This window comes from Paraburkholderia sp. GAS42, from assembly GCF_050436565.1.
In the GTDB taxonomy this organism is placed as follows: domain Bacteria; phylum Pseudomonadota; class Gammaproteobacteria; order Burkholderiales; family Burkholderiaceae; genus Paraburkholderia.
In genome coordinates, this window is record NZ_JBNDML010000014.1 from 114,256 (window position 1) to 170,614 (window position 56,359).

52 protein-coding genes and 1 tRNA gene (1 of these 53 cut by a window edge) are annotated in these 56,359 nt (G+C 63.4%); 28 read left to right on the forward strand and 25 right to left on the reverse strand.

All coding sequences use genetic code 11. The annotated features are described in order from the left end of the window. Nucleotides 1-159, forward strand: the final stretch of a protein-coding gene (locus P3T16_RS21045) for a class I SAM-dependent methyltransferase (protein WP_429343705.1). Its footprint begins 594 nt before the window's first position; only the last 159 of its 753 coding nucleotides appear in the window; the start codon falls outside the window, past its left edge; the stop codon is at nt 157-159. Between the two features lie 135 nt (nt 160-294). Here P3T16_RS21045 and ppc read toward each other — a convergent pair whose 3' ends face one another. After that, on the reverse strand, nt 295-3,252 hold the full coding sequence (ppc, locus tag P3T16_RS21050) for a phosphoenolpyruvate carboxylase (RefSeq protein WP_429343767.1): 2,958 nt from the start codon (nt 3,250-3,252) through the stop codon (nt 295-297). Between the two features lie 124 nt (nt 3,253-3,376). Between ppc and P3T16_RS21055 the strand changes: the two genes are divergently transcribed. From P3T16_RS21055 to P3T16_RS21070, 4 genes are all read left to right on the forward strand, one after another. Next, entirely contained in the window at nt 3,377-3,520 is a 144-nt protein-coding gene (locus tag P3T16_RS21055; protein ID WP_429343706.1) for a hypothetical protein, read from the forward strand. Nucleotides 3,521-3,877: 357 nt separating this feature from the next. Continuing rightward, nucleotides 3,878-4,858, forward strand: a complete 981-nt coding sequence (gene hemC / locus P3T16_RS21060) for a hydroxymethylbilane synthase (RefSeq protein ID WP_429343707.1) — start codon at nt 3,878-3,880, stop codon at nt 4,856-4,858. After that, nucleotides 4,858-6,885: a fused uroporphyrinogen-III synthase HemD/membrane protein HemX gene (gene hemDX / locus P3T16_RS21065; protein WP_429343708.1), complete on the forward strand. Its 2,028-nt coding sequence runs from the start codon at nt 4,858-4,860 to the stop codon at nt 6,883-6,885. The genes hemC and hemDX overlap by 1 nt, the downstream gene beginning before the upstream one ends. A gap of 2 nt (nt 6,886-6,887) precedes the next feature. Then, nucleotides 6,888-8,078, forward strand: coding sequence for a heme biosynthesis protein HemY (locus P3T16_RS21070; RefSeq protein ID WP_429343709.1), 1,191 nt, complete (start codon nt 6,888-6,890; stop codon nt 8,076-8,078). A gap of 110 nt (nt 8,079-8,188) precedes the next feature. Here P3T16_RS21070 and P3T16_RS21075 read toward each other — a convergent pair whose 3' ends face one another. From P3T16_RS21075 to P3T16_RS21085, 3 genes are all read right to left on the reverse strand, one after another. Then, nucleotides 8,189-9,508 carry an MFS transporter gene (locus tag P3T16_RS21075; RefSeq protein ID WP_429343710.1) on the reverse strand — a complete coding sequence of 440 codons (1,320 nt, stop codon included), beginning with the start codon at nt 9,506-9,508 and terminating at the stop codon, nt 8,189-8,191. A 192-nt stretch (nt 9,509-9,700) separates the two neighbouring features. Further along, on the reverse strand, nt 9,701-10,459 hold the full coding sequence (locus P3T16_RS21080; RefSeq protein ID WP_429343711.1) for an SDR family oxidoreductase: 759 nt from the start codon (nt 10,457-10,459) through the stop codon (nt 9,701-9,703). Between the two features lie 56 nt (nt 10,460-10,515). Further along, a complete protein-coding gene (locus tag P3T16_RS21085; protein WP_429343712.1) occupies nt 10,516-11,955 on the reverse strand; it encodes an aldehyde dehydrogenase family protein in 1,440 nt (479 codons plus the stop codon). Between the two features lie 283 nt (nt 11,956-12,238). On the opposite strand from P3T16_RS21085, the gene ppa reads away from it, so the two are divergent. Both ppa and P3T16_RS21095 read left to right on the forward strand, forming a co-directional pair. Next, entirely contained in the window at nt 12,239-12,766 is a 528-nt protein-coding gene (ppa, locus tag P3T16_RS21090; RefSeq protein ID WP_429257851.1) for an inorganic diphosphatase, read from the forward strand. A gap of 357 nt (nt 12,767-13,123) precedes the next feature. After that, a complete protein-coding gene (locus P3T16_RS21095) occupies nt 13,124-14,227 on the forward strand; it encodes a hypothetical protein (RefSeq protein WP_429343713.1) in 1,104 nt (367 codons plus the stop codon). A gap of 96 nt (nt 14,228-14,323) precedes the next feature. Here P3T16_RS21095 and P3T16_RS21100 read toward each other — a convergent pair whose 3' ends face one another. Both P3T16_RS21100 and P3T16_RS21105 read right to left on the reverse strand, forming a co-directional pair. Beyond that, nucleotides 14,324-14,665, reverse strand: a complete 342-nt coding sequence (locus P3T16_RS21100; RefSeq protein WP_429257853.1) for a GIY-YIG nuclease family protein — start codon at nt 14,663-14,665, stop codon at nt 14,324-14,326. A 101-nt stretch (nt 14,666-14,766) separates the two neighbouring features. Further along, complete coding sequence (locus P3T16_RS21105; protein ID WP_429343714.1) at nt 14,767-15,936, reverse strand: GNAT family N-acetyltransferase; 1,170 nt, start codon at nt 15,934-15,936, stop codon at nt 14,767-14,769. Between the two features lie 162 nt (nt 15,937-16,098). Here P3T16_RS21105 and P3T16_RS21110 point away from each other — a divergent pair, with 162 nt between their 5' ends. Then, a complete protein-coding gene (locus P3T16_RS21110) occupies nt 16,099-17,787 on the forward strand; it encodes an NAD+ synthase (RefSeq protein ID WP_429343715.1) in 1,689 nt (562 codons plus the stop codon). A 111-nt stretch (nt 17,788-17,898) separates the two neighbouring features. Next, the gene (gene glnK, locus P3T16_RS21115) at nt 17,899-18,237 is read left to right on the forward strand and encodes a P-II family nitrogen regulator (RefSeq protein WP_074265470.1); all 339 of its coding nucleotides are present in this window, start codon (nt 17,899-17,901) and stop codon (nt 18,235-18,237) included. Nucleotides 18,238-18,405: 168 nt separating this feature from the next. On the opposite strand, the gene P3T16_RS21120 is transcribed toward glnK, so the two are convergent. From P3T16_RS21120 to P3T16_RS21135, 4 genes are all read right to left on the reverse strand, one after another. After that, nucleotides 18,406-19,557, reverse strand: coding sequence for a porin (locus tag P3T16_RS21120; protein WP_429343716.1), 1,152 nt, complete (start codon nt 19,555-19,557; stop codon nt 18,406-18,408). A gap of 567 nt (nt 19,558-20,124) precedes the next feature. Then, on the reverse strand, nt 20,125-20,907 hold the full coding sequence (locus P3T16_RS21125; protein WP_429343717.1) for an ABC transporter ATP-binding protein: 783 nt from the start codon (nt 20,905-20,907) through the stop codon (nt 20,125-20,127). Between the two features lie 17 nt (nt 20,908-20,924). Then, nucleotides 20,925-21,638, reverse strand: a complete 714-nt coding sequence (locus tag P3T16_RS21130) for an ABC transporter permease (RefSeq protein ID WP_429343718.1) — start codon at nt 21,636-21,638, stop codon at nt 20,925-20,927. Beyond that, complete coding sequence (locus P3T16_RS21135) at nt 21,635-22,324, reverse strand: ABC transporter permease (RefSeq protein ID WP_429257859.1); 690 nt, start codon at nt 22,322-22,324, stop codon at nt 21,635-21,637. The genes P3T16_RS21130 and P3T16_RS21135 overlap by 4 nt, the downstream gene beginning before the upstream one ends. A gap of 668 nt (nt 22,325-22,992) precedes the next feature. Between P3T16_RS21135 and P3T16_RS21140 the strand changes: the two genes are divergently transcribed. Then, complete coding sequence (locus tag P3T16_RS21140) at nt 22,993-23,691, forward strand: pirin family protein (protein ID WP_429343719.1); 699 nt, start codon at nt 22,993-22,995, stop codon at nt 23,689-23,691. A gap of 202 nt (nt 23,692-23,893) precedes the next feature. On the opposite strand, the gene P3T16_RS21145 is transcribed toward P3T16_RS21140, so the two are convergent. Continuing rightward, the gene (locus P3T16_RS21145; RefSeq protein WP_429257862.1) at nt 23,894-24,445 is read right to left on the reverse strand and encodes a periplasmic heavy metal sensor; all 552 of its coding nucleotides are present in this window, start codon (nt 24,443-24,445) and stop codon (nt 23,894-23,896) included. Between the two features lie 232 nt (nt 24,446-24,677). On the opposite strand from P3T16_RS21145, the gene P3T16_RS21150 reads away from it, so the two are divergent. Continuing rightward, a complete protein-coding gene (locus P3T16_RS21150; RefSeq protein WP_429257863.1) occupies nt 24,678-25,403 on the forward strand; it encodes a response regulator in 726 nt (241 codons plus the stop codon). Beyond that, nucleotides 25,387-26,712, forward strand: coding sequence for an ATP-binding protein (locus tag P3T16_RS21155; RefSeq protein WP_429343720.1), 1,326 nt, complete (start codon nt 25,387-25,389; stop codon nt 26,710-26,712). Before P3T16_RS21150 ends, P3T16_RS21155 begins: the two co-directional genes overlap by 17 nt. A gap of 90 nt (nt 26,713-26,802) precedes the next feature. Here P3T16_RS21155 and P3T16_RS21160 read toward each other — a convergent pair whose 3' ends face one another. Together P3T16_RS21160 and P3T16_RS21165 are read right to left on the reverse strand one after the other, a co-directional pair. Further along, nucleotides 26,803-27,069: a hypothetical protein gene (locus tag P3T16_RS21160; RefSeq protein WP_429257865.1), complete on the reverse strand. Its 267-nt coding sequence runs from the start codon at nt 27,067-27,069 to the stop codon at nt 26,803-26,805. 115 nt (nt 27,070-27,184) lie between these two features. Next, nucleotides 27,185-28,864, reverse strand: a complete 1,680-nt coding sequence (locus P3T16_RS21165; protein ID WP_429343768.1) for a sensor domain-containing diguanylate cyclase — start codon at nt 28,862-28,864, stop codon at nt 27,185-27,187. A 701-nt stretch (nt 28,865-29,565) separates the two neighbouring features. Between P3T16_RS21165 and P3T16_RS21170 the strand changes: the two genes are divergently transcribed. Together P3T16_RS21170 and P3T16_RS21175 are read left to right on the forward strand one after the other, a co-directional pair. After that, the gene (locus P3T16_RS21170; RefSeq protein WP_429343721.1) at nt 29,566-31,317 is read left to right on the forward strand and encodes an ABC transporter permease; all 1,752 of its coding nucleotides are present in this window, start codon (nt 29,566-29,568) and stop codon (nt 31,315-31,317) included. 12 nt (nt 31,318-31,329) lie between these two features. Next, nucleotides 31,330-32,673, forward strand: a complete 1,344-nt coding sequence (locus tag P3T16_RS21175) for an AAA-associated domain-containing protein (protein ID WP_429257867.1) — start codon at nt 31,330-31,332, stop codon at nt 32,671-32,673. 114 nt (nt 32,674-32,787) lie between these two features. Here the strand turns inward: P3T16_RS21175 and P3T16_RS21180 are convergent, their stop codons facing one another. The 3 genes from P3T16_RS21180 to P3T16_RS21190 form a co-directional block, all read right to left on the reverse strand. Then, nucleotides 32,788-33,309 carry a hypothetical protein gene (locus tag P3T16_RS21180; protein WP_429343722.1) on the reverse strand — a complete coding sequence of 174 codons (522 nt, stop codon included), beginning with the start codon at nt 33,307-33,309 and terminating at the stop codon, nt 32,788-32,790. Then, nucleotides 33,306-33,836, reverse strand: a complete 531-nt coding sequence (locus P3T16_RS21185; RefSeq protein WP_429343723.1) for a hypothetical protein — start codon at nt 33,834-33,836, stop codon at nt 33,306-33,308. Before P3T16_RS21185 ends, P3T16_RS21180 begins: the two co-directional genes overlap by 4 nt. A 358-nt stretch (nt 33,837-34,194) precedes the next feature. Further along, nucleotides 34,195-35,250 carry a sigma-54 interaction domain-containing protein gene (locus tag P3T16_RS21190; RefSeq protein WP_429343724.1) on the reverse strand — a complete coding sequence of 352 codons (1,056 nt, stop codon included), beginning with the start codon at nt 35,248-35,250 and terminating at the stop codon, nt 34,195-34,197. A gap of 455 nt (nt 35,251-35,705) precedes the next feature. Here P3T16_RS21190 and P3T16_RS21195 point away from each other — a divergent pair, with 455 nt between their 5' ends. The 6 genes from P3T16_RS21195 (at nt 35,706) to otsA (ending at nt 40,514) form a co-directional block, all read left to right on the forward strand. Next, complete coding sequence (locus P3T16_RS21195; RefSeq protein WP_429257871.1) at nt 35,706-36,023, forward strand: DUF883 family protein; 318 nt, start codon at nt 35,706-35,708, stop codon at nt 36,021-36,023. Between the two features lie 66 nt (nt 36,024-36,089). Further along, nucleotides 36,090-36,359: a hypothetical protein gene (locus P3T16_RS21200; RefSeq protein WP_429343725.1), complete on the forward strand. Its 270-nt coding sequence runs from the start codon at nt 36,090-36,092 to the stop codon at nt 36,357-36,359. 270 nt (nt 36,360-36,629) lie between these two features. Beyond that, on the forward strand, nt 36,630-38,036 hold the full coding sequence (locus tag P3T16_RS21205) for a sigma-54-dependent transcriptional regulator (RefSeq protein ID WP_429257873.1): 1,407 nt from the start codon (nt 36,630-36,632) through the stop codon (nt 38,034-38,036). A gap of 261 nt (nt 38,037-38,297) precedes the next feature. Beyond that, nucleotides 38,298-38,498 (forward strand): hypothetical protein, encoded by a 201-nt coding sequence (locus tag P3T16_RS21210; protein WP_429343726.1) that lies wholly within the window; start codon nt 38,298-38,300, stop codon nt 38,496-38,498. A 156-nt stretch (nt 38,499-38,654) separates the two neighbouring features. Next, nucleotides 38,655-38,879 carry a hypothetical protein gene (locus tag P3T16_RS21215; protein ID WP_429257875.1) on the forward strand — a complete coding sequence of 75 codons (225 nt, stop codon included), beginning with the start codon at nt 38,655-38,657 and terminating at the stop codon, nt 38,877-38,879. Nucleotides 38,880-39,089: 210 nt separating this feature from the next. Next, the gene (gene otsA / locus P3T16_RS21220) at nt 39,090-40,514 is read left to right on the forward strand and encodes an alpha,alpha-trehalose-phosphate synthase (UDP-forming) (protein ID WP_429257876.1); all 1,425 of its coding nucleotides are present in this window, start codon (nt 39,090-39,092) and stop codon (nt 40,512-40,514) included. Between the two features lie 186 nt (nt 40,515-40,700). Here otsA and P3T16_RS21225 read toward each other — a convergent pair whose 3' ends face one another. The 5 genes from P3T16_RS21225 to P3T16_RS21245 form a co-directional block, all read right to left on the reverse strand. After that, nucleotides 40,701-42,068: an MFS transporter gene (locus P3T16_RS21225; RefSeq protein WP_429343727.1), complete on the reverse strand. Its 1,368-nt coding sequence runs from the start codon at nt 42,066-42,068 to the stop codon at nt 40,701-40,703. Nucleotides 42,069-42,265: 197 nt separating this feature from the next. Next, nucleotides 42,266-42,769, reverse strand: a complete 504-nt coding sequence (locus tag P3T16_RS21230) for a YbhB/YbcL family Raf kinase inhibitor-like protein (RefSeq protein WP_429257878.1) — start codon at nt 42,767-42,769, stop codon at nt 42,266-42,268. A gap of 157 nt (nt 42,770-42,926) precedes the next feature. Then, nucleotides 42,927-43,409: a very short patch repair endonuclease gene (locus P3T16_RS21235; protein WP_429343728.1), complete on the reverse strand. Its 483-nt coding sequence runs from the start codon at nt 43,407-43,409 to the stop codon at nt 42,927-42,929. Next, nucleotides 43,409-44,701, reverse strand: a complete 1,293-nt coding sequence (dcm, locus tag P3T16_RS21240) for a DNA (cytosine-5-)-methyltransferase (protein ID WP_429343729.1) — start codon at nt 44,699-44,701, stop codon at nt 43,409-43,411. The genes P3T16_RS21235 and dcm overlap by 1 nt, the downstream gene beginning before the upstream one ends. Nucleotides 44,702-44,942: 241 nt before the next feature. Further along, entirely contained in the window at nt 44,943-45,272 is a 330-nt protein-coding gene (locus P3T16_RS21245) for a hypothetical protein (RefSeq protein WP_429343730.1), read from the reverse strand. A 315-nt stretch (nt 45,273-45,587) separates the two neighbouring features. On the opposite strand from P3T16_RS21245, the gene P3T16_RS21250 reads away from it, so the two are divergent. Continuing rightward, nucleotides 45,588-45,779 carry a CsbD family protein gene (locus P3T16_RS21250; protein ID WP_429343731.1) on the forward strand — a complete coding sequence of 64 codons (192 nt, stop codon included), beginning with the start codon at nt 45,588-45,590 and terminating at the stop codon, nt 45,777-45,779. Between the two features lie 213 nt (nt 45,780-45,992). Here the strand turns inward: P3T16_RS21250 and P3T16_RS21255 are convergent, their stop codons facing one another. Together P3T16_RS21255 and P3T16_RS21260 are read right to left on the reverse strand one after the other, a co-directional pair. Next, nucleotides 45,993-46,271 carry a hypothetical protein gene (locus P3T16_RS21255; protein WP_429257883.1) on the reverse strand — a complete coding sequence of 93 codons (279 nt, stop codon included), beginning with the start codon at nt 46,269-46,271 and terminating at the stop codon, nt 45,993-45,995. A gap of 115 nt (nt 46,272-46,386) precedes the next feature. Further along, the gene (locus P3T16_RS21260; protein WP_429343732.1) at nt 46,387-46,692 is read right to left on the reverse strand and encodes a hypothetical protein; all 306 of its coding nucleotides are present in this window, start codon (nt 46,690-46,692) and stop codon (nt 46,387-46,389) included. Between the two features lie 388 nt (nt 46,693-47,080). Between P3T16_RS21260 and P3T16_RS21265 the strand changes: the two genes are divergently transcribed. The 3 genes from P3T16_RS21265 (at nt 47,081) to P3T16_RS21275 (ending at nt 47,737) form a co-directional block, all read left to right on the forward strand. Further along, nucleotides 47,081-47,242 carry a hypothetical protein gene (locus P3T16_RS21265; protein WP_429257885.1) on the forward strand — a complete coding sequence of 54 codons (162 nt, stop codon included), beginning with the start codon at nt 47,081-47,083 and terminating at the stop codon, nt 47,240-47,242. 98 nt (nt 47,243-47,340) lie between these two features. Then, nucleotides 47,341-47,499, forward strand: coding sequence for a hypothetical protein (locus tag P3T16_RS21270; RefSeq protein WP_429343733.1), 159 nt, complete (start codon nt 47,341-47,343; stop codon nt 47,497-47,499). A gap of 91 nt (nt 47,500-47,590) precedes the next feature. Next, on the forward strand, nt 47,591-47,737 hold the full coding sequence (locus P3T16_RS21275) for a hypothetical protein (protein ID WP_429257887.1): 147 nt from the start codon (nt 47,591-47,593) through the stop codon (nt 47,735-47,737). Between the two features lie 188 nt (nt 47,738-47,925). Here P3T16_RS21275 and P3T16_RS21280 read toward each other — a convergent pair. Together P3T16_RS21280 and P3T16_RS21285 are read right to left on the reverse strand one after the other, a co-directional pair. Continuing rightward, nucleotides 47,926-48,000: transfer RNA gene (locus P3T16_RS21280), tRNA-Arg, on the reverse strand. 360 nt (nt 48,001-48,360) lie between these two features. After that, entirely contained in the window at nt 48,361-48,543 is a 183-nt protein-coding gene (locus P3T16_RS21285; protein ID WP_429343769.1) for a rubredoxin, read from the reverse strand. Nucleotides 48,544-48,905: 362 nt separating this feature from the next. Here P3T16_RS21285 and P3T16_RS21290 point away from each other — a divergent pair, with 362 nt between their 5' ends. From P3T16_RS21290 to parC, 4 genes are all read left to right on the forward strand, one after another. Then, nucleotides 48,906-49,307, forward strand: coding sequence for a DUF4399 domain-containing protein (locus P3T16_RS21290; protein WP_429343734.1), 402 nt, complete (start codon nt 48,906-48,908; stop codon nt 49,305-49,307). A 234-nt stretch (nt 49,308-49,541) separates the two neighbouring features. Further along, nucleotides 49,542-51,467, forward strand: coding sequence for an ATP-binding cassette domain-containing protein (locus tag P3T16_RS21295; RefSeq protein WP_429343735.1), 1,926 nt, complete (start codon nt 49,542-49,544; stop codon nt 51,465-51,467). Between the two features lie 415 nt (nt 51,468-51,882). Then, nucleotides 51,883-53,868: a DNA topoisomerase IV subunit B gene (locus P3T16_RS21300; RefSeq protein WP_429257890.1), complete on the forward strand. Its 1,986-nt coding sequence runs from the start codon at nt 51,883-51,885 to the stop codon at nt 53,866-53,868. A gap of 64 nt (nt 53,869-53,932) precedes the next feature. Further along, a complete protein-coding gene (parC, locus tag P3T16_RS21305; protein ID WP_429343736.1) occupies nt 53,933-56,251 on the forward strand; it encodes a DNA topoisomerase IV subunit A in 2,319 nt (772 codons plus the stop codon). The last annotated feature ends 108 nt before the right edge of the window (nt 56,252-56,359 follow it).

Consider the following 56,359-nt stretch of genomic DNA (forward strand, 5'->3'; position numbering starts at 1 on the left):
GAATTCGATGCGTGGGTCAAGCGAATGCGCACGCCGCAGCAGCGCGTCATTGCGATCCAGTCGGTCTGGTCCAGTGCGCCGGACGAGGTGCGTCAGTATTTCAATGTGCAGGACGACGGTTCTTTCGAACTCGATGCGTTGATGATCGAGGCTCGCTAACCGGCGGAGAGAAGGGCGATTCGCAACCCGAAGGCGCCAGAAACAAAAAGGGCACGCGATCCGATAAACCAGATTGCGTGCCCGTCGAACCAAAGCGCATCAAACCAGACCAAGCCACACCAGAAGTCAGGCCGGTCAGCCCGTATTGCGCAGCCCCGCGGCAATACCGTTGATCGTCAGATGAATCCCGCGCCGCAGACGCGCATTCCGGTCACCCGCGCGGTGGCGCTTGAGCAGTTCCACCTGCAGGTGATTCAGCGGATCGAGATACGGGAAGCGGTTCTTGATCGAACGCGCGAGCAGCGGGTTATCGGCGAGCCGCTCGCTCTTGCCGGTGATTTCCGACAGCACCTTCGACGTGCGTTCCCATTCCGCGACGATGCGCTCGAACACGTGCTTGCGCAGCTTCTTGTCGGTCACGAGCTGTGCGTAGCGCGATGCGACCGCGAGGTCGGTCTTCGCCAGCACCATGTCCATGTTCGACAGCAGGTTCGAGAAGAACGGCCACGTCTTGTGCATCTTCTTCAGCAGCGAAAGACGGCGTGCGCGTTCGGCATCGGTCGGCGCGCTGTCCAGATGCGCCGACACCGCGCTGCCGAAGCCATACCAGCCCGTCAGCAGCAGACGGCATTGGCCCCACGAGAAACCCCACGGAATCGCACGCAGATCTTCGATCTTGCGTTGCTTCGGGTCCTGCAGCTTGCGCGATGCCGGACGGCTGCCGATGTTCAGCTCGGCGATTTCCGAAATCGGCGTCGACTCGAAGAAATACTCCTTGAAGCCCGCCGTTTCGTAGACCAGCGCGCGATACGACGCCATCGCCGCATCCGAAAGCTGCTGCATCGTTTCTTCGAAAGCGGGCAACTGGTCGGGCGCGTTGCCGTGCGGCAGCAGCGATGCTTCGAGCGTCGCGGCGACGACCGTTTCCAGATTGCGTCGGCCGATGTCCGGGTTGCCGAATTTGCTCGCGATCACTTCACCCTGTTCGGTGAGACGGATCTGGCCGTCGACCGTGCCCGGAGGTTGCGAGAGGATGGCCTGATACGTCGGGCCACCGCCGCGTCCGACTGTGCCGCCGCGGCCGTGGAAGAGCCGCAGCGTCACGCCGCGTTCGTTGAAGAGCGATACGAGCGCCAGTTCCGCGCGATACAGCTCCCAGTTCGACGTCAGGAAGCCGCCGTCCTTGTTGCTGTCCGAGTAGCCGAGCATGACTTCCTGCTCGCCGCCCTGATGTTCGATCAGCGCGTCGACGCCCGGTAGCGCGATCAGGTCGCGCATGATGTGCGGCGCATTGCGCAGGTCGGGAATCGTCTCGAAGAGCGGAATCACCATCAGGCCCGCTTTCGCCGGATCGTTCGCGTCGCCCAGACGCCCGTGCAGCAGGCCGGTTTCCTTCTGCAGCAACATCACTTCGACGAGATCGCTGACGGTCTCCGTGTGCGAAATGATGTAGTTGCGCACCGCGCGCGCACCGAATTTTTCGCGCGTCACGCGGGCCTCTTCGAGCACGCCGAGCTCGCTCTTCACGAGATCGGAATAGTCGGCGTACGGCAGACGCAATGCGCGCGGCTGCGCGAGTTCGGCGAGCAGCACGGTGAGCTTGTCCGCTTCGGACAGCGCCGCGTAATCCGCTTCGACGCCCGCGCGCTTGAGCAGCTCCGCGATCACCGCTTCGTGCACGTCGGAGCTCTGCCGCAGATCGATGCTCGCCAGATGGAAACCGAACACTTCGGACGCGCGCGCGAGCGGCGACAGGCGCGGCGTTGTCAGCGATGCGCCATGATGCTCGGTGAGCGAATCCATCAGCACATGCAGGTCGCGCGTGAATTCGGCGGCGTCGCCGTACGGTTTCGCACGCACCGGCGCCACGCCGCGGCCCGCGCTGCGCACGGGCACGCTGCCTTCGCCCAGACGCACGCGCGCGCTCGCCGCAAGCCGCGTGTAGATGCCGATCAGCGCGCGGCGATAAGGCTCGTCGGTGCGATGCGGCGACTGGTCGGGCGAGGCGTCGGTCAGTGCTTTCAGCGCGTCGCTCGAACCGGCGAGCAGGTTCGACACGGACAGTTCCGCGCCGAGCTTGTGCACCTGCTCCATGTAGTGCTCGAGGATCACCGCGGCCTGGCGGGTGATCGCGTGCTCGAGCGTTTCTGCCGTCACGTTCGGATTGCCGTCGCGGTCGCCGCCAATCCAGCTGCCCATCTGGAAGAACGGCGGCAGGCGCGCCGGCAGACCGTGTTCGGCGAGCGCGGCTTCGATGTCGGCGTAGAGCGCGGGGATTTCCTCGAGGAAGGTCGCGCGGTAGTACGACAGCGCGTTTTCGATTTCATCGGCGACGGTCAGACGCGAGTCGCGCAGCATCCGCGTCTGCCACAGCGACGTCACACGGGCGCGCAGCATCGTTTCGTTGTGCGCGCGTTCGCGCTCGGTCAACTGCTGGTCGCGCTCGGCGAGCAGATGCGCGATGTCGTGTTCCGCGTCGAGAATGCTCTTGCGCTGCACTTCGGTCGGGTGGGCGGTCAGCACCGGGACGATCAGCGCATCGTTGAAGAACTGCTGCAACACCGGTGTCGGCGCAGCTTCGGCTTCCATCAGGCGTTCGAGCGCGTAGGCCATCGTGCCCGGACGCGGCGCCGCATTGGCCAGCGCGTGGATACGGTGACGGCGATTGCGGTGACGGTCTTCGGCGATGTTCGCGAGGTGCGAGAAGTAGCTGAACGCACGCACGACGCTCACCGTCTGTTCCGGGCTCAGCGTGCGCAGCTTCTTTTCGAGCGTCTGCGCGGCGACGCTGTCGTCTTCGCGACGAAAGCGCACAGCTGTCTGGCGGATCGTTTCGACGACGTCGAATACCGCGTCGCCTTCCTGCTCACGCACGACGTCACCGAGCAGGCGTCCCAGATAGCGGATGTCCTGGAAGAGCGGTTGATCCTTGTCTTCGCGCGTGCGGCCGCCGGATTTCGCGGGCGTCGTTGTTGCAGGCTGTGTAGCGGCTGCAGGCGTGGCGTCTGTCGTGGCGGACCTTGTGGCGGACTTTGCGGCTTTCGCCCGGTCTTTCGCGGAGCCGTTGGCCGACTTTTCAACCGGCTTCGTGATCGCTGTGGCCAGGGCGCCGTCGAGCGCCAGGCGGGCCTTGACTGATTTCAGTGCTTTCGCGGCCTTCTCAGGCGCAACGGATTTGACGGCTTTGCTGGATTTCACGCCTTTAGCGGCTGCCTGGGTGGCTTTGGCTGCTTGGGCAGGTTTCGCATGGGCAGTGGTCACGGCCGAAGAAGCGGTGGGCGATGCAGTGTTGCGGCGGGCAGGGCGCGCCGGTCCGGAAGACGTCACGATGGGTTTCCTCAGGGAAGCCAGGGTCTATTGATGATGAAGAGCGGTTTCAAAACACATGCGCGCGAACTGCGCAGGCGCCACCGCGCGCCGATGAAGAGCGGGCGCGCAACGACACGGAACTGCTGAAACGACAGGCACGCAGGAAGGCACACGAGGAAGGGAAACGCCCATTGCCGCGTGACGCGCCGCAACGCATCATCCCGCATGCCACCGCACGGCGCGCGAACGACCGTACGGGAAGCCTTGGGGCAGATACAGCGGCAGCGCCCGGAACGGGCCTGTCTCCTGCGTCGATGCCACGCCAGTATGGCCATCCGGCCTGTAAAGCGACACTGGCGTGCGTGCTAACATTGATTGTTATTGAACCCCGTCTTCCACTGACCTTGCAATGAATTCCGAGACCCATTCAGCGCTACCCCGCACGCTGGTGATTGCTTCGCGAGAAAGCCGCCTTGCCATGTGGCAGGCCGAACACGTGCGGTGTGCGCTGCACAAATTATATCCATCTTGCGACGTAAAAATCCTCGGAATGACAACACGTGGTGATCAGATTCTCGATCGCACGCTTTCGAAGGTCGGCGGCAAGGGCCTGTTCGTCAAGGAACTGGAGAACGCGCTGGCCGATGGCCGCGCCGATCTGGCCGTCCATTCGCTGAAAGACGTGCCGATGGAACTGCCGGCTGGCTTTGCCCTGTCGACCATCATGGAGCGCGAGGATCCGCGCGACGCGTTTGTCTCGAACATGTATGACTCGCTCGCGGCGTTGCCTGCGGGCAGCGTGGTCGGCACATCCAGTTTGCGGCGCGAAGCGATGTTGCGGGCGCGCTATCCGCAGCTTGTCGTCCAGCCGTTGCGCGGCAATCTGGATACGCGCCTCGCCAAGCTCGATCGCGGCGACTACGCGGCCATCATCCTCGCTGCGGCGGGGTTGAAGCGGCTGGGTCTCGCTGAACGCATCCGCGCGCCGCTCGATCCGGACGACAGCCTGCCCGCAGCCGGGCAGGGCGCGCTCGGCATCGAGATTCGCGAAGATCGCGCCGATCTGGCCGCGTGGCTTGCGCCGCTGCATCACGAACATACGGCGGCGGCGGTTGAGGCCGAGCGCATGGTGTCGCGGATGCTGGGCGGCAGTTGCGAAGTGCCGCTCGCCGCGTATGCGACCTGGCATGACGGCGCGCTGCATCTGCGCGGCATGGTCGCGACGCCTGACGGCCGGCGTGTGCTGAACGCGCATGCGTCCGCACCCGCGCCGACGGTGGGCGCCGCGATCGAACTGGGCCGTGAGGTGGCGGCGTCGCTTGAAAGCCAGGGCGCGCTCGATATTGTCCGGTCGCTGAGTAACGCGAGCGGCAACGTGACCGGCGCGTGATGTCGGCCGGAGCACGCGTCGATCGCCCGGTTGCCAGCGGCGCAGCGGTGGAGGCCGGTTTCACCGTCGTGATCACGCGGCCCGCCGGACAATCGGCGGGGTTGATGGCGGCGCTGTCTGCTGCCGGCGTATCGACGCTTGAATTCCCGTTGATCGACATCGGCGACGTCGAGGATGCGGGCCCGCTGCGCGCGGCGCTGGCCTCGCTCGAAAACTATGCGCTGGCGGTGTTCGTGTCGCCGAACGCGGTCGACCGCGCCTTTGCGCACTACGATGCGATCTGGCCGCATGCGCTGCCGGTTGGCGTCGTCGGGCCGGGAAGTGTGGCGGCGCTGGCGCGGCACGGTGTGGAAGCGCCCGCGTATCGCGTGATCAGCCCGACCGTCGACGCCGACGACGATACCGGCCGTTTCGATTCCGAAGCGCTCTTCACGGCGCTCGAGGCGACGCTCGGCACGGGCGGCTTCGAAGGGCGGCGCGTACTGATCGTGCGCGGCGACGGCGGCCGCGAATGGCTCGCCGACCGTCTGCGTGAAGCGGGCGCACAGGTCGAGACCGTGGCTGCCTACCGGCGGATCGTGCCGGACCCGTCGATCGGTGCGTGGTCGCGGGTGCACGCGTTGCTGTCGGGCGAGCCGCACGCGTGGCTCCTGACGAGTTCGGAAGGCGTGCGCAATCTCGACGAGCTGGCGCGCGAACATCTGACCACCGGCGAGATCGCGCAACTGAAGCGCGTGTCGCTCGTCACGCCACATCCACGCATCGCGCAGACCGCGCGGGGAGTGGGTTTTGATAGGATTACGGTGTCTGGCGCGGGCGATGAGCGTATCGCCCGTGCATTGCTCGCCTCTGCAGCTTCCGTTGCTTCCGTTGTTAAACCGGTACCGTCCAACCCGGCTCACTCACGCATGACAGATTCGAACGATTCCAGAAACGCTTCCATTCCTCCGGCTGCCACGCCTCCGTTGCCGCCGAACCCGCCTTTCACGCCCTATGAAGCGCAGCAGAAACCGCGCAACGTGAGCGGGCCCTTGCTGTGGTTCGTCATCGTCGTGCTGATCTGCGCGGCGGGCGTCGGCGCGTTTGCGCTGAACCGCAAGGTCAACCGGATGGAGCAGCAACTGGCGCAGCGTCAGCAGGCCAACGATGCGCAAACCGCTGCGCTCAATGTGAAGACCGAACAGGCGCTGGCAACGGTGCATCAGTCCGATTCGCAGGTCTCGCAACTCGAAGGCAAACTCGCCGATGCACAGGCGGGACAGCAGGCGCTGCAACAGCAATACGCCGATCTCGCGCGCAACCGCGATGACTGGACGCTTGCTGAAGTCGGGCAGATGCTGTCCGCTGCCAGCCAGCAACTGCAACTCACGGGCAACACGCAACTCGCGCTGTTCGCGCTGCAAAGCGCCGACACGCGTCTCGCCGCATCGGACAGTGCCCAGGTTATCACGGTGCGCAAGGCGATCGCGCAGGACATCGACAAGCTGAAGTCGGCGCCGTCCACCGATCTCACGGGCCTCGCCATCAAGCTCGACAACGCGATCGATATGGTCGATTCGCTGCCGCTTTCCGGCGAAGCGCCGATTGGCCACGCCGCCGCGCATGCCGCTGCCCCGGCTGATTCAACGAAGGTCTCGGCGGCCACGGGCGAGCCACGCTGGAAGGTGTTGTGGCGTCAGTTCACGTCGGGCGTCGGCCAGCAGCTGGCGAGTCTCGTGCAGGTGCGCCGTATCGACAATGCCGACGCGATGCTCGTCTCGCCCGATGAAGGCTACTTCGTGCGCGAAAACCTGAAGCTGCGCCTGCTGTCGGCGCGCCTCGCGCTGCTCGCGCGCAACCAGACCACACTCAAGTCCGACCTTCACGCCGCCGATGCCGCGCTCAGCCGCTACTTCGACAGCTCGTCGAAGCGCGTGCAAACGGTGCGCGGCCTGGTGAAGGACGTCGATACCGGTTCGGCGGCGGTTGAACTGCCGAACCTGAACACGAGCCTGCAGGCTGTCCATCAATACCGGAGCCGGGGTTAATCATGGCTATCCGCGGACTTCTCTGGCTGGCCTTCCTGTTTGCGATCGCGGTTGTGCTGGCGACAGCCGGCCGGTTCGACACCGGTCAGGTGTTGCTCGTCTACCCGCCGTATCGCATCGATATTTCGCTGAACCTGTTTGTCGTCGGTCTGGTTGTCACGTTTATCGTGCTGTACGCACTGATGCGGGCGATCCGCAATATCTGGCGCATGCCGCAGCGTGTCGCCGCCTATCGTGCGCGCTCGCGCGTGGCGAAGGCGCAGGCGGCGTTGCGCGACGCGATCGGCAACCTCTATGCGGGGCGTTTCTCGCGCGCGGAAAAAGCGGCGCGCGATGCGCTGACGAATCCCGACAACAAGGGTGCCGCAGGTCTGATCGCGGCGAATGCGGCGCACCGCATGCACGAATACGCGCGTCGCGACGAATGGCTCGCGCAGATCGACGAGGCGGACTGGCAGGATGCGCGCCTGATGGCCACCGCCGATATGCGCGCCGATGGCCGCGATGCGGACGGCGCACTCGAAGCGTTGAAGCAGATGCAGACGCAGGGTGGCCGGCGTATTCACGCGCAGCAGATCACGTTGCGCGCGCAGCAGCAACTGAAGAACTGGAGCGAAGTGCTGAAGCTCGTCAAGACGCTGGAGAAGCGCGAGGCGATCCATCCGGCCGTGGCGGTGCGCCTGCGTCAGCTGGCGGCGGAGAATCTGTTGCGCGACCGTCGTCATAACGCCGATGCGCTACTCGAACTGTGGCATTCGTTGTCGCCGACCGAGCGGCATTCGCCGCGTCTCGCCGATCTGGCGGCCGAGTTGCTGATCGGCCTGAACCGTCCGAACGACGCGCGCAAGATTGTCGAAGAAGCGCTCGCGCAGAACTGGGACGCGCGTTTGCTGCGTCGCTATCCGGAAACAGCCGGCGGCGATGCATTGCCGCTGATCCAGAAGGCGGAAGCGTGGAAGAACGATCGCCCTGACGATGCCGATCTGCTGTTTGCGCTCGGGCGTCTGTGTCTGCATCAACAACTGTGGGGCAAGGCGCAGTCGTTCCTCGAACAGGCGTTGAAGCTCGCTGATAACGAACCGCTGAAGATCCGCTCGCATCGCGCGCTCGCGAGACTGCACGAGCAGCTTGGCGATGCGGGTAAGGCCAGCGAGCACTATCGGGAAAGTGCGCTGGCGATGAACGTGGTCTAACGGGCTTTAACGCGGTTAGCGGGTGCGTTGACGCTGGATGATCGAAGCCTCCGGGGCGTTGCCTCCGGAGGCTTTTTCTTTATCGGCCGCCAACGGGCCAGAGCGCACTGCTACCGGTTCACCAGCTTTGCCGGCACACTGATCGCGAGCAGGCCGCCGAGAATCATGCATGCGGCCAGCAGGTACATGCCGGAGTCGTTGGCAGCGGTCGCCTGCTTGAGCCAGCCCACCGCATATGGGCTCAGAAAGCCTGCGAGATTACCCAGCGAATTGATCATCGCAATACCGGCCGCGGCGCCGGTCCCGGCGAGAATTGCCGTCGGCAGGCTCCAGAAGAGCGGCAGTGTCGTCAGAATGCCCATCGTCGCCAGGGTGAGGCCGGTCATCGCGAGCAGGGTGTTGTGCGCCCACACCACCGAGAGCACCAACCCCAATGCGCCCGCGAACGCCGGCACGGCGATGTGCCAGCGACGCTCGCGCATGCGGTCGGCGCTTTTCGCGATCAGCACCATCGCGACCACGGCGGCCGCGAACGGAATCGCCGAAAGCAGGCCGATCGAGAACGCGTCGGTGACACCGGTTGCCTTGATGATCGTCGGCAGCCAGAAGCTCACGCCGTACAGGCCCATCACGAACGAGAAATAGATCAGGCTCATCAGCCACACGCGCGGGTTCGACAGCACCCTGGCGACCGGCATGTCGTGCTTGACCGCTTCTTCGGCGGCGACATTGCGTTCGAGCAGTTGCTGCTCTTCCGGCGTCAGCCACGTCGCCTTGCTGATGCGGTCGTCCAGTTTCAGGAACACCCATACGCCGACGAGCACCGACGGAATCCCTTCGAGCAGAAACAGCCACTGCCAGCCGTGCCAGCCGTTCAGGCCGTTGAAGTTCTTCAGGATGTAGCCCGACACGGGGCCGCCGATCACACCGGAGAGCGCGATGGCCGTCATGAACCATGTCGTCATGCGACCGCGCCGGTGCGCCGGATACCAGTACGTGAGATAGAGAATGATGCCGGGGAAGAAACCCGCTTCGGCGAGGCCGAGCAAAAAGCGCATCGCGTAGAACATCGTCGGCGTGGTGACGAACATCGTCAGCATCGAGACGATGCCCCACGTCGCCATGATCCGCGCGATCCACACGCGTGCGCCGACCTTGTGCAGGATGAGGTTGCTGGGAATCTCGAAGATAAAGTAGCCGACGAAGAAGATACCCGCGCCGAAACCGTAGACCGCGTCGCTCAGGTTGAGATCGGCGGTCATCTGCAGCTTTGCAAAGCCGACGTTGACGCGATCGAGATACGCGACGACGTAGCAGAGCATCAGAAGCGGCGTGAGCCGCCAGGCCACCTTGCGGTACGTCGCCTCTTCGAAGGTGGAAGGCGGCGCGCCGGCGCCGGGGGCGTGCAGCGGATTCGCGGGACTGGCCATGGTGTCTCCTCGTTCGTTCTACGTAGATAGAAGTGCCGCGTTTCGCGCATTCTATACGTGGTTCAAACGAAATCCGGACCGCCGAAGTCGGGGAAAACACCGAGGCGCCGCGGCGTGAACCCCGCCGCACTCCGGCGGCCGCTGCTGCAACCCGGCGCAGACCGGTCGCTGCAGCGCGCGCCGCAGTGGACACTAGACGCAGCGCCCGCCGTCGACTTCGAGACACACACCGGTGACGAACTCCGCTTCGTCCGAAGCGAGGTACAGACACGCGTTGGCGACGTCCTGCGGCGTCGAGAAGCGACCGAGCGGGATACCGGCAAGAAAGCGCTTGCGATTCTCCGGCGTGTCTTCGACGCCCATGAATTCGGAGAGCAGGGCGGTTTCGCCCATCACCGGGGCCACGCAGTTCACGCGGATGCGGTCCGGCCCGAGTTCGGCCGCGAGCGACTTGCTCGCGATGATCACCGCGCCCTTGCTGCCGTTGTACCAGACGAGCCCCGGCCGCGGCCGCACGCCCGCCGTCGACGCGATGTTGACGAACACGCCGCCGCCCTGTGCGCGGAAGTACGGCACAAACTGCTGCACGCTCCAGTAGAGGCTTTTGACGTTGACCGCATAGACGCGATCGAACTCGGCCTCGGTCACGTCGAGCACCGGTTTGTTGCGATGGGTCGTGCCAGCATTGTTGACGACGATCTGCACGCTGCCGAAGTCTTCGAGTGCGGCTTCGCGCAGCGTAGTCCAGTCTTCACTGCGTGTGACGTCGCCCGCGACCGCAATCGCCTTGCCGCCCGCGAGCGCAATTTCGCTCGCGACGCGTTCGGCCGCCGGACCGTTCAGATCGTTGACGACGACGTTCGCGCCCTCGCGCGCGTACGTTTTCGCGATGCCTTCACCGAAACCCGAGCCGCCACCTGTGACGATGGCTGTCTTGCCTGTCAACCGCATGATGTCTCCTTTGTGTTTTCGCCGACGCCAGAACGCAATACCTTCGAACGGAACAGCTAGCCGTGCCGGATCGCAACCGTTTTCAGCACGGTGAATCCGTAGAGCGCCTCGAAGCCCTTCTCCCGGCCATGGCCGGAATGGCGAACGCCGCCGAACGGCAGTTCGACGCCACCGCCCGCGCCATAGTTGTTGATGAATACCTGGCCCGAACGCACCCGCCGCGCAAGGCGCAGTTGTCGCCCGCCGTCGCGCGTCCAGATACCGGCGACGAGCCCGTATGGCGTGCCGTTCGCGAGCGCAACCGCTTCGTCTTCGTCGCTGAAGGGCATCGCGGCGAGCACGGGGCCGAACACTTCTTCGCGCGCGAGGCGATGCGTGGGCGGCACATCGCGCAGGAGCGTCGGCGCCTGATAGAAGCCGGTCTCGGGCGCATCGACGATCACCTCGCCATGCGCGGCCATGGCCACGCCATCGTGCTGCGCATCGGAAAGGAAATCCCACACGCGTTGCTGCTGTTTTGCGCTGATCAGTGGGCCGCAATCGAGATCCGCGGTGGACGGCCCGACGCGCAACGCGCGAAACGCCGCGCCAAGCCGCTCGAGCAACGGTTCGTAAATCGTGCGGTCGATGAGCACGCGGCTGCCTGCCGAACACGTCTGCCCGGCGTTCTGGACGATGGCCGACACGAGCACCGGTAACGCGGCTTCGAGGTCAGCGTCGGCAAACACGATCTGCGGCGACTTGCCGCCGAGTTCCAGCGTGACCGGCACGTGGTTTTCGGCCGCCATCTGTGTGACGAGCTTGCCCGTCTCCGGGGAGCCCGTGAACGAGATGTGATCGATGCCGGGATGACGCGCGAGCGCCGCACCCGCTTCGTGCCCATAACCCGTGACGACGTTCAGCGTGCCGGCCGGCAGGCCCGCTTCGGCGGCCAGTTCGGCGACGCGCAATACCGTCAGGCACGCATCCTCGGCTGGCTTCACGACGCACGCGTTGCCTGCGGCAAGCGCCGCGCCGACGCTGCGGCCGAAGATCTGCATGGGGTAGTTCCACGGCACGATATGGCCCGTGACGCCGTGTGGTTCGCGAATCGTGAAGACCGTGTAGCCCGGCTGGTAGGGCAGCGTTTCGCCGTGAAGCTTATCGGCGGCGCCGGCGTAGAACTCGAAGTAGCGCGCCAGTGCCGATGCATCCGCGCGGGCCTGCCTGAGCGGCTTGCCGGTGTCCTGCGCCTCGAGCTTCGCGAGTTCTTCGTGACACGCGGTGACCAGCATCGACAGCCGGTACAGCACGCGGCCGCGCTCGGCCGCGCTCGCCGCGCCCCATGCGCCTTCGTAAGCACGGCGGGCGGCCCGTACCGCGCGTTCGATGTCTGCTGCCGTGCCGCGCGCGAGGCGCGTGAAGGGCTGGCCGTCCGATGGATCGATGACGTCGATCGTCTCGTTGCCCGTGGAACTGCTCCATTCGCTGCCGATGAAGTGTTTCGCTTCTTCCATGCATGCTCCTGGTTGAGAACTGAAGATGCCCACCCGCGCGGGCCCGAACCGGAATCGCGCGTGACGCCGCCCGGGAACGCCGGCGCGGCGGCCCGCGCCGTGCCGCGCGTGATGCCCGATCCACAAGGCGTAGAACGATTATCGCGCCGATCCCGTGCCGGCCGCCATCGGCCGATTGGCTATAATGGCGCATTCCGCACCGTCCGGCCGCGTGGCCGCGTGCGCCTGTCAAGGCGCCGCGCCGCAGCCGTGCTCCGAATTTCATCCTGACCAGAGAACGCTCATGAGCTTTAATCACGTGCCCGCAGGCAAAGATCTCCCGCAAGATTTCAACGTCATCATCGAAATCCCGGCGCAAAGCGATCCGGTGAAGTACGAGGCCGACAAGGATCTGGGCCTGCTCGTCGTCGACCGTTTCATCGGCACGGGCATGCGCTATCCGGCTAACTACGGCTTCATTCCGCAGACGCTCTCCGGCGACGGCGACCCGGTCGACGTGCTCGTGATCACGCCGTTCCCGCTGCTGGCCGGCTCGGTGGTGCGCGCGCGCGCGCTCGGCATGCTGCAGATGACGGACGAATCGGGCGTCGACGCGAAGCTGATCGCCGTGCCGCACGACAAGATCTGCCCGATGACGGCAGACCTGAAGTCGGTCGACGACGTGCCCGCGTATCTGAAAGACCAGATCAAGCACTTCTTCGAGCAGTACAAGGCGCTGGAGAAGGGCAAGTGGGTGAAGGTGGATGGCTGGGCGGGCATCGATGCCGCGCACAAGGAAATCGCCGACGGCATCGCGAACTTCAAGAAGTAATTCGTCGAAGCTGCCGTAGAAGAGAAAACCGCGCGAGCCCTTCGGGGCCGCGCGTTTTTTTTTTTATGCTGCGGCACCCGGATCCGCACAAGTCCAGCCCGTTAAGAATGCCTTAAGTACTGCGCTGTAGCATCCATCGAACGACGCGGCGGGAGAGGGTGACAGGTGATACATCCCGCGAGCGTCATCCGCAAAAATTCAATCCCCCGCATCAGAACCGGATTCGCCTTGAGGTGTCACTCGATTGACATTTGGGCCGGTTAAAGTGAAACCGCCGTCATCTATCATTTTGAAGCGCGATGCCGGAAACCAACTTTTTCTCACCCTAGAGATTGATTCAATCAGGACACCTTTCAAATGAAATTGAACACCGTGGCTCTGGTGATTTCGGCCGTGATTACGCTTTCTGCCTGTGGCGGAAGCGACAACAACAACGCCGCCGCGCCTGCGGCCGCGCCTGTTCCCAACACGGCAACGGCAACGGGCTACACTCTTTCGGTGTTCGCGAAGGCACCGTCTGCAACCAGCAAGCCCGACTCGATCGTGCAGATGGGCTCAACCGTATTCATCGGTTATCAGAATGCCGGCGAGGTTAAAGACGGCTCCGTGCCCGGCATCACCAATCAGATCGTGCAGTACGATCTGAAGGGCAATGCACTCAAGACGTTCACGGCCCCGGGACACGTGGACGGCCTGCTTGCGCGCAGCGACACCAATACTCTGTGGGCCATGGCGAACGAAGACGGCAATCCGGAGCTGACGATCATCGACCTCGCCTCCGGTACGCAAAAGACCTATCAGGCAACCGTCAACCCGACAGCGCATGGCGGCGGTTATGACGACATGCAGTTGCTGAATGGCGTTGTATACGTCAGTGCCTCGGCACCCACCACGCCAGGCACGGGTCCCTCTGTCGTCGCCCTTACGTTGAACCCCAACGGTACGACGTTCGACGTCGCGACGGTGCTGGACGGCAGCGCACAGAAGATAGACATCACGCCGTCGGTAGGGGGTTCGCCAAACCCGACTTTCAATCAGCCGGTGACGTTCGCGCTGGCCGACCCTGATTCGGAGGCCATCGATCCTTCCGGCAATCTCGTGCTGGACAGCCAGTCGGATGGCAAGCTGATATTCATCACCAACCCGGGTCCGAGCCAGACCGTCAGGATGCTCGCGCTGACGTTGTATAACGACAAGGACGGTCCGACCTATCCGGTGGACGATACGCGTTTCGTACCGGCGCCGGGCCCGACTGGCACAACGTTCATGCTCTTCACGGATGCAAACAACACGACCTATCGGGTCGATGCGCCCTTCAAGCAGGGCGATGCCTACAGTGCGGGCCAGGGTCAGGTGATGCAGCTGGACGTCAAGACCGGACATCTGACGCCGGTGGTCGCCGGTATCGGTGTTGCGTCGGCGCTGCAGGACCCGCATGGGATGCTGTTCGTCGCCCAGTGAGACCTCGCGCCTCGCTGTCGGATGAGTCGCTTTAAGGTATCGCTTGACCTGATGCGTCTGACTGCTTTGTCGACGCATCGGGCGGCGCGCGATTTCTTATGCTTTTCCAGACGCCCCGCCGGCTTCCGAAGGCTCGGCCTCTGGCTCGACCACATCGACCGCATCGACCACGGGCAACACCGATTCAAGCGTGCGCGCGCCGGCAGCCAGCGCGCGTTTTTCAACGGCCGTCAGGCGCTTGACCCAGTACTCGGCGCGCGAAGCGCTCGACCGGTCGGCGAGTTCAAACGAAGCGAGCAGCTGTCGCGGTTTGCGCGAGCGTGTATAGCGCGCGCCGGTGCCGCTGACGTGTTTGTCAAAGCGCGCCTGCACATCGACCGCAATGCCGGTGTAGACACTGCCGTCTTCGCATTCAATCAGGTAGAGAAACCACGGCATACGGGGCAGGAAACAACACGTCCTGGGAAAGAGGGATGGCCACGAGTTTCCCATAGAAACCCGTAGCCGTAACCCGACGAAAAGCCGTCAGCGTCAGTGAATCAGCCCTTGAATGGACTGTGTTCGCGCAGTTCGTCGACATACGCGTGGATGTTGCCCGTTTCGCCCGCGAGAAATTGTGCGACGGCATCCGAGAACGCCGGATGCGCGAGCCAGTGCGCTGAACGCGTAACAGTCGGCAGGAAGCCGCGTGCCATCTTGTGCTCACCCTGCGCGCCGCCTTCGAAAGCACCGAGTTTCTCCTCGATGCAGAATTCGAGCGGCTGGTAGTACGCCGTTTCGAAGTGCAGGCACGGCACGTGTTCGAGCGCACCCCAGTAGCGTCCATACAGCGTGCCGCCGGTTTTTTCGTCGCGCTGATAGACCACCAGCGAACTCGCGATCGGCTTGCCTTCGAATTCCGCGATCACGAGCAGCAGATTTTCAGGCATCGTTTCGCCAATCATCCGGAAGAAGTCGAGGTTCAGATACGGCGTCGAAAAGTGCTCCCGGTACGTCTGCCGATAGCATTTGCTGAAGAAACGCCAGTCGGCATCCGTGGCATCCTCACCGCGGATGCGGCGGAACGTGACGCCCGCGTCATGCACCTTGCGTCGCTCGGCGCGGATGTTCTTGCGCTTCTTCTGTTCGAGCGTCGACAGGAAGTCGTCGAAGGTCTGATAGCCGTCGTTGAGCCAGTGAAACTGCACGCCTTCGCGCTGCATCATGCCGAGATCGGTCAGCGCTTCGGCTTCGGTTTCGGTCGGGAAGAGCACGTGCAGCGACGACACGTCCGCCTGTTCGGCAAACGCCATCATCGTCGCGGCGAGGTGGCGCAGCGCGTGTTCGCTGCTGGCGAGCAGCCGGTTGCCCTGCACCGGCGTGAACGGCACCGCGCACAGCAGCTTCGGATAGTAGGGCACGCCGTTGCGCTTGTACGCATCCGCCCAGGCCCAGTCGAACACATACTCGCCGTATGAATGTCCCTTGAGATACACCGGTGCGGCGGCTTCGAGACGACCCGTGCGTTCATCGGTGAGCGTGACGAACTGCGTCGCCCAGCCGGTGTCGGGCACGGCGCAACGCGTCGCGTGCAGCGCGCTCAAGAATTCGTGGCGCAGAAACGGCGTCGGTTGCGACTGCCGTGCGAGGAGCGCGTTCCATTCGACGGCGTCCACCTCGAGCGGCGACGCCAGAATGCCCGTGCGATAATTAAAGCGTTCCTGATTCAATCTGTATGACCGTTCCACTCTGTTCGACGTCTGGCTGCACGATGTGCGCTGCGTCGTCCGTGATTGCACCGGGTTTCGTTTCGTCCGTCGGTTCGTCTGTTGCAACGAACCACTGTTGCTGCCTTCGCCGCCAGGCTGCTGGCCCGCCTCCCACGTTCTGCCATGAAGACCCGAATCGCTCTAGCCCAACTCAATGTCACCGTCGGCGACTTCGCCGGCAACGTCGCGAAGATCGTCAACGCGGCCCGCGCTGCGCACAACGATGGTGCGAAGCTGCTGGTCGCGCCGGAACTTGCGCTCTCCGGCTATCCACCCGAAGACCTGTTGCTGCGTCCCGCGTTCTACACCGCGAGCGCCGCGGCGCTGGCCGATCTCGCCGCGCAACTGAAGCCTTTCAAGGGCCTGCGCGTGATCGTCGGGCATCCGCATCGCGACCCGGCGAACGGCCATGGTAATGCAAACGCGCCGATCGAGCGCGGCGTGCCGCCCGTCGATACGTTCAACGCGGCGTCGCTGATCGTCGATGGCGAGATTGTCGGCACGTATCGCAAGCAGGATCTGCCGAACACCGAAGTGTTCGACGAGAAGCGCTATTTCGCCACGGATCCGCAGCCGTTCGTGTTCGATCTCGATGGCGTGACCTACGGCGTCGTGATCTGCGAGGACGTGTGGCATGCGTCGGCGGCGCAGATCGCGAAAGCGGCGGGCGCGCAGGTGCTGCTGATCCCGAACGGCTCGCCGTATCACCTGAACAAGGAAGCGGTGCGCGTCGATATCCTGCGCTCGCGGATCCGCGAGACGGGTCTGCCGATGGTCTACGTGAACATGGTCGGCGCGCAGGACGAACTCGTGTTCGACGGCGGCTCGTTCGTGCTCGACGCAAAGGGCGAAGTAGTCGCGAAGATGGCGCAGTTCGAGGAAGGGCACGCGATCGTCGAATTCGATGGCGCCACGCCCGTGCCTTCCGCGATCGCGCCCGAGCTGTCGATCGAAGCGCAGGTCTACGCGGCGCTCGTGATGGGCGTGCGCGACTACATCAACAAGAACGGCTTTCCCGGCGCGCTGATTGGCCTGTCAGGCGGCGTGGATTCGGCGCTGGTGCTGGCCGTTGCATGCGATGCGCTCGGCGCCGACCGCGTGCGCGCGGTGATGATGCCGTCGCGCTATACCGCCGATATCTCCACGACCGACGCTGCCGAGATGGCGCGCCGCGTCGGCGTGCGCTACGACGAAATCGCGATTGCGCCGATGTTCGATGCGTTCCGCACCTCGCTCGCGGATGAGTTTGCCGGCCGCGCCGAAGACGCCACCGAGGAAAACATCCAGGCCCGTATTCGCGGCACGCTGCTGATGGCCTTGTCGAACAAGTTCGGCTCGATCGTGCTGACGACCGGCAACAAGAGCGAGATGGCTGTCGGTTATTGCACGTTGTACGGCGATATGGCCGGCGGCTTCGCCGTCATCAAGGACATCGCGAAGACGCTCGTCTATCGTCTGTGCCACTACCGGAATGCGGCGACCACGTTCGCGAAGCAGGACATCATCCCGGAGCGGATTCTCACGCGCGCGCCGTCGGCGGAACTGCGCGAGAACCAGACCGACCAGGACAGCCTGCCTGAATACGACGTGCTCGACGCGATCATGCGCATGTACATGGAAGAGGACCGCTCGCTCGCGGAAATCATCGCCGCCGGGTACGCGGTCGAAGACGTCAAACGTGTCACGCGTCTCATCAAGATCAACGAGTACAAACGGCGTCAGGCGCCGATCGGCATCCGCGTCACGCATCGCGCGTTTGGCCGCGACTGGCGTTATCCGATCACGTCGCGTTACACGGAACCCGTCGAATGAGATCGCATCTGCTGCGACGGACTACTCGCAACGTGTCTGGCGCGGCGTAGAATCAAAAGCATTCGTTCCGTTTTCAATCTGTTCAATCTCTCGACCTGGATGAGGCCCGCCATGAAACGCATCACTGCAGTCATTAAACCGTTCAAGCTCGACGAAGTGCGCGAAGCGCTGGCCGAAGTCGGGCTGACCGGGCTGACCGTCACGGAAGTCAAAGGCTTCGGACGCCAGAAGGGCCACACCGAGCTGTATCGCGGCGCGGAATACGTCGTCGATTTCCTGCCGAAGGTGAAGATCGAAGTGGTGGTGGCGAACGATCAATGCGATCAGGTCATCGACGCGATCATCGGTGCGGCACGCACGGGCAAGATCGGCGACGGCAAGATTTTTGTCGCGGAAGTCGAGCGGGTGATCCGCATCCGCACCGGCGAGGAAAACGAAGCCGCAGTGTGATGTAGGGGAAAGCCGGGATCAGGCGCCGGCGTTGCACCACGCTGGTGCTTTTGTATGGGTATGCCAGAAATAAAAAACGGTGCGATACCCTTTCGGGTACCGCACCGATACGCGCCTCTCGCAGCAGCGTGAAAACTTCTCTTTAACTGTTCTGACTACACCGTTTGATTAGAACGAGTGTTGAATACCTGCGTACACACCGGTCTGGCTGTGGCCCGGCAGCGGGTTGTCAGTACCCACCGACGTACCCGGGTTGTTGGCATTCAGGCCGTAGTTAGCCGACTTGCTGTTCTGCGTCGTTGCAACCTGCAGGTCGAGCAGCGTGCGCTTCGACAGGTTGTACGAACCGCCAACCGTGTAGATCGTTGCGTTGCCCGCGCCATTGTTGCCATTGACGTGGTACACCGCTGCGATCAGTGCAGCTGCCGGCGTTGCTTGCCACGTCACACCGCCCCATTCGTGATTGAGCGTCGTCGGCTGGCCCGGCAGAACGCCCGTAGCACCCGACGAGCGGATCGCCTGGTAAGCAGCCTGGACCTTGAACTGACCGAGGAACACGTTCACAAGAGCCGAGTATTCGCGCGATGCCGAGAATACGCCGCCGCCAACGTTGGCGTTGTTGATCGCTCCCGTTTGCACGCCGTACAGCGAACCATTTGCCGGGTTGCGGATTTCGTCGTACAGGCCGCGAACCTGGAACAGGGCATTCGTGTAGGTGATCTGCGCGCCAGCTTCACGACCTTGCGCGGTCGTGCCGTTGCCGTTCCAGTTCGTCGCATTCGACAGTGCGTACTGACCGTAGAAGTCAAAGCCTGCGAACTTCGGCGACTGGTACGAAATGTTGTTGCTCGATTGCGGCCAGTTACGACCACGCACCAGCGACGCCGACGACCAGTTCGATTGACCGAACGGATCGAAGTCCCACACGCCATTCGAGATGAAGAGCTCGCGACCCAACAGCAGCGTACCGAACTGATCGTTCGACATACCGACCGTTGCCCAGCGATTGAAGAGACCGCCACCGCCCGGGCCTGCGCCCGTCATGGTGTTGAAGGAGCCTTCCAGCTGGAACAGCACCTTGTTGCCGCCACCAATGTCCTCAACACCCTTCATGCCCCACAGGCTGGTGCCCCAGTCGCCGCTTTCCGCGCGGAAGCGGTGCGAGCTGCTGGTTGCTGCACCCGTAGCGCTCGGGTTGGTCGGAACACCGGACATGTACTCAAGGCCGGCATCCAGGCGCCCATACAGCGTTACGCTGCTCTGTGCGTGTGCTGCCACGCCGAACGTCAGCAGCGATGCCGCGAGCAAAGCTTTCTTCATCTTCTCCTCCATACCCTGTCAAAAAGTAAACCCAGTACTGCGAATGGTGTCCGGACGCCAGAAGCGCCGAACAGAAATCTCGTACCAGAGAGCTTTGCGGCCGGGGTCGTATGTTGATGACGCGCGGCCTCGTTGCGGCCATCTTTACGTCACGCCCGATCCCTCGTCGACCGGTATCTCCTGTGCGTCGTATGAAGTGAAACTACTTTTATCGAACTTTGTTTTGCTACTTTGGTTACTAATTTAGCAAAAATACCCCTACCTGGCGAAGAAAATCGACGTGTCCCAAACAGGTGTCGCCAAATTGCAATACGAATGTGCGCGCTGCTCTTCGACAGATGCGTAAAAAAGCGCTTAAACCCTTGTCCGACAAGGGAATCACGGTTCGGCGGGCACTCAGTCAAGGATTGTCACTATTGACGGCGGAAATCGTGAGGAGTAAAGCGCTTCGACCGTGTTTTTGCGCACATGCTGGGATGAAATGCACATTCAACGTGCAGGTGACCGAAATAAAACAAGGCGCTGAAAGCGCCTTGTAAAACTACATAAACTACAAATCTGTAGTTTCTATTTGAGGCTGCCCGACAGGAACTGCTTGAGGCGGTCGCTCTTCGTGTTCCTGAAGACTTCGTCCGGATGACCTTCCTCTTCGACGCGCCCCTGATGCAGGAACATCACGTGGTTCGACACGTTGCGCGCGAACGCCATCTCGTGCGTGACGACGATCATCGTGCGGCCTTCCTCGGCGAGCGTCTGCATCACCTTCAGCACTTCGCCGACAAGCTCCGGGTCGAGCGCCGAAGTCGGCTCGTCGAACAGCATCACGTCGGGATGCATCGCCAGCGCGCGGGCGATCGCCACGCGCTGCTGCTGGCCGCCCGACAGATGCGACGGATACTGTTTCTCCACGCGCGGCGCGAGGCCGACCTTTTCGAGGTACTGACGGGCGCGCTCCTCGGCTTCGCGGCGCGGCAGGCCGAGCACGTTGACAGGCGCCTCGGTCACATTCTCCAGCACCGACATGTGCGTCCACAGGTTGAAGTGCTGGAACACCATCGAGAGTTTGGTGCGAACGCGCTGCAACTGCTTGTGATCGGCCACGCGCAGCGCGCCGTTGCGGTTGTCCTTCGCCGTGCGCACTTCCTCGCCGTCGACAAAGATGCGGCCCGAGTTCGGCTGTTCGAGGAAGTTGATGCAGCGAAGCATCGTGCTCTTGCCCGAGCCGGACGAGCCGATGACGCTGATCACATCGCCGGCATTCGCTTTCAGCGAGACGCCTTTAAGGACTTCGTTGTCGCCGTACTGCTTGTGGAGTTCGTCGACGAATAGTTTCTGTTTGCTGGATTTCATCTGTGTCCTTGTCAGGCTTACTTGCCCTGCGGCCGCAGATAGGCGAGCCAGCGGTGCTCGGCGCGGCGGAACAGCCACACGAGCGTGAAAGAAACGACGAGGTAGAGCAGGGCGGCAATGCCAAACGCTCCGAACGACTGATAGGTGGCGGAATTCACGTCACGCGCGATCTTGAGGATGTCCGGCACGGTCGCGGTGAAGGCGACGGTGGTGGCGTGCAGCATCAGGATCACTTCGTTGCTGTAGTACGGCAACGCGCGGCGCAGCGCCGAAGGCAGGATCACCCGGCGATACAGCGTGAACTGCGACATGCCGTACGCGCGAGCCGCTTCAATCTCGCCATAGGGCGTCGCCTTGATCGCGCCCGCGAAGATTTCGGTGGTGTATGCACAGGTGTTCAGCGTGAACGCGAGCAGCGTGCAGTTCATGCCGTTGCGGAAGAACGCGTCGGTGAGCGCGTGCGTGTGGATGACTTCGAGGCTGTAGAGGCCCGTGTAGCAAAGCAGCAACTGCACGTAGAGCGGCGTGCCGCGGAATATATATGTATACAGCCACACTGAGCGCGACAGCCATTTCTTCTTCGACACGCGCGCGACCGCGAGCGGGATCGACAGACAGAAGCCGAGCCCGATCGACACGACCAGCAGCCACATCGTGATGGCGAGGCCAGTGAAGCGGTAGCCGTCGGTGAAGAGATAGTTGCGCCAGTATTCCTGGATCAGCCCGATCATAGGTCCGCCTTTCGCACACCGGTCGAGTAACGTTTTTCGAGGTACATCAGCACAAAGTTCGAGACGGTGGTGATGACGAGGTAGATCGCGCCGGCCAGCAGCGTGAAGAAGAAGAACCGCAGCGTGCCCTTGCCGGCGTCCTGCGAAGCCTTGACGACGTCGGCGAGCCCGATGATCGACACCAGCGCAGTGGCCTTGACCATCACCTGCCAGTTATTGCCGATGCCGGGGAGCGCGAAGCGCATCATCTGCGGGAACATGATCCGCGAGAACACCTGCCACCCGCTCATGCCGTACGCGGAGCCCGCTTCGAGCTGGCCACGCGGCACCGAGAGGAACGCGCCACGGAAGGTCTCGGTGAAATACGCGCCGTAGATGAAGCCCAGCACGATGACGCCGGCGACGAACGGGTCGATGTCGATCTGCTGCCAGCCGATCAGGTCGGTCAGGTCGTTCAGCCAGATCTGGATGCTGTAGAAGAGCAGCAGCATCAGCACGAGATCGGGGACGCCGCGTATCAGGGTTGTATACAGCGTGCCGACGCCGTGCGACACGCGGTTCTTCGACAGTTTCGCCCCCGCGCCCAGCAGCCCGAGGAGAAATGCGAATGCCAGTGACAACACCGCCAGTTTGACGGTCTGCCAGGTGCCGGCAAGGATGATCGGGCCGTAGCCTTGAAGAAACATATGAAGTCCTTGACGACGCGTCTCGACGCCGCAAAAGACGCGATCTGCGTGCGTCGTGCGCCCTCTAGCCGGTGGATCCGTCGATCCGGCAGGACGCCCGACGCACAGCGGGCCGCTGTGCGATTCGTGACTGCCTCGCCGTGCCCCGGATCCGGGGCCGCGAAACACGCCAGGCGTCCCGCCTTCTGCGGGCTACCTGCCATGTCGTCGCCGGCGGAGCAGCGCTTTTTCCGACTGTATAACCAGAACCCCCGTCCGGCCCATTAGGTACCGGCCCGGTCTCCCTTCGCAAGTTTCCGCCGGGGCGCGGCGGCAATCGATGGCCGGATATCCGGCCAGCGGTCGCCATGTCTGGCTCGCCGTCGCTATTCTAGGCGGACAAAATTGCCGCGCAGGCGCCACATTGATCCGCTCGCTGGACTACCGCGGGCGGCGCAAGGGCGTGCGGCACAAGTCCGTCCGACCGAAAAGCGCGGTATTTTACCCGAACAGCCGGTGTGCGCCACCGAAGCTTTATCCACGGTCGGGCATACCCCTGGCGTGCAGCCTGCCGTGGGCGCGCGCGATTGCCGTCACCGGTGAAACGATACTGTGCGCCCGTGCGGATTGTGCTTTGTGCCGCATGCCCATACATTCTGCGCATCGCTCAATACTGACGGGAGATCGACATGCTGCAGATTCGCCGCTCCGACGAACGCGGTCACGCCAACCACGGCTGGCTCGACTCGTATCACAGCTTTTCGTTTGCCGATTACTACGATCCGGACCATATGCAGTTCGGGCCACTGCGCGTCATCAACGAAGACGTGATCGGGCCAGGCGAAGGATTCGGTGCGCACAGCCATCGCGACATGGAGATCGTTACGTACGTGCTCGAAGGCGCGCTCGCGCACAAGGACAGCATGGGCAACGGCTCGACGATCGGTCCCGGCGACGTGCAACGGATGAGCGCCGGCACGGGCGTGATGCACAGCGAATTCAACGCGTCGAAGGAAGACTCGCTGCATCTGCTGCAGATCTGGGTGCTGCCGGCCCGTCGCGGCGACCAGCCCGGCTACGAAGAGAAGCACTTCGACGACGCCGACAAACGTGGCCGCCTGCGCGTGGTCGCCTCGCCGGATGGGCGCGATGGTTCGGTGACGATTCATTCGGATGCATCGATCCACGCCGGCCTCTTTGACGGCGCCGAGCGCGCCGACCATGCGGTGCCAGCCGGACGGCGTGTCTATGTGCAGGTCGCGCGCGGCGGCGTGACGGTCAACGGCGAAGCGCTGCTGGCCGGCGATGCGGCGATGCTGTCCGACGTCGACACGGTGACGCTCGAAGAGGGCACCCAGGCAGAAGTGTTGCTGTTTGATCTGGGCTGACCTCACGTCAGCCTGGCCCGGCCTTGCAGGCTGGGGGTGCGGGTCCGCAACGCGAGCCACAAAAGAGACGCCACGGAATCAACAACCCCGTGGCGTTTTTTCGTGCGTCCTGCAGGCGGCGCGTGACACCCGCAGGATCAGGACGGCTTCGCGGGTTCTGGCGATCACGAAGCGCGCCCGGTCATCCATAAGCACGAAGCACTTATGGCTTGACCGCCGAAGCCGCATCCGGCGCCGCGCCGCGATGCTGTTCCCAACGCTCGTGCATCTTCTCGTGGCGTTCTTCCATCTTTGCGAAGCGCTGCTTGAGCGCTGTGCTGACGGTCGTCTTCTGCTGATCGTTCAGGCCGTTGTAGAACGCGAGCCACGCGTTCGCGCTCTGCCCGCGCAGTTGTGCGTCCTGCTGCTCGATCTTCTGATGGGCGGCGTACATCGCGTTCAGGTCGAGAATCGGTTGCTGTTGCATCGACTTGAACTGCTGCTTCATCTGGTCATGATTCGCGCGTTCGGCTTCGTGCGTCTGCTTCATCGTGTCGAGCGCGGTTTGCCATTGCTTCTCCTGATCCGCGTTCAGGTTCAGCTGGCCGTGCAACTGGCTCAGCTCCTTCATGAAGTGACCGTGCCAGCCGCCAGGACCACCGGGGCCGCCGGGACCACCCATAGGCGCAGCTGGCTGCGCAGCGTAGGCGATGCCGAGACTCAGCGCGAGAGATGAAGCGGCAACGGCGAGAAAGCGTGAAGTTTTTGTAGACATGGAGCGACTCCTTTGTATTGATCCAGGCCGACGGGCAGGCGCGTGATCTCGAGAGAGTGAGAAGGCCCGCATTCGGTTAGACACAGCGTAGGGGTGGCCGGAGCGCCGCGTGTTACACGCATGACCGCGGCCATTACACGACATTACGTGCGCCTTTCGCGGTAACACCCAGTAACCCTTTGCGGGAGGTTTGTGTCGAAAACGGGGGTTCGCGCGCGTTAAACTTCGTCCCATGGCTACTCAAATTCTGGTCGTCGATGACGACGTCGAACTGCGCGATCTTCTGCGCGACTATCTGGCCCGGCAGGGCATCGAAGTCTCGGTGCTGCATGACGCCGGTTCTCTCGAACGCCGGCTTGAACGCGAGCGGCCGGACCTGATCGTGCTCGACCTGATGATGCCGGGTGTCGACGGCCTGACAGCGCTGCGAAAGCTCCGCGCCTCCGGCGACGACATCCCGGTCATCATGCTGACCGCGCGCGCGGATGACGTCGATCGCATTGTCGGCCTTGAACTCGGCGCGGACGACTACCTCGGCAAGCCGTTCAACCCGCGCGAACTGCTCGCCCGCGTGCAGGCGGTGCTGCGCCGTCGTCGCACGCTGCCGTCGGCGGCCGCGCCCGAGCAGCGCGAGCCGTTCGCGTTCGGGCGATTCACGCTCGACTTCCAGTCACGTACGCTGAGCCAGGACAGCCGGCCGCTGACGCTGTCGGGCAGCGAATTCGCGCTCCTGAAGATCTTCGTGAACCACCCGATGCGTACGCTCACGCGTGAACGCCTGCTCGAACTGCTGCACGGTCCGGAATACGACGGTACCGACCGCGGCATCGACGTGCAGGTGTGGCGCCTGCGTCGCATTCTCGAAACCGATCCGTCCACGCCGCGTTTCATCCAGACGGTGCGCGGTCGCGGCTACGTGTTCGTGCCTGACGGCGAGCAACATGCGTCGGCCAGCTGATTCGCTGTTCGGACGACTGGCGCTGCTGGTCGTCAGTGTGCTGCTGATCTCGCATTTCGCGTGGTATGCGTTGATGCGTCTCGATCGCAGCCAGCTACAGGCGCGCTACGCGGTCGAAGAAGCCACCTTCCTTGTCGATGCGGTGCGCCAGCACGTCGCGCGTTCGCCGGATCAGCCGCTGCCTTCGCGCGTACGTCTGGTCGATCCGGCGAGTCCGGACGTGCCCGCCATCGCCACAGATCTGCCGGCCGGGCTGCAGCGTTTTGTGGACGATGTTCGGGACCGGATGCCCGCCGGCACGCAGGTGCGCATCGGTATGCCCGGCAAGCCGCCCTCGCTGTGGGTGCGCACGGCCGCCGACCATAGCTGGATCGTCGTCCCGGTGCAGCCGCTCAGGCCGCCGCGTCCGCTCGACCGGACGGTCTGGTGGCTCGTCATTATCTTTTCAGCTGGTGTGATGGCCGCGCTCTTCGCCGCGTGGCAGTTGCAGCAGCCGCTGCGCTCGCTCGCGCAGGCCGTCGCGCGATTCGGCCGCGGGCAGCCGGTGCCGCCCGTGCCCGAACGTGGCCCGCGTGAACTGCGGCAACTTACGCACGGCTTCAACCAGATGGTTCAGGAGGTCGCGAGCACGGAAAACGACCGCGCCGTGATGCTGGCAGGCGTCGCGCACGATCTGAAGACGCCGCTCGCGCGGCTGCGCCTGCGCGCCGAGATGATGGAAGAGGCCAAGGTGCGCGACGGCGTGGTGCGCGACGTCGATTCGATGGCGCATATCGTCGACCAGTTCCTGGTCTTCGCCCACGACGGCGCCGACCGCAGCGAAGCCGTCGTGGTCGATACGCAATGTGAGCGCGTGGTGCGCAGCTACCGCGCGGTTGCGGCCGGTGCGCCTGCCGTGCTGACGATGCTGAACGCCGGTCAGGGATTCCGTCTGCCGGCCGCGACGCTCGATCGCATCCTGTCCAATCTGCTCGACAATGCGCACGCGTATGGCGCGCCGCCGATCGTCGTCGAAACGGCGCGCACTGCCACGGGCTTCACGCTGTCGGTCTACGACAACGGCAACGGCATTGCCGCGCACGATCTGATCAACGCGAGCCGGCCGTTCGTGCGGCTCGATCCGGCGCGCGGCGGCAATGGCCATAGCGGCCTGGGTCTCGCGATCGTCGAGCGGCTGGTCAGGCGTGCGGGCGGGGAGTGGGAAATCGGCAACCACGAAGGACGTGGTTTGCGTGTCCTGATGAGCTTCGCCTTCGACGTCCTGCCGCGTGGCGAAGCGACTACGACGGAAAGCGCCTGGGGAAGGTAGGCCGGCGCGGTGCCCCGGATCAGATCACCTGTATAACAGGACGCGCCAGCGGCCAGCCGGCCGGGCGCGTCCGCCTTCGGCCCCGCTCATTTATTCAGTGAAAAGCGTATTGAGGGCGGTGGCGGCGTCGCTGTCGACCGTATTCCAGGTGACCGTTTCCGCCTCGAAGATATAGTGGGTCGTGTACTTGCCGAGGCGCGCGAGAATTTCCTCCTGAATCACTTCCGGCGCAACTTCGAGCTTCAGATACCAGGCCGTCGACGATAGCCGTGTCTGGAACGAGCCATATTCGGCCAGCAAATGGTCGAACGCGACAGCATCCTGATCGCGACAGACGATGACCAGATTTCCCTTCATGCGACTCTCCCGGTAGACGGTGGCAACAACCTTCGTATGAAAGTTGATGATACCTGCTTCTTTCGGGGGAATCCGGCGCTCGTTCCGGTCGACGTGGCCGTACGAACGGAGCCGGTCACCAGACCGACGCGGCGGCGCGCGCGGGCGGCGCGGTGTCGTCCGGCGGGACGGCTTCGCTACGGTCGCGGCCGCCAGACTTCGCCGCGTAGAGCGCGAGGTCGGCGCGGCTCATGATGCGTTCGGGCAGGTCTTCCGGCGAGAGTTCGGTAATGCCGATGCTGACGCTCAGTGCCGCCGACGAAGGCAGCTTCGTCGAAGGTGCGGCCTTCAGCCGCTTGCGCAGCCGCTCGACGACTTCGAGGCCCGCCGGCAGCGACGTGGCCGGCAGCAAAATGCCGAACTCCTCGCCGCCAAGCCGGCCGATCGAATCGCCGCCGCGCAGTTCGGCGCGGCAGGTATCGACGAAATGCTCGAGCGCGCGGTCGCCGGCCGCGTGGCCGAAGCGGTCGTTGATCTGCTTGAAATGGTCGAGATCGGCGATCGCGACGCACATCGGTTCGCGCGCGGCGCGCGCGCCGTCGATCTCCCGCCGCAGCAGATCGAGGAAATAGCGTCGCGAGAGGGCGCCGGTCAGCGCGTCGTGGCGTGCCTCGGCCGACAGCAGCGTATTGGCCGACTGCAACTGCTCGGCGAGATCGCGGGTCGCGCGATGGTGACGCCGCTCGCGCATATAGGAAACAGTGATCACCCACACGAGCGCCGCCAGACCGGTCAGCGTCAGAAACACGAGCAGACGGTCGCGTTTGTGATTGCGCACGAGTTCCGGATACGCCGTCACCGGATCGAACAGATGCGCCGACAGCCCGGAGTTCAGCCCGATGCGCGACTGGTAGAGCGACGGATCGTGGCGCTCCGGCATCTCGACGAGCTTGGCCGCCTGCGCTTCGGGAAACCAGGGCGCCTGCCTGGACACATCGTGACCGGCCTTGCGGATCTCGATTTCGGGGAAGGCGTCGCGGCGATAGATGTTCATCCGCTCGGCGACGGGCATCTGCGTGACCCGCGAGCGGGGCAGCGCGCGGCCTTCGAGCGCGCTGTTGTGCGCCATGATGATGACGCCGTTTTCGTCGGCGACGAAGGTGCCGGCGTGCGCGACCCAGTGGCGCAACCGGGCGATGCCGACCTTGGCGACGACCGCGCCGACCAGTATGCCGTCGTCGTAGACCGGCGCCGAGATAAAGATGCCCGGCTCGCCGCTCGCCCTGCCGACGCCGTACGCTTCGGCGAACGCGCCGAGCAGCGTGCTGGCCAGATAGCCGCGCGTGCGCATATCGATGCCGACGAAGCTCTGCTCGTTGCGCGCGTTGCTCGACGCGACGCACACCCCGTTCGAGTTCACGAGCCAGATGGAGTCGAGGCCTGAAAAACCTTGTGCGTCGTGCAGAAAGCTGCTGACGGACGCCAGTTCGGGGATGTGGAGCAGTTCATCCTGATGAGCGGGTTCCGCGCCGGCGCTGTTCGCGGCATAATTCTGCGTTTGCGTCAGCGCGTGCTGGACGACGCCCAGTTCGGCCATCGTGGCCGGGATCGCGCGCGACATGGCGAGATCGCTTGCGACCACTTCCGCCATGTTGTCGACGATCGACAGCGACATCTGCTCCTGCGCTCGCATCGCGGCGTTCAGCTCTTGCTGTACCATCCGGTCCGCGATCATGCCCGCGACGAACCAGCACACGAGCACGATCAGCAAGAAACTGACCGGCCCGGTTGCCTGGCGCAAGGTTGTCCTGTTCATCGGCGTGTTGATCTGCTTGATCCGTTCGATCCGTCTGACTGTTAAATACGACAGGGTCATGCGTGGCAGCGCACCGGCGCTGATTCTTACCCGCGTTGTACCTGTGGACCTGGACAGCAGGGCGTTGCAGGTCGCCGGAAAATCCAGGCGCTGCTCGCCACCCTGTGATTTTAACCGTCGCGCGGCGTCTGGAGAGGCGCATATTGCATCGCGTGACCACTCATCAGGATCTTTAACGGCTCACCGGGGCTTTTTCTGAATGGGGACACGGGTTTACCGGATGTGGCTCGCACGCGACGCCTTCGGGGAACGTCTGCCGGCCGGATGACCCGAATGACACGCATTCGATGCAAAAGTGGTGCCCGAGGTTGTGCCTGAAACACAGGTTGTAGTAGTGTCGTGCCGTCCAAAACGAGGAAAGCTCGCCAGCCTTCGGGCGGCGCCAGTGGTGGCGGGTGCCGGGCGGGAGCGGGAAGTCGGCGTGATTCGCCGCACGGCTCGCCCTGCAACCGGTCAACGCGTCCCCAACGCCAACGATTTACCGCGCATAAGCGTCTAGCCATGCCTGAATTCCGCTTTCCGGACCGATTCCTCGACCGTTGCAGCGTGCGCGCGGCGCCTGCTGCCCGCCCGGCGCGCGTTGCTGCCGCAGCCGACGCGATGGCTGCCCCTCCGGCTCCACTGCACGGGGAGGGCGTCTGATGGACTTCGGTTTCAACCTGAACCGCACCGCCAATGCGTCGGCATGGCGGGTGCTGCCCAATCGCTGGGACTTCGTCGCCTTTCCGCTGATCATCTGCATCATCGCGATGGCGGCGATCGGTTTCCACGAGACGATGGCGCCGATCTCCACCCTGCAGACGCAGGCGATCTCGCTCGACCCGGCGAATCTGCCCGAATACGCGATGCGCACCACGCTGCGCATGCTCGCGGCGATGGTCGCGTCGCTGGTCTTCACGCTGGTGTACGGCACGCTCGCCGCGAAGAGCCGTCGCGCGGGACAGGTGCTGGTGCCGATTCTCGACATCCTGCAGTCGGTGCCGGTGCTCGGCTACATCTCGTTTACGGTTACCTTCTTTCTCGCGCTGTTCCCGGCGCGCGTGCTCGGCGCTGAACTCGCGGCGATCTTCGCGATCTTCACGAGCCAGGCGTGGAACATGACGTTCAGCTTCTACCAGTCGCTGCGCACGGTGCCGCGCGATCTGGACGAAGTCTCACGCGGCTTTCACCTGACGTCCTGGCAGCGTTTCTGGAAGCTCGAAGTGCCGTTCTCGATGCCGGGCCTCATCTGGAACATGATGATGTCGATGTCGGGCGGATGGTTCTTCGTCGTCGCGTCCGAAGCCATTACAGTCGGTAATCATTCGATCACGCTGCCGGGCATCGGTGCGTATCTGGCCGCGGCGATCTCCGAAAAGGATCTGCACGCGATCGGCTGGGTGATCCTGACGATGACCGTCGTGATCCTCGCGTACGACCAGTTCCTGTTCCGGCCGCTCGTCGCGTGGGCCGACAAGTTCCGCATGGAAACCACCAGTTCGGGCAACGCACCGGAGTCATGGCTGCTCGATCTGATCCGCCGCACGCGGCTGATTCACCGGCTGCTCGTACCGCTCGGCTGGCTGTTCGCGAAGGCGGCGCGCGTGCCGCTGCGCCTGCCGTCGTTCGACCGCGTGCGCTTCCAGATTCCGCAGCGCGAGAAGTCGTCGAAGCTGGGCGACATGGTGTGGTCGGTCATCGTGCTGATCGCAACCGTGTATGTGGTGTATCGCGTGGTGAGCTACGTGCGCACCGGCGTGACGATGGATGAGGTCGGCCACGCGTTCGTGCTCGGGCTCATCACGCTGCTGCGCGTGGTTGTGCTGATCGCGATTGCTTCCGTGGTGTGGGTGCCGGTCGGCGTGCTGATCGGGCTGCGTCCGAAGCTTGCCGAAAAGATGCAGCCGCTGGCCCAGTTTCTCGCTGCGTTCCCGGCGAACCTGCTGTTTCCGGTGTTCGTGATCGTGATCGTGGGCTTTCACCTGAACCCGGATATCTGGCTGTCGCCGCTGATCGTGCTCGGCACGCAGTGGTATATCCTGTTCAACGTGATTGCCGGCGCAACGTCGTATCCGAACGACTATCGCGAGGCGGCCGCCAACTTCCGCATTCGCGGCTGGCAATGGTGGCGTCAGGCGATGCTGCCGGGCATCTTTCCTTACTACGTGACGGGCGCGATCACCGCGTCGGGTGGCGCGTGGAATGCGAGCATCGTCGCTGAGGCGGTGCAGTGGGGCAATACCAAGGTCGTCGCGCACGGCCTCGGCGCCTACATCGCACAGAATACGGAAGCGGGCGATTATCCGAAGATCATTCTCGGTATCGCCGTCATGTCGCTGTTCGTGACCCTGTTCAACCGCCTGTTGTGGCGTCCGATGTACGCCTACGCCGAAGCAAAGCTTCGACTCGATTGAGAGCGAAACACGATGCAAAACCCGAAAGCCGTAGCCGCCGCGCCGATCCAGACGCCGCCGATGCCACCCCGTCTCGGCGAGGAGATCCTGCGCGTCAAGGACGTGTGCCGTGGCTTTAACAAGACCCAGGGCGAGCTGCTCGTCCTCGACGATGCGAACCTGTCGCTGCGTGAAGGCGAGATTGTTGGGCTGCTGGGCCGCTCGGGCTCGGGCAAGTCGACGCTGCTACGCATCATCGCTGGCCTGATCGAGCCGACCGACGGCGAAGTCACGTATATGGGCAAGCCGCTCGACGGCCCGGCGGAAGGCGTCGCGATGGTGTTCCAGACCTTCGCGCTGTTCCCGTGGCTGACCGTGCTGCAGAACGTGGAAGCGGGACTCGAGGCGCAGGGTGTTCCGGCGCGCGAGCGTCGCGAGCGCGCGCTGGCGGCGATCGACCTGATCGGTCTCGACGGTTTCGAGAACGCGTATCCGCGCGAGCTGTCGGGCGGCATGCGTCAGCGCGTGGGCTTTGCGCGCGCGCTGGTGGTCGATCCGACGTTGCTGCTGATGGACGAGCCGTTCTCCGCGCTCGACGTCCTGACCGCCGAAACGCTGCGTACCGACCTGCTCGACCTGTGGACGCAGGGGCGCATGCCGATCAAGTCGGTGCTGATCGTCACGCACAACATCGAGGAAGCGGTGTTCATGTGCGACCGGATCCTCGTGCTGTCGTCGAATCCGGGCCGCGTGATCGCCGAGATCAAGGTGCCGTTCAAGCATCCGCGTAACCGGCTGGACCCGGCGTTCCGGCGTCTGGTCGACGAGATCTACGCCAAGATGACGGCGCGCCAGACCGACGAAAAAACCCGCAAGGGGCTGGAGCTCAGCAGCTGGCTGCCGCATGTGTCGACCAACCTGATGGCCGGTCTGATCGAGACGCTGGCCGCCGCGCCGTACCACGGCCGCGCCGACATGCCGGAAATCGCGCGTTCGCTGCATCTGGAGGTCGACGATCTGTTCCCGGTCGCCGAAGTGCTGCAGCATCTCGGTTTCGCCGATGTGCGCGAAGGCGATATTTTCCTGACGCCGCCGGCGCGCGTGTTCTCGGAGTTCGGCACGCAGGAACGGAAGATGATGTTTGCCGAACATCTGCTACGGCATGTGCCGCTCGCCGCGCGGATCAAGAAGGTACTGAACGAACGGCCGGGGCATCGCGCGCCGCGCGTGCGCTTCGAACAGGAACTGGAAGATTTCCTCTCCGACAAGGCCGCCGAAGAGACGCTCGACGCCGTCATCAACTGGGGCCGTTATGGCGAGATCTTCTCGTATAACGACCAGACCGAAATCTTCAGTCTGGAAGACGTCGAGTCCTGATTGCTGTCTGGAAGGTCGTGCGGGAAGCGAAACGACAAAAGGCCGTGCATCTGGTTTGCACGGCCTTTTGTCATGACGCGGCGCCTGTCAACATCACGCGAACGCCAGAAGACGCTATTGCAGATTGCCCCAGCGATCCACGGCCGGTTCGGCCAGTGCCCACTTCCAGCCCTTCTGCTGCTGACACGCGCTGCCGGTGTACCAGGCTTCGTGCGCGCCGGGATCGTCGCCGTCCTTCACTGAGAACACGAAGTCCTTGCAGATCGCGAGCGCCGACGTGAACGCGCGCGTCACGCGAACCTGGCCGTGGCCGTTCTCGATGGGCATTGTGTGCCTGACGCTCCACGGCCGCGTCTCGCCGACCGGCATTGCGCCCGCGAGCGCCGCGATCAGGTCCTGCTGGTCGCTATGCATGTCGCGCATGTAGCGCTTGACCACCTCGTCGGTCGCTGCCTGCACCGCGATGCCGACGCCGATGCCGACAGCCGGGTTCGCCGTGACGAGACCGGTTGCGACGCCTGCCGCTGCGCCGCTCGCGGCACCAACCGACGTCGACGAGCACCCGCTCATCAACACGCTGGCGCTCACGCAGACGGCGGCGGCCAGCGCGAGCCGTACACGGGCAGCCGCACTCATTGCAGCGCGCCCCAGCGTTCGGTGGCCGGTTCCGCCAACGCCCATTTCCAGGCGGCGCCGTCGCGGCAGATCGAAGCAACGTAGAACGCCGTGCTGGCCGGCACGTTCTGCGTTGCGGTTTTGTCGACGGAGAAGACGATCTCCTTGCAGTCGAGCGCGCCTGTGCTGATCGTGCGGCTGACGGTGACGCGGCCGTGCTCGTCGTCTTCGATCGGGACCGAGTGCGTGACACTCCATGGGGAGACGGCGCCGACGTCGAGGGGGCCGGCGGCCTGCGCGATGCGATCCTGCGTATCGCGGTGGACGACGCGCTGCGAGTACTGGACGCCGGCGCGTGCCGCGGCGACTGCGCCAAGGCCGATGCCGGTTGCAACGGCTGCGTTATTGGTGACGCTGGAAGCGATGGCGGCGCCGGCGATACCGGCACCGGCGGTCGCACCTTCTGAATAGACCGAGTTGCATCCACTCAAGCTCGCCGTCGCGACGACGACAAGTGACACAAGCACGGAGAGCGCGCTGACGCTCATCCGCTGGGCTCCGTTGGCCCGGTGCATCCTGATCATCATTCCCTGTATTGCTCCTGCTTGCGACGTCCGCCGGCCCACCACGCGCCCCGCGCGGCAGCAGCCAGACGACGCGTTATTTACGTCCTTTCTTGCCGCAGCATTTTGCAGGATACGATTTGTAAATGGCAGGAGAAAAGTGCAAGCAATTGCAAATCCTGATGCATGTCAAAAGCGTTTCTAGATGTCCGGCGGCATTCGACGCGCTTTCTGATTTTCAGGACTGCAGGAGCCTGTAACGGCATCGCGTATTCATCGTCGTGTCGTTACGATAAAGATGTCGCGTTCAGGAGAAGTCCGGCGCAAGCGGCCGGACCGCCGGCTATTCGCTTTCTTCTTCGACGCCGTCTTCGCTGCCGTACGTGCCGAGCCGGTTGTACAGCGTCTTCAGGCTCACGCCGAGCGCCTTCGCCGCGCGACGCTTGTCGCCGCCGCAGTACTTCAGCGTGCCGAGAATGATCTGCTTCTGCGCGTCGGCGAGCGGCGTGCCGATCCATACGCTCATTACGTCACCTTGCGTCACCGGCTTTTTGACCCGCGACGCGAGATGTGGATGCGGCAACTCGACCGTCTTCTCCGCGAGGATGAACGCCCGATAGACGGCGTTCTTCAGTTCGCGCACATTCCCCGGCCACGACCACGTTCGCAGCGTTTCGATCGCGCGTTTGCTGAAGCTCTTGCTCGTGCCTTCCTGCTGGTTCATCGCGGCGAGGAAGTAATGCGCGAGCAGTTCGCGGTCGTTCTCGCGTTCACGCAGCGGCGGCGCGCGCAACGGAAACACAGCCAGGCGATACATCAGGTCCTCGCGCAGCCCGTTCTCCTTCATTGCGACGACAGGATCGCGGTTGGTCGCCGCGATCACGCGCACATCGGCGCGAATCAGCTCGCTCCCGCCGACGCGAAAGAACGTGCCGGTCTCGAGCGCCCGCAGCAGCTTGACCTGGCGCACCGGCGCCATCTCGGTGATTTCGTCGAGGAACAGTGTGCCGCCATTTGCGTGCTCGAAGTAGCCGATGCGCCCCTGCACGGCGCCCGTGAAACTGCCTTTCTCGTGGCCGAAGAGTTCGGCTTCGATCAGCTCGTCAGGAATCGCACCGCAGTTCACGGCAATAAACGGCGCGTCACGGCGCGCGCTCTGACCGTGAATCGTGCGGGCGATCAGTTCCTTGCCCGTGCCTGATTCACCGATGATCAACGCGGTCGCGTCGGTGGCGGCGACGCGTTTAATCTGCTCGTACAACTCAAGCATTACCGGCGACGAGCCGTACAGCAGGCCATATGACCTGAGGCCGGCAATGTCGCCCGGGACGCGTTGCTTCGTCTGCGCCGCGCTGCCGCCTCTGGCGACAGCGGGCGAGTCCAGATCGATTGACGCCATAAACATGTTGTCCTGCAAAAATGTTCTTCGTTGTGGCGGTGCAGGTTCGCGCGACCGGCGAACCGCGTCGATTCAATATCTCGTAAATGCGATTTAACCACTCGCGCACCTTTCACCGCAATGCGCGCGACCGCATGGCCGCGATCAAACGGATGTTTGTGCTGCACGGGCTGGCGAGCCGATCGATAAACGGCACTAACGACATATTTGTCATTAGGAATCGGCAATATCGACCGGAACATGGCGTCGTGCAAACGCGGCGTACCCGGCCGGAACTCGTCCGTCCGAAATCGATCGACATAAGAGGGTCGACGCCAGGCATCTGGCGCGCGGATTGCCTGCGATTGCGTGCAGCAGCATCACATACCGCGTGCATCCTGCGGCCGTTGGGTGGACGGCCGCGCGGCGCTGGACGTCAGCGGATGTCTTTTCGAACAATGAGGAGTATTTTGATCATGAGCGACACCACGGCCCAGCTTGCACTTGGCAGGCAAAAAATCGTCGAAGACCTGAGGGTGCTCCTGACCGACTCGGAGGAAATGTTGCGACTCGCGACGGCCGTCCCGGGCGAGGGCGTCGAGGCATTGCGCGAACGTCTGCGCACCCATGTTGACTCGATGCAGCTCGCGCTCGGCGACGCGCAGTCGGCAGCGAAGCAGCGCTACCGCGTCGCCGCTGACAACGCCGATCGTTACGTACGCGACAACCCCTGGCAGGCCGTTGGTGTCGGCGCCGGAATCGGGTTTTTGCTGGGCGTGTTGTTAGCGCGCTGAGCCACGTTTCGCTTTGTTGTGCGCTTTGCTGCGATTTTTCAGGTTTGCGATCAGGAGGAGTTCGACATGGCACAACCCAGAATCGGCATTTTCGGCGCGTTGGTGGCTGTCGGCGGCATCCTTGCATGGCGCTGGTCGCAACGGCAGCGCGCAGCGCAAGTGTCTTTGAGCCGCGATCTGAACCGCTGGGAAGGCGAAGGCGGTAACGTCGTTACGCCTGCGCAGCCGGTGGCCGCAGCGGCGAAAACCGCCAGCAACAGCGTTGCGAATGGCGCCGCGAACGGAGCCGGCCACACCGGTACATCAGGCGAGCCGTGGCCGTTTCCGCATAGCTGATCGGCCTCGCAACAAGATAGAGGTGTGTGGCCGTAGTAAGGCCGTACAATGATGAACCCACAACAATGAGGCGTTCAGGCTCGCTCGCATCCGCCGATTGTTGCACAGCCGCACCGGGTCCTGACCGGGCCGATCGAATCCAGGTCGATCATCACCGCACACCGGCCGTGCGGTTTTTGCAGTGCGCCGGGCATCCGGCGTCCTGCTATCGGCGGGTTCGATGCGTCTGTCAATGCGATCGCCCAACGCTTCCCTCGCTTTCGAGACGCAATGCCACACGTATTGATTGTCGATGACGATCCAGGTACCCGCGAGGCGCTCGCCACCATCATCACAGAAGACGGTCTGACGACAGTCACGGCCGGTGATCTGCGTGAAGCGCGCATCCAGCTTGTCCGGCAGACGCCGGACGTGATTTTCACCGACCTCAAACTGCCGGACGGCAGCGGCGTCGATCTGTTCGAAGATCTCGATCCGCAGTCCGGCGTCGAGGTCATTGTCATTACCGGGCATGCGACGGTCGAGTCGGCGGTGAATGCGCTGAAGATGGGCGCCACCGACTATCTCGTGAAGCCGATCAACATGCAGCGCGTGAAGGCGATTTTGAGCCGGCTCCCGCGCCCCGGTGATCTGAAAGCCGAGATCGGCAACCTGCGTGGCGAACTGCGCCGCATGGGCCGCTTTGGGCTAATGCTCGGCAATTCGCCAGTGATGCAGGAGGTCTACGACCAGATCAGCCGCGTTGCGCCGACGGCGGCCTCGGTGATGCTGGTCGGCGAATCGGGCACCGGCAAGGAAGTCGCCGCGCAGACTGTTCACCAGCTGAGTCTGCGTCGCAAGCACGCGTTTCTCGCGGTGAACTGCGGCGCGATCTCGCCGAACCTGATCGAGTCGGAAATGTTCGGCCACGAACGCGGCTCGTTCACGGGCGCTGACCGTCAGCACAAGGGCTATTTCGAACGCGCGAACGGCGGCACGCTGTTCCTCGATGAAATTACCGAGATGCCGGTCGAACTTCAGGTCAAGCTGCTGCGCGTGCTCGAAACCGGCATGTTCATGCGCGTCGGTACGACGAAGGAAATCGAGACCGACGTGCGCCTGATCGCCGCGACGAATCGCGATCCTGAGCAGGCCGTGCTCGAAGGCAAGCTGCGTCTCGATCTGTATCACCGGCTGAATGTGTTTCCGATCAGCCTGCCGCCGCTGCGCGAGCGCGGCAAGGACGTCGACCTGCTCGCGCAGGCCTTCCTCGATGAACTGAACGAGCGTCACAGCACGAAAAAGCACTTCCCGCAGGCGGTGAAGGACATGCTGATGTCGTACCCGTGGCCCGGCAACGTGCGCGAACTGAAGAACTATGTGCAGCGGGCGCACATCATGTCCGGCGCCGAGTCCGACAGCACGGCGACCGTGCCGCTGCAGATCTCGCTGTCGAAGCCGGCAGCGGGCACGGCGGTGACGATTCCGTTTGGCACGTCGCTCGCCGAAGCGGACCGCCAGCTGATTCTCGCGACGCTCGAACAATGCGGCGGCGTGAAAACGCGCGCAGCGGAGATTCTCGGCATCAGTCTGAAGACGCTGTACAACCGGCTCGTCGAATATGGCAACGACGCGAGCCGTCTCGCGGAAGGCGAAGCGGACGACGAATCCCGCGCGCTGGGCGACGCAGACGCCTGAGTTTTCAGAGCCGGACCCGGGCAACGGAAATGGGCCATCGTGTCGAACGAAGGCCCATTTTGCATCTGGCGACCGATCGATGACACGCCAGGCTGCATCAGCGCGCGTCTGCAACTGCGGCAATCGGGAACATCTGCACAGCGTCGAAGGCAGACCCGGATGCACATCGATCGCACACCGACGACGCCCGGGCGTGTAACGTCCACACGACGGCACATCGCTTGCTCGATGAAAGGGGACGACTGGAACGAGGAGGCTTTCATGCTGCAACGCTACACTGTTCTGTCCACGCGGCATCCGGCGCTGATCGCGCATCGCCCCGAGCCTATCGAGCCGCCGTCGACGCCCGAGGAACCCGACACCGTCCCCGATCCCACGCACGAACCGACGATTCCGGATACCCCGCCGATTGGCGATCCACCGCCGCAACCCAACCAGACGCCGTACGGCCGCCTGCATTAACGCTGGCCAATGCGTCATGCATCGCGACGCCCGGCGCAGGGCTTTAATGTACTTGTTACAAGTCAGCCTGAGTTTTTACCGGCAATTTGCCACGCCGGGCCCTAGACTATGTGCATGCCACCGCTCGCGTGGCGGCCTTCCAGTGGAGGCATCGATATGAGACATCCTGCCCTGCGGCGCTCCGCGCGCCATTCGAAGCGCGATGCACGTCCAGCCAATGCCGCCAGTAGCGCAACCGCCGGGCCGCCCGCGGGTCCCGACCCGGCTGCGCAGAATCGTCCCGCGCCCCATGCGCCGCCGGACGGCGATCACAACCAGGGCGGCGTGCGCGCGGAAGGGCTCGAATATCAGCGCGATCTCGGCTCTGAACAGGACGCCTGAGGACGCGCAAGCCACTGCTTCGCTGCTGGATGTGGGTCGAAAAACGGAAAAAACTTCTGTGTGGCGGGCTATGCGCCGCACGTTTTTACTCGTTCGTCACATTTGCATACATTTTTTTTCCGGTTTTGACGAGACACGGCATACGGCTTGCGTGCACCATAAAAGCTGAATTCCCCGCATGCAATGCATAACTGAATGAGGTGGAGCCGAATGAGCAGATTGATCGTGGTGTCGAATCGTGTAGCGCCGACCCAGGAAGGCCGTCCGGCCGCCGGTGGTCTCGCGATCGGCGTACTCGATGCGCTGAAGGAAACGGGTGGTGTGTGGTTCGGCTGGAGTGGCGAGACCGTCAGTGAACCGTCGGCGCCCGTCATCGAAAAGCAGGGCAACGTCACGTACGCCACCGTCGGTCTCACGAAGCGCGACTACGACCAGTACTACCGCGGCTTTTCGAACACCACACTGTGGCCGACGTTCCACTATCGCAATGACCTGTCGCGCTATGACCGGCAGGAGTATTCGGGTTATCTGCGCGTCAACGTGACGCTCGCAAAGCAGCTCAAGGCGCTACTCAAGCCCGACGACATCATCTGGGTCCACGACTATCACCTGCTGCCGTTCGCACGCTGTCTGCGGGATCTCGGCGTGAAGAATCCAGTCGGCTTCTTCCTGCATATTCCGTTTCCGGTGCCCGAAGTGCTGCGCACCGTGCCGCCGCACGAAGAACTCGTGAAGTGCATGTGCAGCTATGACGTGGTTGGCTTCCAGACGGATGCGGACCGCCAGTCGTTCGTCGACTACATCGAACGCGGCCAGCACGGCATGTCGAGCGAAGACGGCATGGTGCACGCGTATGACCGTTTCCTGAAGGTCGGCGCCTATCCGATCGGCATCTATCCGGATGCGATCGCGAAGGCCGCCGAACAGTTCACCGATCGCAAGCCGGTTCGCAGCCTGCGTGACGGCATGCGCGGGCGCAAGCTGATCATGAGCGTCGACCGGCTCGATTATTCGAAGGGCCTCGTCGAGCGCTTTCAGGCGTTCGAGCGTCTGTTGCTGAATGCGCCGGGCTGGCATGGTCGCGTTTCGCTGGTGCAGATCGCGCCGCCGACACGTTCCGATGTCTCGACGTATCAGCGCATTCGCCAGACCCTGGAAGGAGAGGCGGGCCGCATCAATGGCCGCTTCGCGCAACTCGACTGGACGCCGATCCAGTACCTGAACCGCAAGTACGACCGCAATCTGCTGATGGCGCTGTTCCGGCAGTCGCAGGTGGGTTATGTGACGCCGCTGCGTGACGGGATGAATCTCGTCGCGAAGGAATATGTCGCTTCGCAGGATCCGGCTGATCCGGGCGTGCTCGTGCTGTCGCAATTCGCGGGCGCTGCCGAGCAGCTGCCCGGCGCGCTGGTCGTGAATCCGTTCGATCTGTCGCAGATGGCGGAAGCGCTGGAGCGCGCGCTGTCGATGCCGCTCGCCGAGCGTCAGGCGCGTCATGCGGACATGATGGCGCCGCTGCGTGAGAACAATCTTTCTGTGTGGCGCGATAACTTCCTCGCCGACCTGCGCAATGTGGCGACGGCTTCCTCGGTGACGGCAAAAGCGGTAAAGCTCGCGGACGCGACGGCGAACTAGAAGCCCGGCGTCCGGCTCGAAAGAACGATACGGGCTAACCCATCCGGCGGCCATTGTGGCCGCCGTTTTTTGTGTGCGTGATTGGCGACTCAGGGCGACTCAGGGGTTGAGCCCAAGCTTCTGTTCTGATCCCATGACGAGGCTTTAGCCGGCATCGCCCGCGTCGCGCTGCGCTACGCAAGACATTCAGGTCGAAGCCGTCGCCCCGCGTTGCGTCACGCGCAACATGCTCACGGTCGCGGCCACTATCGCAAAGCTCGCCGCGACATAAAGCGCGATCGTCGGACCACGCTGCGGCGCTACGCCGAAGATCAACGCGACGAGTGCCGCACCCAGCGTCTGGCCGGTCAGTCGCGCCGTGCCGAGCATGCCGCTCGCGCCGCCGCTGCGCGAGCGCGGCGCGGACGACAGAATGGTCCGGTTGTTCGGCGACTGAAAGAGTCCAAATCCCGCCCCGCATACCGCCATGCGCCACGCGATATCGACCGGCTCCGGATGCGCACCGAGCGTTGCCAGCAACAGCAGGCCGCAGGTCATCGTGATAAGTCCGATGCCGCCGAGCATGCCCGCCGAATAGCGATCCGACAGCACGCCGGCGAGCGGCGCCGCGACGATGATGACGAGCGGCCACGGCGTCATCAGCAAGCCGGTCTGCACCTGGGTGAGCCCGAAGGTGTCCTGCATCAGGAACGGCAGCGAGACGAACGCCAGCATCTGCGCGGCGAAGGAACAGATCGACGTCCCGATCGACAACGCGAAGATCGGGATTCTCAGCAGGTCGACGGGCAGCAGCGGCGCCGGCTGATCCAGTTGCCGTCGCACGAAGAAGTAGCCGATCACGACCGCCGCGAAGACTTCAGCGACGACATAACTGCGATGCTCGCCGTGCCCGAGCCCGTCGACCGCAAAGATCAGCAGGCCGAACACGAACGCGTTCATCACGGCGCTCAGGTAGTCGTACGGCGCGCTGTGCGGCGTGTTGCGCGGCAACGCCTTCAGGCCGCCGGCGAACGCGGCGATGCCGATCGGTACGTTGATCGCGAAGAGCCACGGCCACGTCGCGACGGACAGCACCGCGGAGGCCACCGTCGGCCCGACTGCCGACGACACTGCAACCACCATCGCGTTGATCGAGACACCGCGCCCGAGATGGTCGGGCGGATAGATCATGCGGACGAGCGCGGTGTTCACGCTCATGATGCCCGCCGCGCCGAAGCCCTGGATCACGCGCGCGAATGCAAGCATCGGCAGCGAGCTGGAGAGCGCGCAACCGAGCGACGCGACAGTGAAGAGCGCGAGGCCGGAGAGATAGACACGCCGGTAGCCGATGCGGTCGCCCAGCGACGCGAGCGGCAGCAGCGAAATGGTGACGGCAAGCTGGTACGCGTTGATGATCCAGATCGAACTGGCGGCACTTGCGTTCAGATGACGCGCGATGGTCGGAAGCGCAACGTTGGCGATCGCGCTGTCGAGCACGGCAAGCGTGATGCCGAGGGCTACCACGACAATGGCGCCGTAACGTTGCGGCAGAGGCAGGCCTTGTTCTGGGTTCATCGGCACGGGCCGTTAGTAAGCAGACGCCGAATTGTATGAAACCGTCCTTACAGGAAGGTTGTGCGTGCATCCTTTTTCGTTGTTCAGCATCCGGCCGTGCCGCGTGCGGCCTGACGCGTCGAGTGCCGGGCACGCTGCTGCATCTGCGATGAAACGACGGGCGCCTGCAACAGCGTGCCTGCGCCCGTCCCCACCGGTTACTTCAGTTCGTACAGGCCGGTGTAGGTCGCCGAGTCGATTTCGTTCAGATGCGTCATGAAGCGCGCGACCGCATTCGTCACGTCCGCGTTGATCGGCAGATTCGGCACCTTCAGCGCATGCAGACGGAAGATATAGCGATGCGTCCTGTCGCCGCGCGGCGGCGCAGCGCCACCGAAGCCGACCGTGCCGTAATCGTTGCGCACCTGCAGTGCGCCTGGCGGCAGCAGGCTGCCGTCGGCCTTGCCGGCGTTGCGCGGCAGCGAACGGGCGTCGGGCGGAATGTTGACGATGACCCAGTGCCAGAAGCCGCTGCCTGTCGGCGCATCGGGATCGTGGACGGTGAGGGCGAAGCTTTGCGTGTCGGCCGGCGGCGCGTCCCACTGCAACGCAGGCGAGATGTTGCCGCCATCTCCGCCGAATGATATGTCGTCGAATTCCTGTGCCTTCGTCATGAAGCCGTTAGCGGGAAACTCGTCGGACCAGAGTCGGAAATCAGCCATCGGATGCCTCCTTCAAGGAAAGTTCTTGATATGGAACGGGCGCTGTTTCGCGCCCGCGTGAGCGGCGCGTGGACCGTCGCGATGAGCTGATCGAGTGTATCACCGCGCGTCCTGCGAACCATCGTGTGACGGCAGGCGGACTTACCCGGGCGTCGGGTCAAAGGCGCAGTTCGAGCATGTCGCGGTCGTTGCGGTCGTTGCTGCCTTCAACCTCGACGCCTTCGCCTTGCAGCCAGTCGGTGAGGTTTTGTATCACGCCTTCGATGTCCCGATTCGCTCCACGCAAGGCGCATTCCCACACGATGGCCACGCGCCAGCCCGCTGCGCGCAAGGCCCGCACGGCGCGCTCGTCGTTGCTGCGGTTGCGGGCGATCTTCTCGCGCCAGAACTCGGGGCGTGTCTGCGGCCATTTGAAGAGGTGACAGTCGTGACCGTGCCAGAAACAGCCATGCACGAAGACGACGGCGCGATAGCGCGGCAACACGATGTCGGGACGGCCAGGCAGATCGCGCGCATCGAGCCGGAAGCGGAAGCCGCGTCGATGCAGCAGGCTGCGGACCAGGATCTCCGGCTTCGTGTTGCGTCCGCGGATGCCGGACATCATCCGGCTGCGCGTCGCGGCGTCGACGACGTCGACCATCAGGCGACGAGCGCGACGTCCTGCGGCGGCGTGGAGTCGAGTTCGCCGTTGCCGGACAGTAGCGCTTCCACGTGCGGCGTCATGATGCGCGCCACTTCCTGCATCACGGGCATCACGACGCTGTTGCCGAACTGCCGGTAGGCCTGCGTATCGCTGACGGGAATGCGATACGTATCGGGAAAGCCCATCAGGCGCGCGCATTCGCGTGGCGTCAGACGGCGCGGCCGCTGGCCTTCACCGTGATCGCCCTGATGCACGAGGATTTCGGAGCCGTCCTTGTGATATCGCGCGGACAAGGTGCGCGTGACGCTGTCCGGATATGCCATGCCGAAACCGAAGCCGTTGCCCGCCGCGCGATGCTTCTCCGCGTACTGCTGCAGATAGGCCCACAGCTTTGGCGTGAGCGTGTATTTCGGCTGCACGCGTCGTGCGGCGTGATCGAAGAAACGCTCGCCATCCCACGGCAGAACGGGTTCGCTGCCGTCCGCGCGATGCAGGATCGAAGCGAGCCGCGGACCGTTTTCCGGCAGGCACAGATCGTCCCACGAAAACGACGTCTTTCCGCGAAAGCCCACGATGATGATCCGCTCGCGATGCTGCGGCGTGAAGTGCTGGCCATCGATCACGCGGTAATGGACTTCGTAGCCAAGTTCATCGCGCAGTGTCTGCAGGATCACGTCGAAGGTGCGGCCCTTGTCGTGTGACAGCAGGTTCTTCACGTTTTCGAGCAGGAACGCGGCCGGCCGTTTCGCGGCGATGATCCGCGCGACGTCGAAGAAGAGCGTGCCCTGCGTCGTGCATTCGAAGCCGTGCGGCCGGCCGAGTGCGTTTTTCTTGCTGACGCCCGCAATCGAGAACGGCTGGCAGGGAAAGCCGCCGAGCAGAATGTCGTGGGCGGGCACGTCGTCGGCGGGAAACGACACGATGTCGCCGATGAACGCATGATGCGAGCCGTAGTTTTCGAGGTACGTCTTCTTCGAAAAGTCGTTCCACTCGCTCGTGAAGACGCATTCGCCGCCTTGCGCCTCGAAGCCCATGCGGATGCCCCCGATGCCGGCAAACAGGTCGATGAAAGTGAAACGTGAGGGCGCGCTGACGCGGCCGGTGCTATTGGCGCTGCCAGTTGCGAGCAGCAGGCGCAGCGCGGGGCCGAGCATCGCCGGGCACGGCGTTTCGCGCTTTTCCCAGCGACGGACGGTCTTGACGTCCTTGCCGACGTGGTCGGCGATCTCTCGTTGTGTATAGCGGGCGCGAGCCTGTTTCAGCAGTGCTAGCAGCGTGGCCTGAGTCACTATCGGTCCTTGCTGGGGATTTTTGCGGACATTATGACCGAAACGCGTCCCTTTTTTGATATGTCACGTGGGGCGCGGGGAAAAGTCCGCGTCCGGATGCCATGGCTAAGCGGTGTTGAGGCTTTGCGGGCGTGCGCATGGACGGATCTGGCGAGGGCAGCCCTGGCGGCCGGGGAGCAGCGCTCACGCCGGCCGCCAGTTGTTCGCGCTGCGCGGTGACCGCGGGTGCGGGCCTCGTGGTTTATCCCTGAACCGCGTACGGCGCGTCTGGCGCCGTCGCGTTCGTGACCGGGACGTTGACCGCATTGACCGCATGCGGGGCCGGCCGGTCGCAAAGCGGGAAGTGATCGAGTTGCAGCAGCAGACTGTCGATTGCGTGAAGCTGTCCCTTGGTCAGGTGATCGGCGTCGAGCAGGGTGTGCAGGCGCTTCCGCCAGTACGACGCCGGCAGGATCGGCCCGCCCAGATCGCCGTGCAGTGCCGGTCGCATGACACGCGCAATGTGCGCGATGTCCTGGTCGATCAGCGTGGTCTGGAAAGAGCCCGTGCGGGCGAAGGATGTGCGGTCCATGCCCCGTTAACGGCACCCGATGCCGCGGCTTTAGGGGCGACAGGCTCTGATTTTGCGTTTTCACCGATGGCGCATGACCCGTTGTACGTCTTCGCAGGCAGCGACACGCCCAGGTTTTCCGGTTTGACGGGTGTTTTGTGCCTGGAGCGCCATCCATGATCTGAACGTCACTCGGCCTGCGGTGGGCTTCCGGGCGTGATGCATCAAGGCGCCACAGTTTCTTCGGACGAATGCGCCGGCTTGGGCACAGCGGTTGCTGGCCATCCGGGTACTGGCGCAATTTTGCGCCGGCACTATGTACGACGGGAGCCAGACATGAACAAGGACCAGGTGAAGGGCGTGGCAGAAAAGGTGAAGGGCAAGGTCAATGACACCGTCGGCCGTGCAACCGGCGACACCGCCCAGGAGGTCAAGGGCGATCTCCAGCAGGCCGCGGGCGAAGTGCGCAAGGCCTACGGCGACGCAAAAGAAAACGCGAAGGACCACGCAAAGCGTAAAGCCCCGTAAGCCTGTTGGCTTTGTCGCATGAAAAAAGGCGCTTCGGCGCCTTTTTTCCATGAAGCTGAAGCGGGCGGCGTGCGTGTGAGGTCAGCTCGGCACGCGCGCGATCGCGCTGGGCAGGACGATCCGCATCGGAAGCGCCGCGGTTGCGATGTTGTGAGTGCGGGTCATGAGGGACAAGGCATCGGCACGCACGACGCGTCAGACCGGCTTCGGGACTCAGCCCGCCTTGCCGGGCGCGTCGGGCCCGTTGTCGCTGCGCGCAGCGCTCTCAAGAAAGCGACGCGTGGCCTCGAACGAAGCCAGCATCTGCTCCGGCCACGGTTTTTGCAGCATCAAAGCCTGATGTTGTTCGAAGGCCGTGGTCAGTTCCGCCAGCAGTTCCGGCGACTTCAAGTGCCGGATCAGGACGTGAAGGGCGATGGCGGTTGCCTGACTTGCGCCGGCGGTCTGCATGCCGGAAACGGTCAGTGCAGCGATCTGTTTGCTGGTGTCCACGGGACTCCTTTGCGGATGGATGAAAATCGACGGCCCTCCGGCCGGTGGTCCCGTATTTTGACACCGAAGCAACGCGTGTTTATGGCGCGATGCCGTCGCAGGTTACGTCGGCGTCTCAGGCCGCGGAGACGTTGCGGTTGTGATGGGTTGCCGCCCGCGATGCCGGGGTTGCCCTCACCGGGCACACCGTCGCTTCGCGCGTGGCTGCGCGCGCGTGGTTGCGGTCGAAATGATCCAGTTCCAGTAGCAGGCTGTCGATCGCGCGCAACTGGGCTTTCGTCACATGCCAGGCGTCCAGCAGGTGATGAAGGCGGCGCCGCCAGTACGACGTCGGCAGGATCGGGCCGCCGGCATCGCTGTATAGCGACGGTCGCATGATGCGCGCGATGTGTGCGATGTCGTGGTCGATCAAAGTAACCATTGGGAGGCCCCATCGAATTCGTAGCGCATCCTGCCTGCCTCGGTTCGGCGGCGATCAGGTGTCGCGATGAATGAAGCGTACCGCTACATGAGCGCGCGCAATCCGGCGATCAGAGGCCGGTTAGTTCGCCAGTTCGGCGGGTATGAGGTCCGGGAGCGGCGCGGAGGAGCGTCGCGGGTCCTGACAGAATTCACGGATCAAACAAGGAAGGGGATTTCTGACGATCGACGGGGTCTTGTACTCTCACCCGTACCCCAGAAAAGCGTTGCTGTGAATTCTGGAGGTGCGATTCCCACGGCGGTCGGTTAATTGAGGGAACCGCGTTTTTGATGCCGTTTTCGCTCAGAGCAACGCCTAAAATGTGAGCGTGACCTCGGAGGAGGGTGCCATGACTGAATCGATGATTGCGTATTTCATGGGACCAATCGTGATGATAGTGGTGGGCGCGGCGATATGGGCCGCCAACCGTTACAGCCGAAAGGATGACCGCGAGCGGCAAGGCCGGTGGCTTGATACGCACCACGTAGACTGGATGAGGCACAAGCATTGAAGCAGGGTGCCAGAGATTAGGGGGCCGATCGGGCACCGCCTTCAGTAGGCGCATCACCTACAATGTAATCATGGTCGCGACCTGGTAAGGAGGCTGCCATGACTGAGTCGATGATTAGCTTTGTGGTGGGCCTGGCGATCCTGCTGGCGGTTGCCGCATTCGTGCTGGCGCGACGTTACAGGCGTGAAGGCCCGGGAGGGAGTGTGGTTCAGTGGCTCGATTCGCATCACATGAGTTGGATGCATCACAAGCACTGAAGCTGCGGCGCCGGAAATCAACGGTATCGGGTGGCGCACTGATCTCCATGAGTGCGTCACCGAGAAATATCGTACTCAGGAGAACGTTGCCATGAGCGAATCAATGATGGCGAGTTTGATGGGGATCATCGTGGTTGTGTTCGGCGCCGGGATATGGGCCGCATCCACCAACCGCGAGCGGCTAACCCAGTGGTTCCAGGAACATCATCTTCGGGACTGGATGCACCATAAGCACTGATCGTGGAAAGCCGCGCATAGTGCGGGGTCTGCCAGGAACACGCATCGGAATCAGCCTGCTTGAACAGGATGACGCTGGCAGTTTTGCTTTCGCACAGTACGTATGCACCGCGCGCGAATCCGATGGGCAATGATGGCAGCAAAAAGCCCCGCAGTACGGGGCTTTTGGGGAAAATCCGGGAAGCTGACTGGTCCCCCTGACAGGAATCGAACCTGTATCTAGCGCTTAGGAGGCACTTGTTCTATCCATTGAACTACAGGGAGATGGAACAGCAGCGGCGAGGCGAATGACCTGCGTGTTCCGCAACCGCTACGTTCCTAAGTCACCCACCGTAGCTGGAACCGCCGTGATTCGTGCATCGTGGAAGCAAAACCGTCGCTTGCATGGTTCGCCGTCACGCGCGCAGGAATTGCGCCGCAGGGGCCAGAGTATAGCAAAGGCGTCTCTCGATGATAATGACGCCGCGCACTGCGCCCACAAGTGCCATTATCATCCGGCGACGACTCCTGTGAACCTCTACCGTGACCCGCGCCTCGTCGACCGCGCCTCGTCGACCTTTACGACGCGCTCAATCCACGCGCCGCTGGCAGGGCCGACGGCCGTGCACGGGCGCGGAACCGGCTTCAGAATTCGACGACGGCGAATTCCGCTTTGCCCACATCGCACAGCGGGCAGCGCCAGTCTTCCGCGATCTCGGCAAAACGCGTTCCAGCCGCGATACCTTCTTCCGGCAGACCTTCTTCTTCGTTGTAGATCCAGCCGCAGATCAGGCAGACCCAGCTCTTGTATTCAATGACTTCGCTCACGACGTACTCTTTCTTCAGTTCAATGCAATGACCCGCGTTCTGCCCCTTTTCAGTGCAGGCGCGGCGAGCCGCAATCTTACCGGAATTCATCAAAACCCCGCTGCGCCAGGTCGCCGCACAGCGTGATTTCCAGTATCAGCGGCGGCTGCCGGGCGCATCAGGATGTTCATACGTCCGGTGTATGCTCTGGGGCGCGGCCTTTCCCGCGCCCGGTCGACGCACCTGCAATGAGCCTGTGATGCAAGTCGACCGTGCGCGTTCAAAACCCGGCCACTACGCGGTGTGCGGACGCCCGCAGACGCGGCGCGATCGGGGCGCGTAGGTTCAAACTGCATCGGGCTGCTTTCCTCAAGGAGAACACGATGTTCAACAACAAATGGCTTGTCAGCATGGTGTTTGCTGGTCTCTTCGTCGCGTCGGGTGTGGCGCGCGCGGAGGGCGTGTCGTTCGTCGAGCCGAAAGACGGCGCTATGGTGAGCAACCCTGTGCACGTGAAATTTGCCGTCGACGGCATGAAGATCGCGCCTGCCGGCACGATGACAGAAGGAACGGGCCATCATCATCTGCTGATCGACGGCCAGCCGCTGACGAAGGGCGAAGTCATTCCGGCCAGCGACAAGTCGCTGCACTTCGGCAAGGGACAAACGGAAACGGAGCTCACCTTGCCGCCGGGCGATCACACGCTGACGCTGCAGTTCGGCGACGGTGCGCATCGTTCCTATGGGCCGGCGATGAGCAAAACGATTACGGTTCATGTGAAATAACGAGCAGCATGACAGTCAAGCGGGTTCGGGGCCTCGCGACGAAGCGAGGCCTTTGATACCTGTGCGGCCGGTGTGAGCCGGCTGCGTCATCAGGTTTGCAGCGTCATTCTGTCTGTACTGGCCCGGTGGATTCAATCTGGCCATCCGGCCTACGCCGTCTGGCCGGGAGGCGTTCAATCGCGCGACCGGTACAATGAGCAGTTCCGATTCATTGCGGTCTTCTTCTTTCTCCCCATGTCGCTTTACACCATTACCGGAGCGCAACTGGCGTTCGGTCACGTCGCGTTGCTCGATCACGCCGATTTCTCTCTCGAAGCGGGGGAGCGCGTCGGCCTGATCGGTCGCAATGGCGCGGGCAAGTCGTCGCTGCTCAAGATCGTTGCCGATCTCACGAAGCCCGACGACGGCCTCGTCACGCGTCAGCAAAGCCTGACCACAGTCTATGTGCCGCAGGAACCCGAGTTCGACATCGATATGTCGGTGTTCGACGCCGTCGCAGCCGGCTTGACCGGCGCGCGTGCGTTGCTCGACGAATACGACGTCGTCGCTCACGCGCTCGCGGAAACGCCGGAAGGCGCGCAGCACGACGCGCTGCTCGCGCGCATGAATACACTTCAGTCGTCGCTCGATGCCACCGATGCATGGAGCTGGCGCACCCGCGTGTCCACCACGCTTGCGCAGATCGGCCTCGATGGCGACGCGCGTGTCGGCGCGCTGTCGGGCGGCATGCAGAAGCGCGTGGCGCTCGCTCGCGCACTGGTCGTCCAGCCGGATGTCTTGCTACTGGACGAACCGACCAACCACCTCGACTTTGACGGCATTCGCTGGCTCGAAGAACTCCTGATCTCGCAACGCTCGGGGCTGTTGTTCATCACCCATGATCGCGCGTTTCTCGACCGCGTTGCTACACGCATCGTCGAACTCGATCGCGGACGTCTGCTCTCGTATCCGGGTAACTTCTCCGCGTACCAGACGCGCAAGGCACAGCAGCTGGAAGTCGAGCGTATCGAAAACGAAAAAGCCGACAAACTGCTCGCGCAGGAAGAAGTATGGATTCGCAAAGGCGTCGAGGCGCGACGTACTCGTAGCGTTGGACGCATTGCGCGCCTCGTGCAGATGCGCAATGACCGCGCGGAGCGTCGCAACGCGCTGGGCAACGTCAGGCTGGATGTCGGGCAAGGGGAGAAGTCCGGCAAGATCGTCGCCGAACTGATCGACGTGACGAAGCGCTATGGCGCACGCACGGTGGTCGACAGCTTCCCGGCGACCGTTATGCGCGGCGACAAGATCGGTTTTATCGGGCCGAACGGCGCAGGCAAGACGACGCTCCTGAAGCTGATCCTTGGCGAACTGACGCCGGACGAAGGCAAGGTGCGCATCGGCACGAACCTCCAGGTCGCCTATTTTGACCAGATGCGCGCGCAGCTCGATCTGGATAAAAGCCTCAGCGACACGATCAGTCCAGGCAGCGAGTGGGTCGAAGTCAACGGCACGAAGAAGCACGTGATGAGCTATCTCGGCGACTTCCTGTTCGCACCTGAGCGCGCCCGTTCGCCGGTGAAATCGCTGTCAGGCGGCGAACGTAACCGCCTGCTGCTCGCGCGGTTGTTTGCAAGGCCGGCGAACGTACTGGTGCTCGACGAACCGACCAACGACCTCGACATTCCGACGCTCGAACTGCTCGAAGAACTGTTGACCGACTACGACGGCACGGTGCTGCTCGTGAGCCACGATCGGGCGTTTCTCGATAACGTCGCGACTTCGGTGATCGCGTCGGAAGGCGAAGGCAAGTGGCGCGAATACGTCGGCGGCTTCACCGACTGGCAGATACAGCGCGAGCGCTCGCAGCAACTCACGCAGACGGAAACAGCGAAAGAGCCGGCGAAAGACGTGGCGCCCAAAGACAGCGCAGTCGGACGCAACGCGCAGCGCACGGTGAAGCTGTCGTTCAAGGAGCAACGTGAGCTGGAGTCGTTGCCGCAGCAGATCGCGGCGCTTGAAGCGGAGCAGAAGACGATCGGCGCGCAGCTCGAAGACGGTTCGATCTTCGCGAAGGACGCGGCGGAAGGCACGCGGCTGACCGAGCGCTACGCGGCGATTGACGAGGAGTTGTTGATGGCGCTCGAGCGATGGGAAGAACTGGAGAGCAAGCGGAAGTAAGCGGCGCCGGTTTTCCGGGCGTATTCCCTGTGGATGTGCGATGCCGGCCGTCACCGCCGGCCAGGTTCCCTGGTTTGTCGTCAGGCACGGGCAACTGGCCACTGGCCGCTGGCGAAAGACTGCCCTTTCCCTCTACCAGACGGCTAACGCTTGCATCACCGAATTGCCGCGCGTAATGAAATCAGTAAAATACCCCGCGAACACGCTTCCGTCAGCGGGCCAGCTCGAGCCGCCGACGAAAGAAGCAGGCAAAGAACCGGCAACACAGGCAGTCAACAAGAAACGCTGCCCGAATGGCAGGCACACTAATTCACCCCGTTGTTTCGTTTCGCTTTTTTTGAAAACTCAACGGTTTGTCCACGCAGATGTCCACAGGACCTGTGGACAACGATGAACCGACGGACCACAGCAAGCCATGTCTACGAAAAAGCCAAACGCCGCGTATAGCGAAGCGTCGATCAAGGTGCTGAAGGGCCTGGAGCCGGTCAAGCAACGGCCCGGCATGTACACGCGCACCGAAAATCCGCTGCACATCATTCAGGAAGTCATCGACAACGCCGCCGACGAAGCGCTCGGTGGCTATGGTCGCCAGATCACCGTCACGCTGCATACGGATCAGTCCGTGTCCGTCGAAGATGACGCGCGCGGCATTCCGTTCGGCATGCACCCGGAAGAGGGCGTGCCGGTCGTCGAGATCGTGTTCACGCGCCTGCATGCAGGCGGCAAGTTCGACAAGGCATCCGGCGGCGCGTACACGTTCTCGGGCGGCCTGCACGGCGTCGGCGTGTCGGTTACGAACGCGCTGTCCACGCGCCTCGACGTCACCGTGTGGCGCGACGGCAAGATCGCCGAACTCGGTTTCGCCGATGGCGACGTCGTCAAGCCGCTCGAAGTGCGTCCCGCTGCGCGCGGCGACAAGAAGTCGGGCACGCGCGTGCGCGCCTGGGCCAATCCGAAGTATTTTGACTCGGCGAATCTGCCGGTCGGGGAACTGCAACGCCTGTTGCGCTCGAAAGCCGTGCTGCTGCCCGGCGTCGAAGTCACGCTCGTCAACGAAAAAACCGGCGAGCAGCAAAGCTGGAAGTACGAAGACGGTCTGCGTGGTTATCTGCTCGAAGGCATGGCGGGTAGCGATCTGCTGATTCCGCTCTTCGAAGGCGAACGCTATGCGGAAAGCTCGCGCTCGAACGAAGAAACGTTCGCGGAAGGCGAGGGTGCGGCATGGGTCGTCGCGTGGAGCGAGGAAGGGCCGCTCACGCGTGAGTCGTATGTCAACCTGATTCCGACGCCTGCAGGCGGCACGCATGAATCCGGCCTGCGCGAAGGGCTTTTCCAGGCGGTGAAGAGCTTCGTCGAGATGCACAATCTGCAACCGAAGGGCGTGAAGCTGCTCGCCGAAGACGTGTTCGCCCGTGTCTCCTTTGTGCTGTCGGCCAAGGTGCTCGATCCGCAGTTTCAAGGTCAGATCAAGGAACGCCTGAACAGCCGCGATGCGGTCAAGCTCGTGTCGTCGTTCGCGCGTCCGGCGCTTGAGTTGTGGCTGAACCAGCACGTCGAGCACGGCAAGAAGCTTGCCGATCTCGTCATCAAGCAGGCGCAGGCGCGCACGCGTGCCGGCCAGAAGGTCGAGAAGCGCAAGAGTTCGGGCGTTGCCGTTCTGCCTGGCAAGCTGACTGACTGCGAATCGACGGAGATTGGCCGCAATGAACTGTTCCTCGTCGAAGGTGATTCGGCAGGCGGTTCGGCCAAGATGGGCCGCGACAAGGAATATCAGGCGATCCTGCCGCTGCGCGGCAAGGTGCTGAACACGTGGGAAACCGAACGTGATCGCCTGTTCGCCAACAATGAAGTGCACGACATTTCGGTGGCGATCGGCGTCGATCCGCATGGTCCCGACGACAGGATCGATCTGTCGAATCTGCGCTACGGCAAGATCTGCATCCTGTCGGACGCGGACGTCGATGGCGCGCACATCCAGGTGCTGTTGCTCACGCTGTTCTTCAAGCATTTCCCGCAACTGATCGAGCGCGGTCACGTGTGTGTGGCGCGGCCGCCGCTGTTCCGTGTCGACGCGCCCGCGCGCGGCAAGAAGCCGGCGCAGAAACTGTACGCGCTCGACGAAGGCGAACTCGAAGCGATTCTCGACAAGCTCCGCAAGGACGGCGTGCGCGAATCGCAATGGACAATCAGCCGCTTCAAGGGCCTCGGCGAAATGAGTGCCGAACAGTTGTGGGACACGACGATGAACCCGGATACACGGCGTCTGTCGCCGGTTGCGCTCGGCGCGCTCGATTTCGACGCGACCGTCGCACGCATGACGATGCTGATGGGCAAGGGCGAAGCGGCGTCGCGTCGCAGCTGGCTCGAAGAGAAGGGCAACGAAGTCGAAGCGGATATCTGAGCGAGCGCGCTAACGCATCCCGCGAGCGCATGCCCTCACGCAACAACACGGACACGACATCCAGATGGACGATAACACTCCCGATCTTTTCACCGAAGCGGTACCGGCCGGCGATTTCCTGACGCTCGGCAACTACGCGGAACGCGCGTATCTCGACTACGCGGTGAGCGTGGTGAAGGGTCGCGCACTGCCCGACGTCTGCGACGGGCAGAAGCCCGTGCAGCGCCGTATTCTGTTCGCGATGAACGAGATGGGCCTCGCTGATAACGCGAAGCCAGTGAAGTCGGCGCGGGTCGTCGGTGACGTGCTGGGTAAGTATCACCCGCACGGCGACCAGTCGGCGTATGACGCGCTCGTGCGTCTCGCGCAGGATTTCTCGATGCGCTATCCGCTGATCGACGGCCAGGGCAACTTCGGTTCGCGCGATGGCGACGGCGCCGCCGCGATGCGGTACACGGAAGCGCGTCTCACACCGATCGCGAAGCTGCTGCTCGATGAAATCAACCAGGGCACGGTCGATTTCATGCCGAACTACGACGGCTCGTTTGAAGAACCGAAGCTGTTGCCGGCGCGTCTGCCGTTCGTGCTGCTGAATGGCGCATCCGGGATCGCGGTGGGTCTCGCGACGGAAATCCCGTCGCACAACCTGCGTGAAGTCGCGGCTGCGGCGGTCGCCATGATCCGCAACCCGAAGCTCTCGCATGCCGAATTGATGCAGTTCGTGCCGGGTCCGGATTTCCCCGGCGGCGGCCAGATCATCTCCAGCGAAGCGGAAATCGCCGCCGCATACGAAACCGGCCGCGGCAGCCTGAAGGTGCGCGCGCGCTGGAAGATCGAGGAGATGGCGCGCGGTCAGTGGCAGCTCGTCATCACCGAGCTGCCGCCGAACACCGCCGCGCAGAAGGTGCTCGAAGAAATCGAAGAGCAGACCAACCCGAAAATCAAGCTCGGCAAGAAAACACTCACGCCCGAGCAGTTGCAGACGAAGCAGACGATGCTCGCGCTGCTCGATGCCGTACGCGACGAGTCGGGCAAGGACGCGCCCGTGCGTCTCGTGTTCGAGCCGAAGTCGAGCCGCATCGACCAGACCGAGTTCGTCAACACGCTGCTCGCGCATACCAGTCTCGAATCAAACGCGTCGCTGAATCTGGTGATGGTGGGTTCAGATGGCAGGCCGCGTCAGAAGGGGATCAGCGAGATTCTCGGCGAGTGGATCGGCTTTCGCTTTGCGACTGTTACACGCCGTACGCAGCATCGTTTGATGAAGGTCGACGACCGGATCCATATTCTCGAAGGGCGGATGATCGTCTTCCTGAATATCGACGAAGTCATTCGCATCATTCGTGAATCCGACGAGCCGAAGGTCGCGCTGATCTCGGCGTTCAGTCTGTCGGATCGTCAGGCTGAGGACATTCTTGAGATTCGTCTGCGTCAACTGGCGCGGCTCGAGAAGATCAAGATCGAGAAGGAACTGTCCGAATTGCGCGACGAGAAAGCGAAGCTCGAAGAACTGCTCGGCAGCGAATCCGCGATGAAGCGTCTCCTCATCAAGGAAATCGAAGGCGACGCAAAGCAGTACGGCGACGAGCGCCGCACGTTGATCCAGCAGGAAAAGCGCGCGACGTTCGAAGCGCGTGTCGTCGACGAACCGGTGACCGTCGTGGTGTCACAGAAGGGCTGGGTGCGGGCGCTGAAGGGCCATGCACTCGACCCGGCCGGCTTCACGTTCAAGGCCGGCGATGGCCTTTACGCAGCGTTCCAGTGCCGTACACCAGACATTTTGATTGCGTGGGGCAGCAAGGGTCGCGTCTATTCCGTGTCGGTCGCCACGTTGCCGGGCGGGCGTGGCGATGGTGTGCCGGTTACGTCGCTGATCGAACTCGAGTCGGGCACGCACCTGATGCACTACTACGCGGCTTCGGTGGATCAGGCGTTGCTGCTCGCATCGAGCAACGGCTTTGGCTTCGTCGCGAAGGTCGGCGATATGGTCAGCCGCGTGAAGGCCGGCAAGTCGTTCATGACGATCGACGAAGGCGCGACGCCGCTCGCGCCCATGCCGATGCTGCCGGATGCGACTCAGGTGGCGTGTCTGTCGGGCGGTGGCCGTCTGCTGGTGTTCGGACTCGACGAGATGAAGACGCTCTCCGGTGGCGGACGCGGCGTCACGCTGATGGCGCTGGACGACAAGGAAGCGCTCACGCAGGCACTGGCGATCGGCAAGGCCGGCGTCGTCCTGCTCGGCACGGGGCGCGGTGGCAAGCAGCAGGAAGAAACGCTGGCTGGCGCAGCGCTGGCGCCACATGTCGGCAAGCGGGCGCGCAAGGGTCGCGCGCCGGACACGAAGTTGAAGGTGCAGGCATTGCGGCCGGCGCTGGCAGGCTGAGCGTTGTCCGAAAGGCGAGCCGTCCGGTGACGAAGGACATATCGTATGTGTCCTTCGTCGTTCACGCGCCGCAACCAGGGAGCGCGGCCGTCGATATCGCGTGAAGCG

Coding starts and splice junctions, on each gene's coding strand:
- P3T16_RS21120 (WP_429343716.1), bottom strand. CDS start 19,557: ATGAAGAAAGCTTTGCTCGCGGCATCGCTGCTGACGTTCGGCGTGGCA.
- P3T16_RS21190 (WP_429343724.1), bottom strand. CDS start 35,250: ATGGCGTCAATCGATCTGGACTCGCCCGCTGTCGCCAGAGGCGGCAGC.
- ppa (WP_429257851.1), top strand. CDS start 12,239: ATGAGCTTTAATCACGTGCCCGCAGGCAAAGATCTCCCGCAAGATTTC.
- P3T16_RS21290 (WP_429343734.1), top strand. CDS start 48,906: ATGTTCAACAACAAATGGCTTGTCAGCATGGTGTTTGCTGGTCTCTTC.
- P3T16_RS21175 (WP_429257867.1), top strand. CDS start 31,330: ATGCAAAACCCGAAAGCCGTAGCCGCCGCGCCGATCCAGACGCCGCCG.
- P3T16_RS21135 (WP_429257859.1), bottom strand. CDS start 22,324: ATGTTTCTTCAAGGCTACGGCCCGATCATCCTTGCCGGCACCTGGCAG.
- hemC (WP_429343707.1), top strand. CDS start 3,878: ATGAATTCCGAGACCCATTCAGCGCTACCCCGCACGCTGGTGATTGCT.
- P3T16_RS21225 (WP_429343727.1), bottom strand. CDS start 42,068: ATGAACCCAGAACAAGGCCTGCCTCTGCCGCAACGTTACGGCGCCATT.
- P3T16_RS21215 (WP_429257875.1), top strand. CDS start 38,655: ATGAGACATCCTGCCCTGCGGCGCTCCGCGCGCCATTCGAAGCGCGAT.
- P3T16_RS21095 (WP_429343713.1), top strand. CDS start 13,124: ATGAAATTGAACACCGTGGCTCTGGTGATTTCGGCCGTGATTACGCTT.
- otsA (WP_429257876.1), top strand. CDS start 39,090: ATGAGCAGATTGATCGTGGTGTCGAATCGTGTAGCGCCGACCCAGGAA.
- P3T16_RS21170 (WP_429343721.1), top strand. CDS start 29,566: ATGGACTTCGGTTTCAACCTGAACCGCACCGCCAATGCGTCGGCATGG.
- P3T16_RS21155 (WP_429343720.1), top strand. CDS start 25,387: ATGCGTCGGCCAGCTGATTCGCTGTTCGGACGACTGGCGCTGCTGGTC.
- P3T16_RS21265 (WP_429257885.1), top strand. CDS start 47,081: ATGACTGAATCGATGATTGCGTATTTCATGGGACCAATCGTGATGATA.
- glnK (WP_074265470.1), top strand. CDS start 17,899: ATGAAACGCATCACTGCAGTCATTAAACCGTTCAAGCTCGACGAAGTG.
- P3T16_RS21125 (WP_429343717.1), bottom strand. CDS start 20,907: ATGAAATCCAGCAAACAGAAACTATTCGTCGACGAACTCCACAAGCAG.
- P3T16_RS21230 (WP_429257878.1), bottom strand. CDS start 42,769: ATGGCTGATTTCCGACTCTGGTCCGACGAGTTTCCCGCTAACGGCTTC.
- P3T16_RS21260 (WP_429343732.1), bottom strand. CDS start 46,692: ATGGTTACTTTGATCGACCACGACATCGCACACATCGCGCGCATCATG.
- P3T16_RS21070 (WP_429343709.1), top strand. CDS start 6,888: ATGGCTATCCGCGGACTTCTCTGGCTGGCCTTCCTGTTTGCGATCGCG.
- hemDX (WP_429343708.1), top strand. CDS start 4,858: ATGTCGGCCGGAGCACGCGTCGATCGCCCGGTTGCCAGCGGCGCAGCG.
- P3T16_RS21075 (WP_429343710.1), bottom strand. CDS start 9,508: ATGGCCAGTCCCGCGAATCCGCTGCACGCCCCCGGCGCCGGCGCGCCG.
- P3T16_RS21085 (WP_429343712.1), bottom strand. CDS start 11,955: ATGGAAGAAGCGAAACACTTCATCGGCAGCGAATGGAGCAGTTCCACG.
- P3T16_RS21205 (WP_429257873.1), top strand. CDS start 36,630: ATGCCACACGTATTGATTGTCGATGACGATCCAGGTACCCGCGAGGCG.
- P3T16_RS21295 (WP_429343735.1), top strand. CDS start 49,542: ATGTCGCTTTACACCATTACCGGAGCGCAACTGGCGTTCGGTCACGTC.
- P3T16_RS21245 (WP_429343730.1), bottom strand. CDS start 45,272: ATGGACCGCACATCCTTCGCCCGCACGGGCTCTTTCCAGACCACGCTG.
- parC (WP_429343736.1), top strand. CDS start 53,933: ATGGACGATAACACTCCCGATCTTTTCACCGAAGCGGTACCGGCCGGC.
- P3T16_RS21140 (WP_429343719.1), top strand. CDS start 22,993: ATGCTGCAGATTCGCCGCTCCGACGAACGCGGTCACGCCAACCACGGC.
- P3T16_RS21275 (WP_429257887.1), top strand. CDS start 47,591: ATGAGCGAATCAATGATGGCGAGTTTGATGGGGATCATCGTGGTTGTG.
- P3T16_RS21200 (WP_429343725.1), top strand. CDS start 36,090: ATGGCACAACCCAGAATCGGCATTTTCGGCGCGTTGGTGGCTGTCGGC.
- P3T16_RS21145 (WP_429257862.1), bottom strand. CDS start 24,445: ATGTCTACAAAAACTTCACGCTTTCTCGCCGTTGCCGCTTCATCTCTC.
- P3T16_RS21185 (WP_429343723.1), bottom strand. CDS start 33,836: ATGAGCGTCAGCGCGCTCTCCGTGCTTGTGTCACTTGTCGTCGTCGCG.
- P3T16_RS21130 (WP_429343718.1), bottom strand. CDS start 21,638: ATGATCGGGCTGATCCAGGAATACTGGCGCAACTATCTCTTCACCGAC.
- P3T16_RS21100 (WP_429257853.1), bottom strand. CDS start 14,665: ATGCCGTGGTTTCTCTACCTGATTGAATGCGAAGACGGCAGTGTCTAC.
- P3T16_RS21150 (WP_429257863.1), top strand. CDS start 24,678: ATGGCTACTCAAATTCTGGTCGTCGATGACGACGTCGAACTGCGCGAT.
- P3T16_RS21300 (WP_429257890.1), top strand. CDS start 51,883: ATGTCTACGAAAAAGCCAAACGCCGCGTATAGCGAAGCGTCGATCAAG.
- P3T16_RS21235 (WP_429343728.1), bottom strand. CDS start 43,409: ATGGTCGACGTCGTCGACGCCGCGACGCGCAGCCGGATGATGTCCGGC.
- P3T16_RS21110 (WP_429343715.1), top strand. CDS start 16,099: ATGAAGACCCGAATCGCTCTAGCCCAACTCAATGTCACCGTCGGCGAC.
- P3T16_RS21250 (WP_429343731.1), top strand. CDS start 45,588: ATGAACAAGGACCAGGTGAAGGGCGTGGCAGAAAAGGTGAAGGGCAAG.
- P3T16_RS21080 (WP_429343711.1), bottom strand. CDS start 10,459: ATGCGGTTGACAGGCAAGACAGCCATCGTCACAGGTGGCGGCTCGGGT.
- P3T16_RS21160 (WP_429257865.1), bottom strand. CDS start 27,069: ATGAAGGGAAATCTGGTCATCGTCTGTCGCGATCAGGATGCTGTCGCG.
- P3T16_RS21210 (WP_429343726.1), top strand. CDS start 38,298: ATGCTGCAACGCTACACTGTTCTGTCCACGCGGCATCCGGCGCTGATC.
- P3T16_RS21165 (WP_429343768.1), bottom strand. CDS start 28,864: ATGAACAGGACAACCTTGCGCCAGGCAACCGGGCCGGTCAGTTTCTTG.
- P3T16_RS21270 (WP_429343733.1), top strand. CDS start 47,341: ATGACTGAGTCGATGATTAGCTTTGTGGTGGGCCTGGCGATCCTGCTG.
- P3T16_RS21180 (WP_429343722.1), bottom strand. CDS start 33,309: ATGAGTGCGGCTGCCCGTGTACGGCTCGCGCTGGCCGCCGCCGTCTGC.
- P3T16_RS21195 (WP_429257871.1), top strand. CDS start 35,706: ATGAGCGACACCACGGCCCAGCTTGCACTTGGCAGGCAAAAAATCGTC.